Consider the following 57,671-nt stretch of genomic DNA (forward strand, 5'->3'; position numbering starts at 1 on the left):
GCGTCTGGTGCGAAACCTCCTCTGGTTTGCGTGGGTCGTGATCGCGCTTTCGCCGGTGGCATGGGTGCTCGCTCGGCGCGCGGCGCTCGAGGTGGAGGCGTTTTGGTTTGCTATGTGTCTTGCCGCCGCGCTGGCGAATCGCTGGCAGCGCGTCGTCGCATGGATGGCCCTCGTGGCTGTCCAAGCCGCCGCGATAGCCGAGACGGCCGGCCTTGCCGGGTGGCCGTCGAGTGTCGCGGACACCGTGTGGCGGCTGTACGCCTTCAGCCTGGCTGGATTGGCGGCGATGGCACTCGTTCGGTACGCGTATCGGCGGCCTCTCACGTGGCTCCTCTACAACGCCGTCGCGCAGACGGGACTTGTCGCAGTCTCGCTGGCACACCCGGTGGCGGGCGTGGGCCTGGAGCTTGTCTGTCTCGCCGTCATGCTCGTTCTTTTTGCCTACGCTCGCTGGGAGGGGGAGGCGGTAGAGCCCGACTGGCAACGCGTCGCGGGGGTGGGCGCGGGGGTTGTACTGTGCGGCGCATTATGCGCGTTCTTGGCACCGAAAGGTCCCCTTGCGCCGAGTGTGGCACGCATCGTGATGTCGCTCGTGCCGCAGACGCCCGCGCGCACGGGCTACAGCCTGGACGACAGCCATCTCGGCGGCTCGCTCGTGACGGATCCGCAGCCTGTCCTCGAAGTCCGAACGCCCATCCCCCTCGATCTGCGCGGACAGGTGCTGTCCGACTACACGGGGCAGGGCTGGATGTCCGTCCCGCTCGACGGATCGGACGTCGCCACCGCGGCCGTGGGCCAGCCCCTCCCGGGCGGTCTGCCGTTCGCGCACCTCCCCTATCGCGTGATGGACGTCGCTGTGTCGGTGAAAGGCGCCGTCAACACGTCGGACCTCCTTGCGCCGTATGCGGTCGATCGCGTCCTGCGGCTGCCGGGCCTCTACGGAAACGAGTTCGCGATCGACACCTTGCAGGGCAACATCAAGGCGGCGCCGCTCGGCCCGGGAGAATCGTATGAGCTGGAGGTGGCCGTCCCGAACAACCCGTACGCACGCCTCGCCTCGGTCAGCGCACCTTTTGCCGATGTGCGGCGCGACATTCCGGCCAGCACCCGGGCAGTCGACACCCAGTTGCCCGCTGAGTTGCCGGCGAGCGTCAGGCAGTTGGCAGCGCGCATTGTAACGAACGCGCATGCGGTGACGGAGTACGAGATGGTCAACGCCATCATCCAATATCTCGCCGCGCACGAGCGGTACGACGTGTCGGACGTGCCGGTTCCACAGCCAGGGCAGGACTACGTCGCGCAGTTTCTCTTTGACACGCACCGCGGGTACTGCGACAACTTCGCGAGTGCCGCCGCGGTGATGCTGCGCACCCTCGGCGTGCCGACGCGCTTTGTCACCGGTTTTGCCGTCAGCGCTCAGAACGAGGTGGCGCCGGACACGTATGTGGTATCTGAGGCGGACGCACACGCGTGGATAGAGGTATACTTTCCTTATTTTGGATGGATTCCCTTCGATCCGACGCCGGGCTTTGCCATGACGTTCGCCCCCGTATCTGCGCCCGTGCGCGGCCCCACTGGGAAGGAGCCGAGATCAGGCCGTCACGGCGAAGCGCCCGCATCTTTGCCGGTCGTCAGGCCCGAGGTGCGTGTGGTGGCGCCCGTCGCGCTCGGTGGCGTTGCGGCGGCGCTGGGCGCCCTTTGGGCCGTGAGACGGGTCCGGCGGCGCCGCAAAGCGCCGCAGGGCGACTTCGACGCGTTCCTGCGGCTCGTCGGCGAGGCCCGGGCGGCGCTCGGCCTGCCTCCGAGCGCCACGCTGCGCGACTTGCGGCCGCTCGCCGATCTCGCCGGCGCAGCGGATGCTTTTGGGCCTTGGCTTCGGGCCGCCGAGGCGAACCTGTACGGTCGCGAATTGCAGGCGTCCGAGCCCGCAGGCTGGCGAGATCTCTCGGCCACGCTCTCCCAGTGGCTTGAAGCGGCTGCACGCGGGGCCCTGCGCGAACCCGTTAGCGCTTTTGGCTCTCCATCTGCCCATGCGGTTGCAAGGGCACAACGCGATTTCATCTTTGAATATTCATGCGCGTTCTCCGGCAAAGCGTGGTAAGATTGAAAGAGAACTTCAACTTAGAACCGAGGGATGGCCATGCAGACGGGCATCGAGCGGGTGCGGATTGAGACGCCGTATCCCGAAGATCACGTGAACGCATACCTCATTTTAGGCGATCCACTCACGCTGGTGGACTCAGGGCTGCCATTTCCCAAGTCCCTTGTGCAGCTCGAGGAGGGACTCGCGCGGCACGGGGTGCGGTTCGCAGACATCGAACAGATTGTCGTGACGCATATGCATCTGGATCACATCGGAGGCGTTTCCGCTGTTCAGCGTGCTTCCGGCGCGCGCATCGTCGTCTCCGAGGCGGCGCGCCGCATCGTCGAGCTCGGGGAAGAAGAACACCGGCGGTTCGACGCGTTTTACGCGGCATTTGCCCGCGAGGCCGGATCGGACGTCCGTTGGGAGTCGCGCATCTGGATGCAAAAGTACGATTGGCGCGACGTCGTCTACGTTCGCGATGGCGATGTGGTCCGCGCGGGCGGGCGCGACTGGAGAGTGATGTACGTACCCGGCCACAGCCGCACCGACATCTTTATGGTGGATCCCGCCGGTCACGCCATCGCGGGCGATCACCTGCTGCCCACCATCTCGGCGAACGCGTTTGTCGAGCCGCCGGTCGATCCGTCCGCCCCTCGCCCTAAGCCCCTGCTCGATTACCGTGCATCGATGGCGCGCACTCGCGCCCTGGATCTCGTCCAGGTGTATCCCGGTCACGGGGATCCGTTTGCGGACCATCGGGCGCTCATCGACAGGCGATTCGCCGAGCACGAGTCGCGCTGCGCGCAGATCCGCGAAGCGTTGGCGGAGGGCGCGACGACCGTGGCGGAGATCACCCGCCGTCTCTTCCCGAAGCTGGAGGGCCCCCTGGTCATGCTGGGGCTGTCTGAGGTGCAGGGCCACCTCGATTTGATGGAGAGCCGCGGCGAGGTAACGTCGGTGATGGACGGAGAGGTCAGGCGGTGGACTCGCGTGGCGGCGTCAGCTGGGTGAGGGAACCTCAGATAGGTGTTCAGGCATCGGTGGTGGCGACAATTGCGTGGTTCGCGGCGCGAATCGACGGAGTATGGATAAGTTAGGCATCTCGCAGCATGACGGATTCCAGTGCAAGCGAAAGCGACCTATTCCTCGAATCGAGGTGATCGTGTGAAACGCAGGTTGCTCTTTTTTTCATGTTGTGCACAGGGCTCCTGACGGTCTGCGGCGGACCCATACAGACTCACGCCGCCCCGCCTCAGCAGCAGGTGTCCCTTCGAATGGCCGTGATTCAAAACGTCGCTCCCCAGTGACAAATCCCTTGCCGGGCATTCTGCATTCGGTTCAGTGGCAGTTCTCGGACGGCTCAAAGGGCTATCCCGTGGCGAGCGATGTGGTGAATCAGTTTCGAATTCAGAATGTTGAAGTTGTGCGTGTAAGGATCCCTCGCGTCTCGAAGACCCAAGGGGTTCTGGTGGTCGGTAACAAAAATGGCGTGCGGAAGACGGACGCCCTGTTCTTATTGCCTTCGTCCGAGGGCCAGAGTAAAGATCTGGACGGCGCGTCGCTCTCCAAGGCGCAGACCACAGGGCCCGTCTCTGTGCCAGATGTCGGCGACGTGGACATCTACACGAGCGCCGATAAGATGGTTTGCTTTATCATGTCAAACCGCGAGCCATCGCTTCGAGAGGGCGTGTCCAGTGTTCGACTGGCGTCTGGCGTGCAGGCGGAGTTCCAGAGCGCCCAAGGTGTGAACAGCTTGTGGTATCCGTATGGTTCCCGCACCTTCCTCGTGGCGGGCAACGCGGACCGCAGTCAACTCGTGTCCGTTGCCAACAACTACACACCCAATCGAGTCTTCTTCTCCCTCGAAGGTCTTCAGGGCGACGGACATGGGAGCGTTGGGACTTGACTCAGGCCCTTCTTGACGCAGAACGCTGGCGGGGAGGAGCACTGGAGGAAGATCAGCTTGATTTGGCGGGGCGAATTCCGGGAGACCGGGGTTCGCCCTTGTTTTCCCGAATTGACGCCCTATGTCGAAACCGATAGAATGGGTGCGTAATCCGAGACTCGTATAATGCCGGGAATATGGCCCGGCAGTCTCTACGAGGCGACCGTAAATCGCCTTGCTACGAGGTCGGGCAGGAACGTCGCATACACGCAGCCGGGTACGCACGCGCTCCGCGCCGGAGGCGCCGTGCCTCGCGTCGTCGTGTGCTTCTTCCGGCTTGGACGGGCCGATCCTCGTGGACGTGCGGGATCGGCCCGTTGTCGTAGCCGTTCCTCGCGACCTTTCCCGCAAAGGAGTGCCAGTCGATGCATGAACTTGTGGCCGTCCTCGACTTCGGAGGCCAGTACAACCAGCTGATTGCACGGCGCATCCGTGAGCTCGGCGTGTACTCCGAGCTTCTGCCCCACACCATCTCCGCCGAAGCGCTGAGAAAGCGCCCGCTGAAGGGCATCGTCTTCTCGGGCGGCCCGAAGAGCGTGTTTGCGGAAGGCGCGCCGGACGTCGATCCCGACGTGTTCGACCTCGACGTCCCCATTCTCGGCATCTGCTATGGCATGCAGCTTCTGGCCAAGCGATTCGAGGCGGACGTGGCGCGCGGCGCCGTGCGCGAGTACGGGCGGGCGTCCATTGAGGTGAAGTCAGGCGCCGATCTGTTTCGCGGACTGCCGGTTCGCCAGGGCGTGTGGATGAGCCACAGCGACGTGGTCACCAAGGTGCCCGAGGGCTTTCGCCTCGACGCCGTCACCGACAATGGCGCCATCGCGGCCATGTCGAAGCCCGACGCACGGCTCTACGCCGTCCAGTTTCACCCTGAGGTCCATCACACGGACCACGGCACGGATCTTCTCCGCAACTTCCTGTTCGATATCTGCGGCTGCCGTGGGGACTGGACGATGACCAACTTCATCGACGAGTCCATCCAAAGCATCCGCGAGCGCGTAGGTGACAGGCGCGTGCTCGTCGCCATCTCGGGCGGGGTCGATTCGTCGGTGGCGGCGGCGCTGGTGCATCGCGCCATCGGCCATCAGCTGACGGCCATGTTCGTCGATCACGGCCTTTTGCGCAAGGGCGAGAGCGACAGCGTGATGCAGAGCCTGCGCGACAAGCTCGGCATCGACGTGGTGCGGGTGGACGCGAAGGAGCGGTTTCTCGGCCGCCTCGAGGGCGTGACAGATCCGGAGCGGAAGCGGAAGATCATCGGCGAGGAGTTCATCCGCGTGTTTGAGGAGGAGTCGGAGCGCCTCGGCCCGTTCGACTACCTCGTGCAGGGCACGCTCTACACGGACATCATCGAGAGCGGGACGCACACGGCGGCCACCATCAAGTCGCACCACAACGTGGGTGGGCTTCCAGAAGACGTACGCTTTGAGATCATCGAGCCGCTGCGCGACCTGTTCAAGGACGAGGTGCGCCGACTGGGCGAAGCGCTGGGACTGGCGCCCGAGATTGTCTGGCGGCAGCCGTTCCCGGGGCCCGGGCTCGCCATCCGCATCATCGGCGACGTGACGGAAGAGAAACTACATCTCGTGCGCGAGTCGGACGCCATCTTGCGCGAGGAAATCGCGAAGGCGGGGCTCGATCGCGAGATCTGGCAGTACTTCACTGTGCTGACCGGGAACCGCACCGTGGGCGTGATGGGCGACGAGCGGACGTACGCCTATACACTCGCCGTCCGCGCGGTCCTGTCGCAGGAGGGCATGACGGCGGACTTCGCCCGCATTCCCTGGGACGTCTTGGCGGCGATCTCGACGCGCATCGTCAACGAGGTCCCGGGCATCAACCGCGTCGTGTACGACATCACGTCGAAGCCGCCCGCGACCATCGAGTGGGAGTGACTCGCCTGCGGGCGAGTCTGTACCCGCGCGATCGAACGTTCAATTGGAATTCACAATGAACGTTCGGATGCCCGGCCGTTTCGTGTTACCATGGGCGTGTCGGGTACGCTCGTGAGAGAGATGCGCGCCGCGCAAGCGCGCCAAGAGGGCCCCAGGGATCGGGGCGACAATCGGTTCCTACGAGGAGGATGTGGCGTGATCGACCGGTACAGCCGGCCTGAGATGGCGAGCCTGTGGACACTCGAAGAAAAGATGCGGTGGTGGCTGGAAGTCGAAATCCTCGCCGTGGAGGCGTGGGCGGAACTCGGCGTCATCCCGAAGGAAGACGCGCGGCTCATCCGCGAGCGCGCGCGCTTCGACGTGAACCGGGTGCTCGAGATCGAGCAGGAGACGCGCCACGACGTGGTGGCGTTCACCCGTGCGGTCTCCGAGTCGCTCGGCCCGGAACGGAAGTGGGTGCACTACGGGCTGACGTCGACGGACGTGGTGGACACCGCGCTCATGGCGCAGCTGCGCCGGCCCATCGAGATCATCCGCGAGGACGTGGAGCAACTCCTGGCGACGCTCGAAGCGCTCGCGAAAAAGCACAAGTACACCGTCATGATGGGCCGCACGCACGGCGTGCACGCGGAACCCACCACGTTCGGTCTCAAGTGCCTGCTCTGGTACGCCGAATTGGAGCGCGATCTCGAGCGGTTCGACGCGGCGAGCGAGCGCATGCGCTACGGCAAGATCTCCGGTGCCGTGGGCACGTACGCGAACGTCGATCCGCGAGTGGAGGAATACGTCTGCTCGAGGCTCGGATTGAAGCCCGCGCCCATCAGCACGCAGACGTTGCAGCGGGATCGGCACGCGGAATTCATCTTCACCCTGGCGCTCCTCGGCACCACGCTCGACAAGATTGCGACCGAGATCCGGGCGCTGCAGAAGTCCGAGGTGCGCGAGGTGGAGGAGCCGTTCTACAAGGGGCAGAAAGGATCTTCCGCCATGCCGCACAAGCGAAACCCGGTGTCGTGCGAGCAGATCTCCGGGCTCTCGCGCGTGCTGCGCGGCTACGTCGTGCCCGCGCTCGAAGACGTGCCGCTCTGGCACGAGCGCGACATCAGCCACTCGTCCGTGGAGCGCATCGTGCTGCCGGACGCGACGATTCTCATCGACTACATGCTGAACCGCATGAACCGCATCTTGACCGATCTGCACGTCTACCCCGAGAACATGCGCCGCAACATGGATCGGACGCACGGGCTCGTGTTCTCGCAGCGCGTCATGACCGCGCTTGTGGACAAGGGCCTGTCGCGCGAGGAGGCGTACGACACCGTCCAGCCCCTCGCGATGCAGGCGTGGGAAGAGGCGAGATCGTTCAAGGACCTCGTCCTCGCGTCCCATAGCGTCAGGGCGCACCTTTCGCCCGAGGAGATTGAGGAGCTGTTCGATCCGTCCTGGCATTTGAAGCACGTCGACACCATCTTTCACCGCTTTGGCATGTGAGCCGCGCTCACGACGCTCGCACGAAAGGATGGGCGAAATGGCCGAGGAAACGCTGCTCTACGAAGGCAAGGCGAAAAAGGTGTTTGCGACGTCCGACCCCGGCGTGGTGCGCATCCTGTACAAAGACGACGCCACCGCGTTCAACGGGGAGAAGCGCGGCACCATTGTCGGCAAGGGCGCCATCAACAACCAGATGAGCAACCTCCTGTTCCGCTACCTCGAGGAGCACGGTGTGCCGACACACTTCGTGGAAGAAATCTCTGAACGAGAGACCCTGGTGCGCAAGGTGGAGATCATCCCGCTCGAGGTCGTCGTCCGCAACCTCGCGGCCGGCAGCTTCTCCAAGCGGTTTGGCATCGAAGAGGGCACGGTGCTGGAGCGGCCTTTGGTCGAGTTCTACTACAAGAACGACGCGCTCGGCGATCCGCTCGTGACGGACGATCACGCTCTCATTCTGCACCTGGCCACGGCGGACGACCTCGAGGAACTTCGGCGCCTCGCGCTCGCCGTGAACCATCTTCTTGTCCGGCGCTTCCGCGAGGCCGGGCTCATCCTCGTCGACTTCAAGCTGGAGTTCGGGCGGCTTCCGTCGGGCGAGATCGTCCTGGCGGACGAAATCTCCCCGGACACATGCCGGCTTTGGGATGAACGAACGAGGGAGAAACTGGATAAAGACAGGTTCCGGCGCGATCTCGGCGGCGTCGAACAGGCGTATCAAGAGGTGTGGGCGCGGCTCAAAGGAGGCGTGGCGCGTTGAAGCAGTTTGAGGTCGAGGTCAAGGTGTGGTTGAAGCCGTCCGTCTTCGATCCGCAGGGGCACGCGGTGCACGGCGCCCTCGTGTCGCTCGGCTTTGAAGGCGCGGGCGAGGTGCGCATCGGCAAGTTCATTCAGATGACGCTCGAGGCGGAAGACGAACAGGCGGCGGCGCGCCAGGTGGACGAGATGTGCCAGAAGGTGCTCGCCAACCCCGTCATGGAGACGTACGCGTTCGAAATCAAGGAGCGAGGCCAATGAGGTGGGCGGTGGTGGTGTTTCCCGGGTCCAATTGCGATCGCGACGCCGAGCAGGCCATCCGCCTGGTGACGGGGGATGCGGTCGATCTCGTCTGGCACGACGCGGAGGATCTCAGCGCCTACGACGCGATTGTGTTGCCGGGCGGGTTCTCCTACGGAGATTATCTCCGCACGGGTGCCATCGCGCGGTTCTCGCCCGTGGTGCGCGCGGTCGCGCGCGAGGCCGAGCGCGGCAAGCCGGTCATCGGCATCTGCAACGGGTTTCAGATCTTGACGGAGGCGGGGCTATTGCCGGGGGCGCTCCTCGCCAACCATCATCTTCAGTTTCGCTGCGAGATCGCGAAACTTCGCGTGGAGACGAACGATTCCCCGTTCACGCGCCTGTATCAGCCCGGGGAGGTCATTCGCATTCCCATCGCGCACGGCGAAGGCCGCTATCACGCGGAGCACGAGGTCTTGGACGAGCTTCGCCGCGACGGCCGCGTGGCGTTCCGCTACGTCGAGAATCCGAACGGATCCGTGGACGACATCGCGGGCATCTTGAACGCCAGGCGGAACGTGCTTGGCCTCATGCCGCACCCCGAGCGGGCCGTGATCGACTGGATGGGTTCGGAGGACGGCATTCGCATGTTTCAATCGATTCACGCGCACGTCGAGGAGGGCCTAACGCATGCGTGAGCCAACGCCAGAAGAGATCCGGGATGGCGCCATCTACCGAAGCCTGGGGCTCTCGGACAGCGAGTACGAGCGGGTGGTGGAGAAGCTCGGCCGGCTGCCGAACTACGTCGAGGCGGGCATCTTCGGCGTGCTCTGGTCGGAGCACTGCAGCTACAAGAGCTCCAAGGTGCACCTGCGCAGGTTCCCGACGACGGGCCTGCAGGTGCTGCAGGGCCCCGGGGAAAACGCGGGCGTGGTGGACATCGGCGACGGTTGGGCCGTCGCGTTCAAGATGGAGAGCCACAATCACCCCTCCGCCGTCGAGCCGTACCAGGGCGCGGCGACGGGCGTCGGCGGCATCCTGCGCGACATCTTCACCATGGGCGCCCGGCCCATCGCGTTTCTCGACAGCCTGCGCTTCGGGCCGCTGGACGACGCGCGCACGCGGTATTTGTTCACGCAGGTGGTGGCTGGCATTGGCGGATATGGGAACTGCGTAGGCATCCCCACGGTGGGGGGCGAGGTGCAGTTTTCGCCGACGTACCGCCAGAACCCGCTGGTGAACGCGATGTGCGTCGGTATCCTGCGGGCAGACCGCATCGTCCGCGGGGAGGCCAAGGGCGTCGGCAACCCGGTCTTCGTCGTCGGCGCGCGCACGGGCCGCGACGGCATCCACGGCGCCACGTTCGCATCGGCCGAGGATCCGGAGGAGAAGGAGCGCTCGGCGGTGCAGGTGGGCGATCCCTTCCTCGGCAAGCTCCTGATGGAGGCGTGCCTCGAGCTCATCGCCACCGGCGCGGTTGTCGGCATTCAGGACATGGGCGCGGCCGGACTGACCTCGTCGTCCGCGGAGATGGCGAGCCGAGCGGGCGGCGGCATCGAGCTCGTGCTGGATCGCGTCCCGGTGCGGGAGACGGGCATGACCCCGTACGAGATGATGCTGTCCGAGTCGCAGGAGCGCATGCTCGTCGTGCTCGAGCGCGGCAAGGAGGAGGTGGCGTTCGCCATCTTTCGCCGTTATGGCCTCGAGGTGGCCGACGTGGGCCGCGTCACGGACGACGGCATGCTGCGCCTCTTGTGGCACGGGGAAGTGGTCGCGGAAATCCCAGTCCGCGCGCTCGTCGATGAGGCGCCGGTGTACGAGCGGCCGGTTGGCCCGCCCGTATCGCCGAAGCGGGCGTCCATTCCCGAGCCGAGCTATCTCGCGGGGGCCTGGCTCGACGTCATGCGCCATCCGAACGTCGCCGACAAGTCGTGGGTGTACCGCCAGTACGACACGATGGTGCGTGCGCAGACCGTGTTGGGTCCCGGCATGGACGCAGCGCTCGTCAAGGTGCCGGATCTCGACAAGGCGGTGGCCATGGCGACCGACGGCAACGCGCGCTACGTCCGGTTGAATCCGAAAAAGGGCGGCGCCATCGCGGTGGCGGAAGCCGCGCGCAACGTCGCCGCGGTGGGCGCCAGGCCGCTCGCCATCACCAACTGCCTCAACTTCGGCAATCCCGAAAAGCCCGCGGTCATGCGCCAGTTGTCCGACGCCATCGACGGCATGGCCGAGGCGTGTCGGGCGCTCGACACGCCCGTGGTCAGCGGCAACGTGTCGCTCTACAACGAGTCGCGCGGTCAGGACATCGATCCGACGCCCATCGTCGGCTGCGTCGGCGTGCTGGACGGCATTTCCCGCCGCATGCCGTCTGTGCCGCGCGAGGCGCGTGGGCTGAAGCTCGTCCTCCTCGGGCGCGAGGACGATGATCTCGACGGATCGCTCTTCGCTGAACTAGCGTGTGGCGAGCCGGTGGGCGACGCACCGTATCTCGATCTCGCCGCGGAGCGCCGCCTGCACCAACTCCTGCAGCGCATCGCCGCGGAGCGCGCCGCCGCGGCCGTACATGATGTGTCCGAAGGCGGCCTGGCCGTCGCCATCGCGGAAATGGCCATCGGAGCAGGGTGCGGCGCGTCGCTCATCGCGCCCGACGGCGTGCAGCCAGCCGGCTGGCTGTTTTCCGAAGCGCAGGGGCGCGCCATCGCCGCCGTTTCCCCGGATGCGCTCGATGCGCTCCTCCATCTCGCTCGCGCGCTCGACGTCCCGGCGCGCGTCGCAGGGGAATTCACTGATGCGCCGTATCTCGAAGTCTCATTTGCGGGCGATCTCGTCCGCGTTTCGCTCGCCGACTTGGAGGAGGCCTATCGCACTGCCATTCCAAGCCTCCTTCGCCAGGATGCTGTCGACTCGCGCGCAACGCTTTGACCAAAAAGGAGAGACCAGGCGTGGATAGCGTGGAAAAGCAGGCGACTTACGGCGATAAGCCGCGCGAAGAGTGTGGCGTCTTTGGCATCTTTGGTCACCCGCGGGCGGCAGCGCTGACGTACTACGGGCTCGTCGCGCTTCAGCACCGCGGACAAGAGGCGGCTGGCATCACTTCCACCGACGGATCACGCATGTACAGCCACAAGGGCCTCGGGCTTTTGACCGACGTGTTTCGCGCGGGCGAGCTCGAGGGGCTCCATGGCCACGCCGCCATCGGCCACGTACGCTACTCGACGGCCGGATCGAACACCATTCAGAACGCGCAGCCCATCGCGCTCGCGACGCACGCGCGCAATTTCGCCATTGCGCACAACGGCAACCTCGTCAACGCGCGGTTTCTGCGCATTCAGTTGGAGGAACAGGGGAGCCTGTTCCAGACGACGTCGGACACCGAGGTCATCGCGCACCTCATCGCGAAGGAGGGCGCTGGCGATTTGGCCGATCTCGTCGCCCGCGCGGTGCAGAAGATCGAGGGCGGCTTCGCGCTCGTCATCCTGAGTGATGACGAGCTCATCGCCGTGCGCGATCCGTTCGGCCTGCGCCCGATGGTGCTCGGGCGGCTCGGGGACGCGCACGTGGTGGCGTCCGAATCCTGCGCCTTCGAGACGGTGGGCGCCACGCTCGTGCGCGACGTGGAGCCGGGCGAGCTGCTGCACATCACGCACCACGGCGTGCGCTCCGTCCGCTTCGCTCCCCGCCGCGCAAGGCGCATGTGCACGTTCGAACACGTGTACTTCGCGCGGCCGGACAGCGACGTGGACGGCTGGAACGTGCACAGCGTGCGAAAACAGCTCGGGCGCATCCTGGCCGAGCGGCATCCTGCGCCGGGCGACATCGTGATTGGCGTGCCGGATTCGAGCGTGTCGGCGGCGGCGGGATACGCCGAGCAGAGCGGGCTTCCGCTCGAGACGGGGCTCATCAAAAACAAGTACATCGCCCGCACGTTCATCCAGCCTTCGCAGGAGCTGCGCGATCTCGGCGTGCGGCTGAAGCTGAACGCCGTGCGCTCGGTGGTCGAAGGCAAGCGCGTCGTCCTCATCGACGATTCCATCGTCCGGGGCACCACGTCGCGGCGCATTGTGCGGCTGCTGCGCGGCGCGGGGGCGCTCGAGGTGCACGTCCGCATCTCGAGCCCGCCGTACGTCAGCCCGTGCCACTACGGGATCGACACGGCGAAGGAGGACGAACTCATCGCGGCGCGCCATTCCATTGAAGAGATCCGGCGCGCCATTGAGGCGGATTCGCTGGAGTTTCTCACGGTGGATGAACTCATGCAGGCGTTCGGCTTTCCGCCGGGATCGCCCGTGCCGTTCTGCAACGCGTGCTTTACGCGCCGCTATCCGACGAGTTTGATCGATCAGACGCTGAACGAGGGCATGGAGCCCATCCGCATAGGAGGGTGAACGTTGGATCTGTACAAGCAAGCGGGCGTCGACATCGACGCGGGAAACGAGGCGGCGAAGCGGTACGCGGGACTGGCCAAGGCGACCCTTCGGCCCGAGGTGCTGGCGGCCATCGGTGGTTTTGCCAGCGGGTTCGCGCTCGATCTCGCCCGATTCCCGGAACCCGTCCTGGTTTCCGGCACCGACGGCGTCGGCACGAAGCTGAAGATCGCCATCGCCGCGGGGCGGCACGACACCATCGGCATTGACTGCGTGGCGATGTGCGTGAACGACATCCTGACGGTGGGCGCGGAGCCGCTCTTCTTCCTCGATTATCTGGCCGTCGGCAAGCTCGACGTCGGCGTGGCCGAGGCCGTGGTGTCAGGCGTGGCGGAGGGCTGCCGCCAGGCGGGCGCCGCGCTCGTGGGCGGCGAAACGGCCGAGATGCCCGGCATGTACGGCGATGGGGAGTACGATCTCGCCGGCTTCGCTGTGGGCTGCGTCAATCGCGGGGAGATGGTGGACGGATCGGCCGTGCGGGAGGGCGACGTGCTCCTCGGGCTCGCGTCAAACGGCGTGCACTCGAACGGCTACTCCCTCGTGCGCAAACTCGTGGCCGAGCACGGCCTTCGGCTGACCGATCCGTTCCCCGGCGAGGACGCGGATGTGGCCGAGGTGCTTTTGCGCCCCACGCGGATCTACGTCAAGAGCGTGCTCAGGCTCCTGCGCGAAGGCGTGCGGGTGTCCGCGATGGCGCACATCACGGGCGGCGGGATTGTCGACAACCTGCCGCGCGTGATGCCGGAGGGATGCGAGGCGCAGGTGCGGCGCGGATCGTGGCCGATGCAGCCGGTGTTTCAGTGGCTGCTTGAGGCGAGCGGCCTTTCCTTCGAGGAGGCGTCGCGCATCTGGAATCTCGGCATCGGCTACGTCATCGCCCTGCCGGAGGCGGAGGCCGCGCGCGCGGCGGAGCTTCTTCAGGTCGAGGGCGAGGCGGTGTACGACATCGGGCGCGTCGCGCGCGGGGCGCGGGGCGTGAGGTTCATATGAGTAGAGAGCGGGGCAACCGCACAAAGGAGTGGGAACGTGGCGAAACTGGCGCTCGTGAGCGTGTATGACAAGGGCGGGATTGTCCCCTTCTGCGAGGCGCTCAGGGATCTCGGCTTCGATATCCTCTCGACCGGCGGCACTGCGAAATTGCTGGAGCAGTCGGGCATTCCGGTCACGCCCATCGACGAGCACACCGGCTTTCCGGAAATTCTGGACGGCCGCGTGAAGACGCTCCACCCCAAGGTGCACGGCGGCCTGCTCGCGCGCCGCGATGTGCCCGAGCACGTCCGGCAGATCGAGGAGCACGGCATCCGCGCCATCGATCTCGTCGTCGTGAACCTGTACCCTTTCGCGAAGACCATCGAGCGCGAGGGCGTGGCGGACGAAGAGGCCATCGAGATGATCGACATCGGCGGCCCGGCCATGTTGAGAAGCGCCGCCAAAAATCACGAATTCGTGCTGCCCGTCATCGACCCCGCGGATTACGATCGCGTCCTTCAAGCGCTGCGCCAAGGAGAGGTGCCGCGGGCGCTTCGCCGCGAGCTCGCCGCGAAGGTGTTCCGGACCATTTCGCGCTACGACGCGCTCATCGCCGACTACCTGGCGGGTCATCTCGACGTAAGCGCCGAGGTGGCGGGCGACTGGCCGCAGGTGTTCCACGTGACGGGCGTCGCGAAGCAGGACCTGCGCTACGGGGAGAATCCGCACCAGCGCGCCCAGTTTTACATGGAGCCGAACGCCACCAAAGCCACCATCGCGCGCGCGGAGCAGCTTCAGGGCAAGGAACTCTCCTATAACAACATTCAGGACGCCGACAGCGCGCTTCAGATCCTGCGCGCGTTCGACGACTTCCGCGAGCCCGTCGCGGTGGCGGTGAAACACATGAATCCGTGCGGCATTGGCCGGGGCGAGACCCTTGAGCAGGCGTTCGAGCGGGCGTACGAGGCGGATCCCGTCTCCATCTTCGGCGGCATTGTTGCGCTGAACCGCGAGGTGGACCGCGGGCTGGCGGAACGGCTCGCCGGCATCTTCCTCGAGATTGTCATCGCGCCGTCGTTCAGCGAGGGGGCGCGCGAGGTCCTCGCCAAGAAGAAGAACCTGCGCCTTCTCTCGGTCGACATGTCGCAGCCCTTGTGGCGCCCCGGCGACGTGACGTTCCGGCGCGTGACGGGCGGCTTCCTGGCGCAGACGGTCGATCTCGCCACGCCCATCGATCCGCGCAGTTGGCGCGTCGTGACGAAGCGGGCGCCCACGGACGCCGAATATGAGGCGCTTCGCTTCGCGTGGCGCGCGGTGCAGTTCGTCAAGTCGAACGCCATCGTCGTGGCAGAGCGGGATAAGACGCTCGGCATCGGCGCGGGGCAGATGAACCGCGTCGGCGCGGCCGAGATCGCCCTCAAGCAAGCGGGGACGCGGGCGAAGGGCGCGGTGTTGGCGTCGGACGCGTTCTTCCCGATGCGAGACACCGTCGACGCCGCGGCGCGCGCGGGCATTGCCGCCATCGTCCAGCCGGGGGGTTCCATCCGCGACGAGGACAGCATCGCCGCCGCGGATGAGGCCGGGATCGCGATGGTGTTCACCGGCGAACGGCATTTCTTGCATTGAAACCTGCGCTGAATCAAGGGGGAGAATCCATGGCAAACGAAGTGCGGCGCCCGCGCGTGCTCGTCGTCGGCCAGGGCGCTCGCGAGCACGCCATCGTCTGGAAGCTGGCGCAGAGCGCGAGCCGGCCCGAGCTGTACGCGGCGCCAGGGAACCCGGGCATGGCGGCGTTGGCTGAGCTTGTGCCCGTCGCCGCGTCCGATCACGGCGCTTTGATCCGATTCTGTCAGGACACGGGTATCGATCTCGTCGTGGTGGGCCCCGAGCAGCCGCTGGCCGAGGGCATGGCGGACGCGCTCGCCGTGGCGGGCATCCCGGTCTTTGGCCCGAGCCGCGAGGCGGCGCAGCTCGAGGCGTCCAAGGCGTTTTCCAAGCGCGTCATGGAGGAGGCGGGCGTGCCGACCGCGCGCCATCGGGCGTTTTCGGACGTGGAGGAGGCGCGCGCGTACGTCCGCGCGCAGGGCGCGCCCATTGTCGTCAAGGCGGACGGGCTCGCGGCGGGAAAGGGCGTGGTGGTGGCAGAAACCGTGACAGAAGCGGAGGCCGCGCTCGAGGAGATGCTCGTCCGCGGGCGGTTCGGCACGTCCGGCCGGCGTGTCGTGATCGAGGAATTCATGCAGGGCGTGGAGCTATCGCTCATGTACTTCGTGGACGCGCACAACGCCGTGCCGATGCTCCCCGCGCGCGACTTCAAGCGCCTGTTGGACGGCGATCGCGGCCCGAACACGGGCGGCATGGGAGCATTCTCGCCTGTGCCCCGCGTGACCGAGGACGTGATCGACCGCGTCACCCGAGAGATTGTGCGGCCGACGCTCGCGCGCCTGCGCGAGATGGGCGTGGTGTACCGCGGCGTGCTGTACGCCGGGCTCATGCTGACCGATGAGGGGCCGAAGGTGGTGGAGTTCAACTGCCGCTTCGGCGATCCGGAGACCGAGGTGGTCCTGCCGCTTTTCGCGGGCGATCTGTTCGAGGTCATGTGGGCGGTAGCGCACGATCGCCTCGATCCCGCCATGGTTTCGTGGCGCCAGGACGCGGCGGTGTGCGTGGTGATGGCGAGCGCGGGGTATCCGGCTTCGTCGGAGACGGGGGTGCCCATCGAGCTGCCGGGTGAAATCCCGGAGGGCGTGACGGTGTTTCATGCGGGGACGCGCTTCGGCGACGGCGGGCGCCTCGAGACCTCAGGCGGCCGGGTGCTCACCATCACCGCGGTCGATCAGAATATCCCAGGCGCTATCGACCGCGCCTACACGGCGGTTTCGTCAATCCACTTTAACGGAGCGCAGTATCGCCGCGATATCGCACATAATTGGCAATCCTAGCAATGTGCGCTATCCTTATCTGCGGAGCAGCGGTCGGCCCCCTGCCGGCCGCCTGTCTGCGGAGGAGGGATCGCGTTGTACGCCATCATGATGCTCTGTGCGGCCGCGATGTACGGCATCGTCTCGCCCGTGTTGCGCATCGCGTACGCGGCTGGGCTCGATCCGGCCACGGCGACCGACGCTCAGTACGCCATCGCTGCGGTGTGTCTTTGGCTCGTCGCGATCTTCCGGCATCGCGGTAAGCGGATCAACCGCCGCCAGTGGATGCTCATCGTGCTCATCGGCCTCATGAATGCGCTGTTTTGCTACACCTATTACCGTGCGCTCGCCGTGCTTCCCGCTTCCCTCGCCATCGTGTTCATGTTCCAGTTCGTGTGGATGGCGACGCTCATCGACGCGGTCTGGCACCGCCGCTGGCCTGGTCCTGCGAAGTGGCTCGGACTTCTCCTCATCCTCGGCGGCACCGTCCTCGCGGTGGGCGCAACCGGCGCATCATGGAAGAACGTGCCCGTGGGCGCCGCCCTGCTCGGCCTCGGCGCCGCGCTCGCCTATGCCATCAATCTGACTGTCTCCGCGCAGAACGATCCCGCCGTCTCTCCCGAGCTCCGCTCCGCACTGGTCGTCACAGTCGCCGGCATCGCGGTGCTCTCGGTGTTTCCTCCCGGTGCGTTTGTGCGTCATCTCGCTGCTAGTCCATCGACCACCCTGTTCTGGGGCTTTTGGATCGCGCTCCTGAGCCAGGTGCTGCCTACGCTCTTTGCCCTCATCGCCATCCCGCACATCGGCGGGCGCATGGCGGCCGTGCTCGGCACGCTGGAGTTGCCCGTGGCCGTCGTCGGCGCGTGGCTCATGAATGGCGATCACGTCTCGCCCCTTCGCTGGCTCGGCGTGCTCCTCATCCTCGCCGGCATGGTGATAAGCGAGGCGATGAGTAGGGAAAAAGGGCCGACGGCCGAAGCGGCAAGTGCGCAACAACTCGGTATGCGTTGGCGCCGCAGCCGGGCGGTGAAGTGGCGAGAGGCGCCAAAGCGCTGAAGGCCATAACTGGCGGCTCGAAGCGGAGATTCGCGGCCAACTGCGGCGTTCGTTGTGCAGAAAGGCCGAAATCAACGAGACGGCGGGATTCCATAAAATGTGTGGCCATTTTGTGTTGACATGGGGCCATCATCGGTGTTAATATCATTCTCGCCGCCCGCGAGGCGGCAGGAAATCCGCGCGGTGGCGCGGGAATCGCTCCTTGAAAACTAAACACACGAGACCACCAAGCCCGTAAGTCCTTGTGACCGAACGGTCAGGATAAAGCACTTGGATTGAGAGTTTGATCCTGGCTCAGGACGAACGCTGGCGGCGTGCCTAATACATGCAAGTCGAGCGGACCTCTTTTGAGGTCAGCGGCGGACGGGTGAGGAACACGTGGGTAATCTGCCTTTCAGACCGGAATAACGCCCGGAAACGGGCGCTAATGCCGGATACGCCCGCGAGGAGGCATCTTCTTGCGGGGAAAGGCCCGATTGGGCCGCTGAGAGAGGAGCCCGCGGCGCATTAGCTAGTTGGCGGGGTAACGGCCCACCAAGGCGACGATGCGTAGCCGACCTGAGAGGGTGACCGGCCACACTGGGACTGAGACACGGCCCAGACTCCTACGGGAGGCAGCAGTAGGGAATCTTCCGCAATGGGCGCAAGCCTGACGGAGCAACGCCGCGTGAGCGAAGAAGGCCTTCGGGTTGTAAAGCTCTGTTGCTCGGGGAGAGCGGCATGGGGAGTGGAAAGCCCCCATGCGAGACGGTACCGAGTGAGGAAGCCCCGGCTAACTACGTGCCAGCAGCCGCGGTAAAACGTAGGGGGCGAGCGTTGTCCGGAATCACTGGGCGTAAAGGGTGCGTAGGCGGTCGAGCAAGTCTGGAGTGAAAGTCCATGGCTCAACCATGGGATGGCTCTGGAAACTGCTTGACTTGAGTGCTGGAGAGGCAAGGGGAATTCCACGTGTAGCGGTGAAATGCGTAGAGATGTGGAGGAATACCAGTGGCGAAGGCGCCTTGCTGGACAGTGACTGACGCTGAGGCACGAAAGCGTGGGGAGCAAACAGGATTAGATACCCTGGTAGTCCACGCCGTAAACGATGAGTGCTAGGTGTTGGGGGGACACACCCCAGTGCCGAAGGAAACCCAATAAGCACTCCGCCTGGGGAGTACGGTCGCAAGACTGAAACTCAAAGGAATTGACGGGGGCCCGCACAAGCAGTGGAGCATGTGGTTTAATTCGAAGCAACGCGAAGAACCTTACCAGGGCTTGACATCCCTCTGACGGGTGCAGAGATGCACCTTCCCTTCGGGGCAGAGGAGACAGGTGGTGCATGGTTGTCGTCAGCTCGTGTCGTGAGATGTTGGGTTCAGTCCCGCAACGAGCGCAACCCTTGACCTGTGTTACCAGCGCGTTGAGGCGGGGACTCACAGGTGACTGCCGGCGTAAGTCGGAGGAAGGCGGGGATGACGTCAAATCATCATGCCCCTGATGTCCTGGGCTACACACGTGCTACAATGGGCGGTACAAAGGGAGGCGAAGCCGCGAGGCGGAGCGAAAACCCAAAAAAGACCGCTCGTAGTTCGGATTGCAGGCTGCAACTCGCCTGCATGAAGCCGGAATTGCTAGTAATCGCGGATCAGCATGCCGCGGTGAATACGTTCCCGGGCCTTGTACACACCGCCCGTCACACCACGAGAGTTCGGCAACACCCGAAGTCGGTGAGGTAACCCCGAAAGGGGAGCCAGCCGCCGAAGTGGGTCGATGATTGGGGTGAAGTCGTAACAAGGTAGCCGTACCGGAAGGTGCGGCTGGATCACCTCCTTTCTAGGGAGAAGGACGGGGCTTGCGGGTTTGGGGGTTGGGTGTGTTTAGTTTTGAGGGAGCGAGAGCTCTCTCGGAGGACCTTGGCAAGTGCATAGGGAGAAAGGCAAGGTGAAGCTAGGAAGGGCACACGGTGGATGCCTAGGCGCCAAGAGCCGAAGAAGGACGGGGCGAACGCCGAAATGCCACGGGGAGCCGTAAGCGGGCTGAGATCCGTGGATGTCCGAATGGGGGAACCCGCTGGCGGGAAGCGCCAGCAGCTTAAGGCCGAAAGGCGTTAAGCGGGGAACCGGGGGAAGTGAAACATCTCAGTACCCCGAGGAAGAGAAAGCAAACGCGATTCCGTGAGTAGTGGCGAGCGAAAGCGGAGGAGCCTAAACCGCATGCGTGGGAAAGGCTGCAGCCGTTGCGCATGCGGGGTAGAGGGGCTGTTTGCGGCGAGCTGCAGGGTAGCCAGCCCGAGTGAGTGCGTAGGAGAACGGTCTGGGAAGGCCGGCCAGAGACGGTGAGAGCCCGGTATCCGAAACGCGCGCACGAGGGTGGAAACAGACCCCGAGTACTGCGGGACACGAGGAATCCCGTAGGAATCTGGGAGGACCACCTCCTAAGGCTAAATACTCCTTGGCGACCGATAGTGAACGAGTACCGTGAGGGAAAGGTGAAAAGGACCGCGGGAGCGGAGTGAAAGAGAACCTGAAACCGTGTGCCTACAAGCAGTCGGAGCACCGAAAGGTGTGACGGCGTGCCTTTTGTAGAATGAACCGGCGAGTGATGCGGGCGAGCGAGGTAAAGGCGGAGGAGCCTAAGCCGAAGCGAAAGCGAGTCTGAAGAGGGCGTGAGTTCGTCCGCATCGACCCGAAACCGGGTGATCTACCCCTGGTCAGGGTGAAGTGCGGGTAACACCGCATGGAGGCCCGAACCCACTGGCGTTGAAAAGCCAGGGGATGAACTGGGGGTAGGGGTGAAATGCCAATCGAACCCGGTGATAGCTGGTTCTCCCCGAAATAGCTTGAGGGCTAGCGTCAGGGGATGAGTTGTGGAGGTAGAGCGCTGATGGGGTGCGGGGCCCGCGAGGGCTACCAAGCTTCGTCAAACTGCGAATGCCACAATGTCGAGGAACCTGGCAGTGAGACTGCGAGCGATAAGGTCCGTAGTCGAGAGGGAAACAGCCCAGACCCGCAGCTAAGGTCCCGAAGTTCCGGTTGAGTGGGGAACGATGTGGCGCTGCGAAGACAACCAGGATGTTGGCTTAGAAGCAGCCATCATTGAAAGAGTGCGTAATAGCTCACTGGTCGAGTGGCGCTGCGCGGAATGGAACGGGGCTAACCGGACACCGAAGCTCGGGATGGCGACATGGTAGGGGAGCGTTCCATGTGCGGGGAAGCTGAGCCGGAAGGCAAGGTGGAGCGCATGGAAGTGAGAATGCCGGTATGAGTAGCGAAAGAGGGGTGAGAATCCCCTCCGCCGAAAGCCCAAGGTTTCCTGGGGAAGGCTCGTCCGCCCAGGGTCAGTCGGGACCTAAGGCGAGGCCGAAAGGCGTAGCCGAAGGAGAACAGGTTGACATTCCTGTACCACCGTAGGCGCTTGAGCAAGGGGTGACGCAGGAGGACAGGGGAAGCGGCCGGATGGAAGAGGCGTCCAAGCAGCGAGCTGGGGTGTAGTGAAATTGCGNACCCTGGAAAGCGTGAGCNGTGATGGGAGGGAAGGACAGTACCGAAGTCCCGACGTTCACACTGCCGAGAAAAAGCCTCTAGCGAGCCGAAGGTGCCCGTACCGGAAACCGACACAGGTGGGCGCGTGGAGAACACGAAGGCGCGCGGGAGAACTCTCGTTAAGGAACTCGGCAAAATGGCCCCGTAACTTCGGGAGAAGGGGCGCTCTTCCTGGAGGAAGAGCCGCAGTGAAAAGGCCCAAGCGACTGTTTAGCAAAACACAGGTCTCTGCGAAGCCGAAAGGCGACGTATAGGGGCTGACGCCTGCCCGGTGCTGGAAGGTTAAGAGGAGGGCTTAGGGGGTGTACCCCCGAAGGTCCGAATCGAAGCCCCAGTAAACGGCGGCCGTAACTATAACGGTCCTAAGGTAGCGAAATTCCTTGTCGGGTAAGTTCCGACCCGCACGAAAGGCGTAACGACTTGGGCGCTGTCTCAACGAGAGACCCGGTGAAATTGTAGTACCTGTGAAGATGCAGGTTACCCGCGGTTAGACGGAAGACCCGTGGAGCTTGACTGTAGCCTGATATGGGACAACGGTGTTCCATGTACAGGATAGGTGGGAGACGGAGAAGCTTGGGCGCCAGCCTGAGTGGAGTCGGCGTTGGGATACCACCCTTGGGACACGGTTGTTCTAACCGGCCTTGTGAGGACGCGAGGCGGGACAGTGTCAGGCGGACAGTTTGACTGGGGCGGTCGCCTCCTAAAGGGTAACGGAGGCGCCCAAAGGTTCCCTCAGCGCGGATGGAAATCGCGCGTAGCGTGCAAAAGGCAAAAAGGGAGCTTGACTGCGAGACGGACAGGTCGAGCAGGGACGAAAGTCGGGCTTAGTGACCCCGGTGGTTCCGAGTGGAAGGGCCATCGCTCAACGGATAAAAGCTACCCCGGGGATAACAGGCTGATCTCCCCCAAGAGTTCACATCGACGGGGAGGTTTGGCACCTCGATGTCGGCTCATCGCATCCTGGGGCTGAAGTCGGTCCCAAGGGTTGGGCTGTTCGCCCATTAAAGCGGTACGCGAGCTGGGTTCAGAACGTCGTGAGACAGTTCGGTCCCTATCTGCCGCGGGCGCAGGATACGTGAGAGGGGTTGTCCCTAGTACGAGAGGACCGGGATGAACCGACCGCTGGTGTACCAGTTGTCCCGCCAGGGGCACCGCTGGGTAGCCAAGTCGGGAAGGGATAAGCGCTGAAAGCATCTAAGCGCGAAGCCCGCCTCAAGATGACGTATCCCATTCCGTGAAGGAAGTAAGACCCCTCGAAGACGACGAGGTGGATCGGTCTGGCGTGGAAGCGCAGTGATGCGTGGAGCGGACAGATACGAATCGGTCGAGGGCTTCACCTGAACACTCCCTATGCACAAAGGCAAGGGCCAAACGCAACCGGTCTGGTGACCATAGCGGAGGGGCAACACCCGTACCCATACCGAACACGGACGTGAAGACCTCCAGCGCCGAGAATACTGGGAGGGCAGCCTCCTGGGAAGGTAGGTCGTTGCCAGGCGAGTGACAAAGGTCAGGCACATCAGCCTGGCCTTTTTCATGCGCTCTCTGACAATTACGTTCGGCTATCATTGTTTTCGACGGCGAGCTGTGGTATGAATATAAGGACGACCATTTCACAGGATGGCCGACGAAGCAAAACAAGTGGATGAATGCTGCGCCTTATACGTTCAAGGCGGCTGCCATCATCATGGATCACCTCAAATCAGTGTCCTGAAACATGCCTGTAAGTATCAAGCCACGGAGCCACATCAGAGGGGCCCGTGGCTTTTCTCGTATGGCTTGCAACATCTCTAGTGTTGCGATATACCTCTGAAATGACCACAATGACTCGCAGGTGTTTCTACGCTGTCGGAACAAGAGGGGTTCCCGCATGATTCAGACTTGCACGCTATACCGCCTCTCTCTGCCGTTGAAGTTTCCAATGCAGACGGCTCACGGCCATGTTCGCGAGAAGCAGGCTATCCTTGTGCAGCTAAAGGATGCCGACGGGATTGAGGGTTGGGCTGAATGTGTGGCGCTCGCGGAGCCGACCTACACGGAGGAGTGCACGGACACCGCTTGGGTTATCCTGATCCATCACCTCGTGCCCAGATTCGCGAGATGGCTTCGCGGCACTGCTCAGGACGTTAATCCCAGAACCGTTTACACGGCTTTTCAAGATGTGTATGGCAATCGAATGAGTGTGGCTGCACTGGAGATGGCGGTTTGGGATTGGTACGCGTCGAGGACCGGACAACCTCTGGCCAGCCTGCTCGGAGGTGGCCGAGATCGCGTGGAAGTCGGCGCGACGTTCGGGCTGTCGGAATCGCTGGATGCGCTTATCCAGTCCGTCGACAGCGCGGTAGAACAGGGATTCCGCAGAGTGAAGCTTAAGATTGCGCCAGGGCGGGATCGCGCCCCCATCGAAGCGGTCCGCCTGCGTTATCCGGACCTGGCCATTGCAGCCGACGCAAATGGGAGTTATCAACCAGGCGATGTTCCCATGCTTCAGCGGCTGGACTCATATCATCTTCAATTCCTAGAAGAGCCCCTGTCAGAAGACGACTGGTTCGACCTGGCCGACCTCCAGGCCTCGTTGCGGACCCCGATTTGCCTCGATGAAAGTGTCCGTTCCGCTCGAGAGTTGGAGCTCGCGTCACGGCTCGGTGCGGCTCGTGTGTTGAACGTCAAGCCTGGGCGGTTGGGTGGCTTTGGAGCGACGTTGCAGGCCCTTGACGTGGCGGGTGACGCAGGCATGTCCGCCTGGGTTGGAGGGATGTATGAAACCGGCGTGGGGCGCCTGCACGGGCTCATCACCGCTTCGCTACCTCTGATGCGCTATGCGACCGATCTCGGCCCGAGTGACCGATATTTCGAGCGGGACGTCCTGAAGGAGCCCATTGCGTTCGTCGAACCTGGGGTGATCCAGGTCCCGCAATGCGCCGGCGTGGCGGATTGGGTCGACCGCGATGCCGTGCGCCGGTTTTCGACAGCGATCTGGACGGTTGACCTGAGAACGCTCTGAGTCAAGTTCGCATGTTGGACACTATTTGCCAACAGGATTTTCGGCGTACGGTGTCGAAGTGGGTCAGTATGTGTCGTGGGGGTCGAATGTGCATCGGGGCAAAAAGGTCACACGTGAACAGACGAGAGAGAAGAACATGGTCACTACATCATGGGATGAGGGGTAGATCTGCACAGTGATTGAAATGCAGGACGTCTGGAAGGAGTATCCCAACGGGACCCAGGCCCTGAATGGCATTTCGGTTCGAATTCAGAAAGGCGAGTTTGTGTACATCGTCGGCCCGAGTGGAGCCGGAAAATCGACCTTCATCAAGTTGATGTACCGCGAGGAGCGACCAACGCGCGGGCACATCTTCATCAATGGATTCAACATTGAGAAGTTGAAAGATCGCAAAATTCCCTTGTTGCGCCGGACTATCGGCGTGGTGTTTCAGGACTTCAAGCTGCTTCCCAAGCTGACGGCGGCGGAGAACGTCGCATTTGCGCTCGAGGTCATCGGCGCGCCGCCCAAGTACATTCGCAAACGAGTTCGGGAAGTTCTCGAACAAGTGGGCTTGGAAGACAAGATGAACATGTATCCGCATCAGCTGTCGGGCGGCGAGCAGCAGCGAGTGGCCGTCGCGAGGTCGCTTGCCAACAATCCAGCTGTGCTCATCGCGGACGAGCCCACAGGCAATCTGGATCCGGAGACATCGTGGGACGTGATGCGCCTTTTTCAGCGGATCAACGATCTCGGCACGACCATCGTGATGGCGACACACAACCGGGAGATTGTCAACACGATGCGTAAGCGTGTCATCGCGATTGAGAACGGCGTGATCGTGCGAGACGAGGAGAAAGGGTATTACGGCTATGATGACTAGATGGCTGCGGCACGTGCGCGAGGGGTGCAAGAATGTCATCCGCAACGGTTGGATGTCGTTTGCGGCGCTGAGCGCCGTGATTGTGACGTTGGCGGTGCTCGGTTTTTCTCTGATTCTCACTTTCAATGTTGAACAGATGTCAAACAGCGTGACGGGGCAGCTCGAGTTCAGCGCGTTCTTGAACGTGAACGCTTCTGAGAAGCAGGGTGAGCAGGTGGCGCAGGAGATTCGCGCCCTGCCGGGCGTGGCGTCCGTGCAGGTGATTTCCAAGAATGAAGGGCTTCAGCAAATGAAACAAGAGCTGGGGCAGGAATTGAGCGACGTCCTGAACGCCTTCAAGCAAAACCCGCTCCCGATTCAGATTGTCGTGAAGCCGCAAGATCCGCATCAGATTGATCGACTAGCTAAAGAGGTGAGCGAGATTCCGGGTGTCGCGGCCGTGCGGGATCCGCACAAGCTCGCGGCTGCCATCTTCCGTACCTTGGCGGTTGTGAGGGATATTGGCATCGTGTTCGTGGTGGGGCTCGTCATCACTTCCATGTTCCTCATCTCGAACACCATCCGCATGACCATCTTTCACCGCCGCAGAGAGATCGAGATCATGAAGCTGGTCGGCGCGACCAATTGGTTCATTCGCTGGCCGTTTATCATCGAGGGCATGATCATCGGGCTCGTCGGCAGCGTGATCCCGGTTGCGCTTCTCGTGTATGGCTACCGTTCGCTCTATGCGAAGGCAAAGGGTGTGTTCAGCGGGTTGGCATTTCCGCTTGTCCAGGCGAGTCAGATCGAGGTCAAGCTTGCGGTGATTCTGATCGCCATGGGACTTTTGATCGGCATGTGGGGAGGCGTCATCACCGTCCGGCGCTTTCTCCGCGTGTAGCATGGCCTTCACTGCGGGCTAGAGAAAGGGATACGCTTCCATGCATGTGACGGCGAATGGCTGGTGGGCGCTCGTTGGCCTGTTGCTGCTGAGCTTTGTGCTGAACCCTTATCACTACGTGGCGACAAGCTTCGTGATTTGGGATCTGGTGAGAAACGTGCGCCGAGAGCGGGCTTGGTTTGGCGTGCGCGTCACGCGAATCGGCAAGACGCTTCTCCTGCGCTACGGCAGGGCGGTCGTCGTGGGACTCGTGGCGAGCTGCGCATTGCTTGCGGCTGGGGCTCAGGTGACGATCTCGTCCGCGCTGTACGTGTTCGTCGTGTCGATTGTGCTCGGCGTGATCCGATCACGGCTGGCCGCGGCGCCCATCGCCATCTCCGTGTCCGTTCTGCTTTCTTGGCTTGCGCGCGCCTATCACGGCGCTGTGCCAGCGGGACTTTTGCCTGTTTGGCGGGCCATCGTGGACATGCCGCAGGGGGATTGGCTCGCCATCGCTGCCATTGCCGCGCTGTCCGAGGCCGTACTCGGCCTGTGGGGGACGCGCGATGCCATCCTGCCGGCGCTCGTCACCTCCCGGCGAGGCCGGCGGATGGGGGCGATGAAACTCCAGTTCGGCTATGTGGTGCCTGTGGCGGTGTGGGTGACACCGTTCGCGCATTCAGAGTTGGCGTTCATCTCGGGCTGGCACCCGTGGCACGTGGTTTTGGGGCAGCCGCTTGCATGGTTTGCCGTGCCGCTCGCGCTTGGCTGGCACGCACTGCTCACCTCGCTGCGCGTGGAGCGGGCGCTCCACTACCTGCGCTGGTTCGACGTCATTCGCGGGCTCGTCTTAGCTGCGGGCTTCGCGGGTGTTTACATTTGGGGCCAACAGGCCGCAGTTTATGCGGCGGGTGCAACAATCGTTCTGACGGAGCTGTTCCGGATTGCGGTAAGGCGAATGGATCGAGCCCTGGAACCTCACTTTGCTCCGGACAGCGAGGGACTACGCGTGTTGTACGTGATCCGCGGTTCGCTTGCAGAGCGGCTCGGCATTCGTCCCGGGGAACTCATCACGCACGTCAATCAAGCGCCTGTTCACACGGAGTACGATTTCCACTTCGCGCTGGAACAAAATCCGGCGTATGCGCGCTTTCAAATCACGGACCGACGCGGCGAACCCCGCTTGGTATCGAGTCCTGTGTTCGAGGGAGAGCGCCACAACCTCGGCCTCATTTTTGTCCTGCCCGGAGAAGAGCCGGCACTTCGACTGAAGCGGCCGTTTGGCTTTCTCGAGACACTGTATCTGCGCATACCTGGCGGCGCGAGGCGTGATGAGACATCTCGCTCATAGAAGGAGGCGTTCGCATGGATTTCGCAACGGTACTCGGGTTGCTCCTCGGCATTGGCGGTCTTCTCGGGGGCTACATCCTCGACAAAGGAAACATCGCCGCGCTCATTCAACCTTCTGCCATGATGATTGTGTTCGGTGGCACACTTGGGGCGACGATGCTGTCGAGCCCTCTAAAGGTCTTTCTGTCTCTGCCGAAGTACCTGCGGATCGCCTTCTTCGCGCCCAAGCGAGATCCACGCGCGCAGATCGATCAGTTAGTCGATCTCGCCGTCATGGCCCGCCGAGAGGGCATTCTCGCGCTAGAAGACCATGTGAACTCGTTCGACGACGCATTCATGCGCAACGGTGTCCGGCTGATTGTGGACGGGATCGACCCGGAACTGGTGAAGGACATGTTGCAGACAGAGCTCGCGCACATCGAGGAGCGGCACGAGGTGGGGATCACCATGTTCGAGGCCGCCGGCGGATTCGCGCCGACCATGGGCATCATCGGCACGGTGATGGGGCTTGTGCACGTGCTCGGCAGTCTGACGGACGTGAGTTCGCTCGGGCCTGAGATTGCGACAGCTTTTATTGCCACACTCTATGGCGTCGCGAGCGCAAACATCTTTTGGCTCCCCGTCGCCAACAAGTTGAGGGCGAGATCGCAGGAGGAGATGCTCGAGCGGGAAATGACCCTCGAGGGCATCCTGTCCATTCAGGCTGGCGAGAACCCGAACGTGTTGAGGCAAAAGCTGCTCTCGTTCCTGGCGGCGTCGGATCGCGTGGAGAAGAAGGCGGGGGTTCAGAGTGGAGCGGCGCAGCAAGAAGCCTAAGCACAAGCAGAACCACGAGCGTTGGCTGGTGACGTATTCCGATCTCATCACGCTCTTGCTCGTGTTTTTCGTCGTGATGTTCGCGATGTCGACCATCGACAAGACGCGCTTCGCAACGCTGGCCGAATCGCTGTATCAGGCACTGCATCCCGGCCAGCAGATCCCGCTGAACATGGGAACGACGGCGCTGCTCGAAAGCGGCGATCAGAACAATGGCCAACAGTTCCCAGACAACCTGCAGAACCCTAACAACCCAACCAACGCGACGACGCAGAACCAGCAGTCGAACGAGGACCTCACGGACGCGAAGCAGCTCGATTTGTTATATCGGGAAATTCAGCAATATATCGCGAACCATCATCTGACGGGCGAAGTGCAGGTCGTGGATGAGGCGCGCGGCGTGCAGATCACCATGCGGGACGTGGCGCTCTTCAACACGGGACAGGCCGTCCTTTTGCCCAAGGCCAAGGCCATTATCGAAGGGCTCATTCCGTTCTTCAAGCAGATCTCCAACGACATCGTGGTAGAAGGTTACACGGACACGCAGCCCATCAACACGCCCATCTACCCGTCCAACTGGGAGCTTTCCGCCGCGCGCGCCATGAGCGTGGTGCGCTTCTTGGCCGATCACGGCATCAACCCCACGCGCCTGGCCGGCATGGGTTACGGTCAGTATCATCCGGTGGCGTCGAACGCCACGCCGGCAGGTCGCCAGGCCAACCGCCGCGTGAACATCGTGATCCTGCGCAAGATCTACGCGCCTGGCACCGCCCCCGCGCTCCCCACCAACTGAGCTGCGAGTTGCGACGAATGTCTATGCAGAAGCTCTTCTTCTCCGCGTGGACGCCTCTGTTGGCTAGAGGCCCTTTCGCGCGAACAAGGGAAGGACGGGCCGAGTCCGCTTTGCACCCGTCGCTTCCGTTTTTTATAATGAGTAGGTGATCTCACGCAATCAGATCGCGAGTTTTGGAGGGAACGTTTGTTCCCTTTTTCTCGTTCGGTGTGATAGAGTGAGGCTGTGTCCATCTCCGTCCGCGGATGAGCCAAGGAGCAAGGAGGGCGAGTCATGTCCCAATTACCTGGCAAGTTTGAGCTTGTGACGGACATGAAACCTCAGGGCGATCAGCCTCAGGCGATTGAGGCGCTCGTCGATGGGGTGTACAGCGGCCTCCGTCACCAGACGTTGCTTGGCGTGACGGGATCGGGGAAGACGTTCACCATGGCTAACATCATCGCGGAGGTCAACCGCCCGACGCTGGTCATCGCGCACAACAAGACGCTCGCCGCGCAGTTGGCGGCCGAGTTTCGCGCGTTCTTTCCCAACAACGCCGTGGAGTATTTCGTCAGCTACTACGACTACTATCAGCCGGAGGCGTACATCCCGTCGACGGACACGTATATCGAGAAAGACGCGAAAATCAATGACGAGATCGACAAGTTGCGCCACTCCGCCACGGCTGCGATTCTGGAGCGGAACGACGTGCTGGTGGTCGCGAGCGTATCCGCCATCTACGGCCTCGGCAATCCTGAAGAGTATCGGCATCACGTGCTTTCGCTGCGGGTGGGTGCCGTGATGGACCGCAACCAGGTGCTTCGCAAGCTGGTGGATATGCAATATACCCGCAACGACATCAACTTTACGCGCGGCACGTTCCGCGTGCGGGGGGACGTCGTCGAAATTTTTCCGGCCTCCCGCGACGAAAATGCGATTCGCGTCGAATTTTTTGGCGACGAGATCGACCGAATCTCGGAGATCAACGTGCTGACCGGAGAAGTGGTGGCGCGGAGGTCGCACTTCAGCGTCTTTCCCGCGTCGCACTATGTCACATCGCGCGAGCGATTGGAGAGGGCCATCGAGCGGATTCGCGCAGAGTTGGAGGAGCGGCTCGCGGAACTGCGCGCTCAGGGCAAGCTGCTGGAAGCGCAGCGGCTTGAGCAGCGGACCAACTACGACATCGAAATGATGCTCGAAATGGGCTTTTGCTCCGGGATCGAGAACTATTCGCGGCACCTCGAGGGCCGTGAAGCCGGAGAGCCTCCATACACGCTCCTCGATTACTTTCCGCCGGGCTTTCTCACGTTCATCGACGAGTCTCACGTCACCATCCCGCAGCTACGCGGCATGTACAACGGCGACCGGAGCCGCAAGCTGACGCTTATCGAGCACGGGTTCCGGCTGCCTTCGGCCGCGGACAACCGCCCGCTCAAGTTCGAGGAGTTCGAGCGGGCCGTGGGGCAGTGTATCTACGTCAGCGCCACACCCGGGCCCTACGAGCAGCGGCATCAGCAGCGCATTGTCGAGCAGATTATCCGCCCGACAGGGCTCGTGGATCCGGAGATCCACGTGCGGCCCGTCAAAGGGCAGATTGACGATCTCGTCGGCGAGATCCGCGAGCGCATCCGGCGCGACGAGCGGGTCCTCGTGACCACATTGACAAAGAAGATGGCGGAGGACCTGACCGATTATCTGAAAGAGCTCGGCATCAAGGTCCGCTACCTCCATTCGGACATCAAGACCATCGAGCGCATGGTGATCTTGCGCGACCTTCGGCGCGGCGTGTTCGACGTGCTGGTGGGGATCAACCTCCTGCGAGAGGGGCTGGATCTGCCGGAGGTGTCGCTTGTCGCCATCTTGGACGCGGATAAGGAAGGGTTTCTCCGGTCACACACGTCGCTCATTCAGACCATCGGTCGCGCGGCGCGCAACGCGAACGGCACGGTCATCATGTATGCCGACACCATCACCGAGTCGATGCGCATTGCTATCGAGGAGACGGAGCGCAGGAGGCAAAAGCAGATGGCGTACAATCGAGAACACGGCATCATCCCGCAGACCGTTCGCAAGGCGGTGCGGGACGTGATTGAGTCCACCAAGGTGGCGGAGTCGGAGGAGGACTACGTGGCCGTGGCGGAAAAGGCGCAAAAGCTGTCGGGCCGCGAGCGCAAGGAACTTATTGCGAAGCTGGAGCAGGAAATGAAGGCGGCCGCGAAAGCGCTCGAGTTCGAGCGAGCCGCAGAGCTGCGCGATATGATCATGGAACTCATGGACGCGTCGTGAGGCGCAAAGGAAGAAGGAAGACGGCATGCCACAGGATTATATCCACGTGCGCGGGGCTCGCGTGCACAATTTGAAAAATATCGACGTCAAGATCCCGCGCGACAAATTCGTCGTGATCACCGGCCTCAGCGGATCCGGCAAATCGTCGCTCGCCTTTGACACCATCTACGCCGAGGGACAACGGCGGTACGTCGAGTCGCTCTCGGCTTACGCCCGCCAGTTCCTGGGCCAGATGGACAAGCCGGACGTCGACGCCATCGACGGCTTGTCGCCTGCGATTTCGATTGATCAAAAGACGACCAGCCGGAATCCGCGATCGACGGTCGGCACGGTGACCGAGATCTACGACTATCTCCGGCTTCTGTTCGCGCGGGTGGGGCAGCCCTTCTGCCCCCATTGCGGCATCCCGATTCAGTCCCAGACCATCGAGCAGATGGTCGATCGCGTCCTTCAATTGCCCGAGCGCACCAGGCTCCAGGTGCTGGCGCCGGTGGTCCGAGGGCGCAAGGGCGAGCATCAGCGGGTATTCGAGCAGATGCGGAAGCAGGGCTTCGTCCGGGTGCGCGTCGACGGCGAAGTGCGCGATCTCGACGAGGACATCCAGCTCGAAAAGAATCGCAAGCACACCATCGAGGTGGTCGTCGACCGCCTCGTCGTGCGCGATGACATCGCGAGCCGGTTGGCGGATTCGCTGGAGACGGCACTCGCCCTGTCCGGCGGCATTGTCGTGATCGACGTCATCGACGGCGAGGAAATGCTGTTCAGTCAGAACGCCGCATGCCCGCACTGCGGTTTTCAGGTGGACGAGTTGGCGCCGCGCATGTTCTCGTTTAATAGCCCGTTCGGCGCCTGCGAGACGTGCACGGGCCTCGGCGTCAACCTGGAAGTGGACGAGCAGCTCGTCATCCCGAATCCGTCGCTGACCATTGAGGAAGGGGCCATTGCGCCCTGGAGCGGATCCTTCTCGAACTACTATCCGGAACTGCTGCGGGCCGCATGCAGAGCATTCGGCATTCCGACGGACGTGCCTATCGCGGAACTGCCCGAGGAGGCCGTACAGCTCCTCCTACGCGGAAACGGCCAGCTCATTCGCTTCTCGTATGAGAACGACTTCGGCCAGCACAAGACCGCTCACATTCCATTCGAGGGCGTGATTCCCAATCTGGAACGCCGATACCGCGAGTCGACGTCCGAGTCCATCCGCGAATTCATCGAGTCCTTCATGAGCGCGAAGCCGTGCCCCGCGTGCCACGGCCGGCGTCTCAAACCGCAAAGTCTGGCCGTCCGCGTGGGCGGGAAAAACATCGCCGAGGTCACGGAGATGACGGTCGGCGAGGCGCTCGCGTTTTTCCGGGGGCTCGAGCTCTCCGAGAAGGAGATGCACATCGCTCGCCAGATTTTGAAAGAGATTGAGAGCAGGCTCGGATTTTTGCGGGATGTGGGCCTCGATTACCTGACCTTGGCGAGATCGGCCGGCACGCTGTCGGGCGGGGAAGCGCAGCGGATTCGGCTCGCGACGCAACTCGGCTCTTCCCTCATGGGTGTGCTGTACATCCTCGACGAACCGAGCATCGGCCTCCACCAGCGGGACAACGAGCGCCTCATCCGAACGCTCGAGCACATGCGCGATCTCGGCAACACGCTGATTGTGGTGGAGCACGACGAGGACACCATGCTCGCCGCGGATCACATCATCGACATGGGCCCGGGCGCGGGCATTCACGGCGGCGAGGTGGTGGCGCAGGGGACGCCGGCCGAGATCATGGAAAATCCCGCTTCGCTCACGGGGCAGTATTTGTCCGGGCGGCGCTTCATTCCCGTTCCAGAGGAGCGGCGAAAGCCAGATGGGCGCTGGCTCGAGGTGCGCGGCGCGCGAGAGAACAATCTGAAGAACTTCGACGTCCGCATTCCCATTGGGCTCTTCACGTGCGTCACCGGCGTTTCCGGCTCGGGCAAGTCCACGCTTGTGAACGAGATCATCCATAAGGCGCTGGCGCGGGATCTGAACCGCGCGCGCGTCAAGCCGGGCGATCACGACGTCATCTTAGGGCTCGAACACCTGGACAAGGTGGTCGACATCGACCAGTCGCCGATTGGGCGCACGCCGCGATCGAACCCAGCTACGTACACGGGCGTGTTCGACGACATCCGCGACTTGTTTGCCGCGACGAACGAGGCGAAGATGCGCGGCTACAAGAAGGGGCGCTTCTCATTCAACGTGCGCGGCGGCCGGTGCGAGGCGTGCAAGGGCGACGGGATCATCAAAATTGAGATGCATTTCCTTCCCGATGTATACGTGCCCTGCGAGGTGTGTAAGGGCAAGCGGTACAACCGCGAGACACTCGAGGTCACCTTCAAGGGCAAGAACATCGCGGATGTGCTCGACATGACAGTGGAGGACGCATGCGCGTTCTTCGAAAATATTCCGCGGATCCGCCGCCGCTTGCAGACGCTGGTGGACGTAGGGCTTGGGTACATCAAACTCGGCCAGCCGGCGACGACGCTCTCGGGCGGCGAGGCGCAGCGCGTGAAGCTGGCATCCGAGCTGCATCGCCGGTCGAACGGGCGCACGCTGTACATTCTGGACGAGCCGACGACGGGGCTGCACGTGGCGGACATCGAGCGGCTCTTGACGGTCCTTCACCGCCTGGTCGAGAATGGGGATACGGTGCTCGTGATTGAGCACAACCTGGACGTCATCAAGACGGCGGACTATCTCATCGATCTCGGCCCGGAGGGCGGCAGCCGCGGCGGTCAGGTCGTGGCGGCCGGTGCGCCTGAGGAGGTCTGCCGCAATCCCCAGTCGCACACGGGGCGGTTCCTCCGTCCCATTTTGGAGCGGGATCGCGCCCGAATGGCCGCGCGCCGAGCAGTGGATCTCGAGGCGGCCTGCGACTGAGCGCCGGGAAGGGAGGAAGGGGCCGTGGCCAATCCGCGGGGAGTGAGTGTCAGGCAACTGGTGCGCGATCTCGATCTGCACGTGTTCAACCAGGACGCGGATCTGGACCGCATGATCTACACGCGAGACATCAATCGCCCAGGGCTGGCGCTGGCAGGCTACCTGCGCTATCACCCTGCGGAACGCGTGCAGATCCTGGGAAGAACCGAGCTGTCGTTTTGCGAGGTCTCAACGAGAAGGAACGGGCTCTGCGGGCGTTTGCGTTTTGTTCATATCAGCAGACGCCGTGCATCATCATCACGCGCGGCGACACGCCGCCGCCGGTACTCTTGGAGGAGGCTGCCTCTCGCCGCATCCCGGTGCTCGGCACGCCCATGGTGACAACGCGGCTGACCGCACGCATCTCCAATTACCTCGAGGACAAGCTGGCTCCGGAGACTTTACAGCACGGCGTGCTCGTCGACGTATACGGCATCGGGATTCTCATCATCGGTTCCAGTGGGATCGGCAAAAGCGAGACGGGGCTTGAGCTCATCAAGCGCGGTCACCGGCTCGTCGCGGACGACGCGGTGGTGATTCGGCAGATCTCCGACGACTACCTCGTCGGCAGCGCGCCGCCGTTACTGCAGAATCTCATCGAAATCCGCGGCCTTGGCGTCCTGAACGCCATGACCCTGTTTGGCGCCGGGGCCGTGCGGACGCACAAGCGCATCTCGATGGTCGTGCATCTCGAGGCGTGGCGAGATAACCACGCGTACGACCGCCTCGGCATTGAGACGGAGACCATGAAGATCCTGGACATCGAGCTGCCGAAGGTGACGGTGCCCGTGCGGCCCGGTCGTAACCTCGCCGTGATTGTCGAGGTCGCGGCCATGAACTTCCGCCTGAAGGGCATGGGGCTCGACGCGGCGAAGCAGTTTGCAGCGGAATTGGAGCAGATGATCGCTGCGCAATCGGAGGGAAGCGCTTGAGTGCGGCCAATAGACGCTCAGGAGGCAAACCGTCTACGGCGCAGGCAAGGTGAAAAGCAAAAGCGGCGGACATTTCCGCCGCTTTTACATTTCCTCCGGCGCCTCGATGCCGAGAAGGTAGAGGGATTTCGCGAGCGCTTCGCGCACCGCACGCGTGAGGGCCAGTCTGGATGTGCGCGCCGGCTCGTCCGCCTGCAGGATGGGGTGATCGTGATAAAAGCGGTTGAACGCGTGACACATCTGAAGGGCGTATCGGGCAATCACGGACGGATCGTACGTGTCGACCGCGCGCTCCAAGGACTCGTTGGCCTGCGCGAGCAGGAAGATGAGCGCCCACTCCGCGTCATCCGGCTCGTAGCCTGGGTCCCATGCGACCCGATCCACCTCCGCCTTGCGCAGCACGCTCGACGCGCGGGCGTGGGTGTACTGGACGTAAGGCCCGGTCTCGCCGTCGAAATTGAGCACGTCCTCATACCGGAAGTCCACCTCGTGAACCCGGTACGTCTTGAGATCGTTGAAGATCACGGCTCCCACGCCGATCTGGCGGGCGATCGCGTCCTTATTTTCGAGCCCAGGGTTTTTCTCGTCGATGATGGCGCGAGCTTCTTCGATGGCCTTCTGCAGGACGTCTTCTAGGTAGACGACGTGCCCGCGCCGGGTCGACAGCCGCTGGCCGTTGAATTTCATCAGCCCAAATTGGACGTGCACGCAGTTTTTCGCGTAGTCGCGCCCCATGAGCTCAAGCACCTTGAACACCTGTTCAAAGTGCAGCTTCTGTTCCGCGCCCACAACATACAGCAGCGTGTCGGCGCCGAACGCGTGATGCCGGTAGTCCGCCGCGGCGAGATCGCGCGTGGCGTAGATGGACGTGCCGTCTGACTTGACGATGATGCAGGGCGGCATACCGTACGCGGACAAATCGACCACTTCCGCGCCCTGGTCTTCGACCAACAGCCCCTTGTCCCGCAGTTCCTGCACAATGGCATCCATCTTGTCGTTGTAAAAGCTCTCGCCGATGTAATGCTCGAACTCCACGCCCAAGAGGTCGTACACCTGTTTGAACGCGCGCAGGCTCTCGTCGATAAACCAGCGCCAGAGGCGCGTCGCCTCCGGATCGCCCTCCTCCAGCTTCTTAAACCACAGCCGCCCCTCGTCTTCGAGTTCGGGCGACGACTCCGCCTCCTGGTGAAACCGGACGTAGAGGCGGAACAACTCCTTGACCGGGTCCTTGCGGACTTCATCCTCATTGCCCCACTTGAGGTACGCCGCGATGACCTTGCCGAACTGCGTGCCCCAGTCGCCCAGGTGGTTGACGCCTTCCACCCTCCACCCGTCTTCGCGCATCATGCGCTTGAGCGCGTGGCCGATGATGGTGGAACGCAGATGTCCGACGCCAAACGGCTTGGCGATATTGGGAGACGAGTAGTCGATCACGGCCGTCCGCCCACGGCCTCGCTCCTCTGAGAACAGATTGTGCACGGATGCGATGGCCTGTCCTATCACGCGTTCCGCGAATGGGGACCGCGCCAGCCGGATGTTCAGAAACCCCTTCTCGGCCTGTGCGCTTTCCACGCCGTCGACGTGCCGTACGCGCTCGGCGAGCTCGTCCGCAATCTGCACCGGGTTCTTGCGCATCTCCCGCGCAAACGGAAAGCAGGGTAGGGCGAGATCGCCAAGCGCCGGATTCGGCGGATATTCGAGCATGCGGGCGATCTCGTCGACCGGCCGCGCGACGACGTCTGCAATCGCATGTGCGATGGCACGTTTGATGGATCTCACGTTCATCCCCCTGTACAGTCCTCCAAAAGCGTCTATTCATTATAGCATGTACAAATATCTTGAGGAACTTCGCCATTTCTGGCCCGCTGTGCTATACTTTTTCCACCAGTTGCGGGCGCGAGCAGCGCGTTCGCCCGATCTCGCCATGAAGTGCGTGTGCCGTTGAATGGTCGCAAAGGAGGCGCTGCACAAGGTGCAAATGGACAAACGTCGCCATCGCTACAACAAGGTGGAACGACCCGAGAACGTCATCGCGATGAAGCTGGACGCGTCCTACTTCTTCGAGCGAGGCATGCGCTTCTTGCAGCGGAATGATCTGGCGCGCGCGGTAAAAGCGTTTCAAAGAACCGTGGAGTACGAGCCCGACAATCCCGTTCATTACTGCAACCTCGCGGGCGTGCTCGCGGAGCTCGGCGATTTTGAAGCTTCCAATGAACTGTTGCACTACGTGCTTGAGCATATGGATCCGCACATGTCGGAATGCTGGTTTTATCTCGCCAACAACTACGCCAACCTAGGTGACTACGATGCGGCTGAAGAGCATCTCCTTCGCTACTTGGATGTCGATCCCGACGGAGAATACGCCGCCGAGGCGGAAGAGATGCTCTGCATTCTCATCGACGAGTTTGGCGGCGGCCGGGCGCTGGAGCGGCGCAGGCGCGAGGAAGCACGCGTGGAGACGATGCAAGCTATCCAGGATGGGCGCTACTTTCTGGAAAACGGACAGTTTGAAGTCGCCGTGGAGTGGCTGGAGCAGGTGGTGGCGGCCGATCCAGCCCACATTGCGGCTCGGAACAACCTAAGCTTGGCGTACTATTACACGGGCCATTACGACAAAGCGCTGGCGATGGCCGAGAGCGTGCTCGAACGCCAGCCGGACAACCTGCATGCGCTCTGCAACCGCGCGCTTTTGTTGCAACATTTCGGCGATGAGGAGCGGTTGCGGCGGGCGGTGGAGCCGCTGCAAAAGGTCATCCCCCTCCACCCGGACATCGCGATGAAAGTGGCCATCACACTGGGGTTCGTCGGCCGTCATGCCGAAGCGCTCGCGGCGTTTCGGCGGCTCGCGCGCCTCGTCCCGCCGGATCATCCTATGCTGCTGCATGGCCTCGCAGCTGCGCACGCAAATCTCGGGAACCTGACCAGTGCAGAAGTGCTATGGAGGCAATTGTCGCGACACGAGGACTGCGCACGCGTGGCGGACTATCATCTCGAGCGGGTGCGTCAAGCGCGGGCGGCGGGACTTGCGTCGGTGAGCGTCAGCTATCAGCTGGACATCCCGGTCGAGATGCAGCTCGCCGAGGTCCGAGACCGCCTTCAGACGTCGTCTCCGGACGAATGGAAGCGAGATCCTTTGCTTCGGGCATCCTTATACTGGAGTTTGCGCCATGGCGATCGCGAGGTGCGCCAGCGCGTCATTCGCGCGCTCGCGGTGGTCGGCGACGGGGATGCCGAGCAAGCGCTGAGGTCGTTTTTGACTCGATCCGACATCGACGCGTCGCTTCAGGAGCAAACCCTCGTTGCACTTAAGCGGATGGGTGCGAAGGGCCCAGTTCGAATCTGGCGCGCCGCGGGTCCCATTGAGATGCGGCTGGAGGATGTGCGGCAGGACATCATCTTGGATTTGCAACCGCAGTGGCGAGAGGTGTGGGACCTTGCGGCGGAATGGCTCACCGCTCGCGGCCTTCGTGCCCTGGTGGGCCAAGCGCTTCGGTTCTGGCTCACGTACCTGTACGACGACTTGTTCCTCGACCTGCGCAAGCGGATTGTGAAACCCGAAAGTTGGGCAGCCGGTCTGTTGTACGTGGTGTTGCGTTACGCCAACGTGCCTGTTGTGCAGCGAGATCTCGCTGCGCAGTTCCGCGTTTCCGTGTCCTCGCTCAGCAAATGCAGTTCCCGCATGGAGCAGGTGGTGCTTCGGGCAGGATGGCGGGCGCGGCGGAGTCGCGAAGAGTGACGGATGGCGGGAAATGTTCGGCGGTCATCAGAATTTCACGAGGATGTAACACAGATGAAACATGTGCGGTCTACTCTAAAGGCGTAGCACATTTGACCCCCTTTTGATATAGAGGTTCTTGGGCACTCGGATTCCGGGTGCCGCTTTTTTTGTGTAGAACGCATCCCTGGTATACTTTTGGCGGAGCATGCTATGCTGTTCACAAATGGGGTGGGCGCCTTGCAGGTGATTGTCAACTGCTATGCACCGTTTGACGGCGGGTTCGTGATGTTGCGCAAACCGCGCCGCGGATGGTGGTACCTGCCGGGCGGCAAGGTCGAACCAGGCGAGTCGTGGCGACTCGCGGCCATGCGCGAGTTCACCGAAGAAACAGGTTTGGAGCTCGAGGACGCCCATCTTCGCGGAGTGTATGAGATTTACATCGCCGCGGGCAACGAGGAAGGCGAGAAGCGGCGCCTCATCGCCCAGTTCGTCGGGCGAGGGGCCTCGGGAATCCTCCGAACCGTCCATCGAGAAGGCACGCTTGCCATCGTGACGAAGCGGGAACTCCCGCGCCTGCCCATGGACGAAGGAGATCGCCTCATGCTTTTGCATGCCATTGCCGCCGAGGAGCACGGTGATGATAGGGTGTTCTTTGGGAGCTTCTCGTACGACGCGGATCACCGTCTGCTTCGTCATGAAATGGATCCGGAGGGCTATCCACTGGAACCGCTGTTTGCGCGCAGCCAAGAGGGGGATGTGCTGTGACCAACCGCTTGCAGGCGATTGTGCTGACCGGCATGTCAGGCGCGGGTAAGTCCACTGCGATGCAGGCGTTCGAAGATTTCGGTTTTTTCTGCGTCGACAACTTGCCGCCTGCGCTCATGCCGCGGCTCATCGACATGGCCGAGCACGCGTCTGGCAAGCTAAGCAAGATGGCGTTTGGCTGTGATCTGCGCGGTGGTGAACTGTTCGAGCCTCTATTGATGACCGTCCAGGAAATCAAAGAACGCAAGGACGTCACCGTGACGCTCGTGTTTCTCGACGCGGACGACGCGACGCTCGTGAGGCGCTACAAGGCGTCGCGCCGCCGCCACCCGCTTTCGATGGGCGGCAGGTTGCTCGAGAGCATCCAGGCTGAGCGGCAGAAACTCGCGGGCGTGCGGCAGGCGGCCGACGTCGTGATTGACACGTCGAACCTATCCGCCAATCAACTCAAGCAGGAATTGAGCCGCCGGTTTGTCGACCATGCGATGCGCCTTCCGGTCCACGTGGTGTCGTTTGGGTTCAAGTTCGGTGTGCCGCTCGATGCAGACATGGTGTTCGACGTGCGGTTTTTGCCGAATCCCCACTACCTCGATCATCTGCGGCCTTACACCGGAGAAGACGAACCGGTGTACAATTACGTCATGCAGTGGCCGCAGACACAGGCTTTCTTGAAGAAGGCGGAGGATATGCTCGACTTTCTCATCCCGGAATTTCAGCGGGAAGGGAAGAGCCATCTCGTCATCGGCGTGGGTTGTACGGGTGGCAAGCATCGCTCCGTAGCGGTCGCGAAGCACATCGCCGAACATCTTCGAGAGATCGCCGTGGTTGATCTCACGCACCGGGATTTCAGGCGGGAGGACTAGCCCATGCGACAGTGGTGGTTGCTCGCGTGGACCATCGCCTGTTTCGGCATGGGCCTTTTGACGGGCGTTTTACGGCTTTCGCACTGGCCGCACGCCGCCGACATCGGCGTTGCCATCGTGTTGGCGGCTGTGCTTTTGCTCGCGTTTGGCTGGTGGTCGGACATTCGGCGCCAGCGACGGCTGCAACGCTGGCGAGAGCGCAGGCTGAAGATTGTGTGTATCGGCGGCGGAACGGGTTTGTCGACCATTCTTCGCGGTCTGAAGGAATATGACATCGATCTCACTGCGGTCGTCACGGTGGCGGACGATGGAGGGAGTTCCGGCAGACTGCGGCATGACTTTGCCATGCCTCCACCGGGAGACATCCGCAACTGTCTGGTCGCCTTGGCGGACACGGAGCCGCTATTGGAGCGCCTGTTGCAGTTTCGTTTCCCCGCCGGCGAAGGGCTCGAGGGTCACAGCTTCGGGAACCTGTTTCTCGCGGCGATGACGCATATCATGGGCGACTTTGAGTCGGCGATTCGCGAGACAAGCCGCGTGTTGGCGGTTCGAGGAAAAGTGCTGCCGGCTGTGCGCGAGGATGTGCGTCTTCGCGCGTACCTCGAAGACGGCCGCGTAGTCGAGGGGGAATCGCGCATTCCGGAAGCCGGCGGGCGCATCGAGCGACTGGAACTTGTTCCCGCTGACCTCGAACCCCTGCCCGACGTCATCGCAGCCATCGAGTCCGCGGACGCCATCGTCGTGGGACCGGGGAGTTTGTATACGAGTGTGTTGCCCAATCTGTTGGTTCCGGGCATCGCTGAAGCCATTGCGTCGAGCCGAGCCTGCAAGATTTACATATGCAACGTGATGACGCAACGCGGGGAGACAGACGATTTGTCGGCATCGAGCCACGTGCGCGTCATTTATCGCCACGTGGGGCGCCGGCTGTTCGACTACGTGCTGGTGAACGCAGCACCGCTGCCGGAGGAGGCCCTGCGGCGCTACCAGGAGCAGATGAGCTATCCGGTTCGGGTGGACATGGAGGAGCTGCACAAACTCGGGCTCAAGGTCATTGCCCGCGATTTTATTCATTATGCGACTTACGCCCGCCACGACAGCCGAAAGGTCGCGGAACAGATTGTGAGCCTGTTGGGCTACGAGCGGGAAACGAAGCACCTCACGAGATAGGAGAGATAGCCAGATGTCGTTTGCCGCGGAGACCAAAAAGGAATTGACGCAGATCGCCTCGGATCCCGCGGCAACTCGGTACGAGCTGATGGCGGTGTTCGCCCTGAGCGCGTCGTTTCGCCTGAAGGAGGGCGCGGGCGCACTCGTCATCGAAACCGAGAACGTGGCCACGGCCAGGCGCGTCTACACGTCGATCAAGCAGTTGTTGGGCATTCGTCCGGAAGTCGTGGTGCGGCGGAAAATGCGACTCAAGAAGAACCACGTGTACACTTTGCGGTTGAGCCGCATCCAAGCCGAGTTCGCGCTCGCGGAGTTGGGATACGGCGGTGAGATCGCAGAGGGCCCTCTGGCCGTCGCATGGACGCTTCCTCGAAAGGACGAGGCCCGGCGGGCTTTTCTCCGAGGAGCGTTTCTCGCGGGTGGTTCAGTGAACGCACCTGGAAGTTCCTCGTATCATCTGGAAATCTACGCGCATTCGCTCGATCTCGCCGAGTGGCTCATGCGGTTGATGAATCACTACGGACTGAACGCGCGCGTGACGGCTCGGAAGAAAGGCTATATCGTCTACATCAAAGAGGTCGAAAAGATCGTCGAGTTTTTGAGCGTGATCGGCGCAGTGCGGGCGCTTCTCCAATTTGAAGATCGGCGGATTGTGAAAGGGATGCGAAATCAGGTGAATCGCCTGGTGAACTGCGAAACGGCGAACATGAACAAGACCATTTCGGCAGCCATCCGGCAACTGGAGCACATTCGCTGGATCGAGCGTACGATAGGGCTAGAAAGATTGCCCGAGCACCTGCGCGAAGCCGCGATGCTGAGGCTCCAGTACCCGGAGTCGAATCTTCAGGAACTGAGCGCGGCCATCGGAGGGCGAGTTTCCAAGTCGGGGCTGAACCACCGGTTCCGCAAGTTGGAGGAGATCGCCGATCGGTTGCGAGAACGTTCAAAAAAAGGTCATGCAGCTGTCGATAAATCGTCGGAAATGACCCATAAAGAACCGTGAAACCGCTATCTTCCGCGGTGCGTGGGATGATATACTGAAAATCAATCCTGGGGACTTGGTGATGAAAATGTTTGAGAAAGAGACGATTGTCCGCCTGCGCGGCGGTTTGTTTGCGCGCGCGGCCGCCAAGTTCGTTCAAGAGGCGACGCGCTTCAAGTCGGAAGTGTTTGTGGAGAGGGACGGCAAGACGGTCAACGCGAAGAGCATCATGGGTGTCATGAGCCTCGCGATTCCGTCCGGTGAGCGCGTCGTCATTCGGGCGAGCGGCACAGATGAGCAGGCCGCAGTGCAGCAGTTGACGAAGCTCATCGAGTCGGAAGAATTGTTCGTGTGACGTTGTGTTGTCCGCGTTCGTTCTCCTCTTCCGCTCCGGTTCATACAATCCACCGTGGAGAACCGGAGGTGTGACGGATGGCGCGGAAGATGCGTGTCGGAAGCCGGCGGCGTACACCTGTTTGGCTGATCATGGCTGTGGCATTGGCCCTTTTCCTCACGGTGTACGAAGGCTACCGCATAATCATGCCGTTCGTTGCGCGAGATCCCCTTTATCACGAGGTCAACTTCGGCCAGCGCGTGATCGACGACTGGCAGTACGAAGGAGAAAACGAGGAGGGTTACCTCCTCTTTTACAATCCCACGAATGGCGATCGCGCGATGCTTCCGCCTCAGAGCCGATTGTTCGGCGCGGATGGCAAGTGGGTCGTGATCGAACACGCCGACGCGGCATCGCTGACGTATGCGGAACCGCTCGAGGCCGCCCCGTGGTACGTGTATCTCCTGCTGCTGGCCGCGATGGGGGGCAGTGCCTGGTGGGCGGTCAAGCGCGTTCGGACCATGCGCGGCAAACGAATGCGGGTGCGCCCGGTTCCCAGGCGGAGCTCGACCGAGCCTTTCGGAGTTCAGCGCTCAAGGCGGAGATTCAAGCCGCGGCGAAGTTCAAGGCCGTCGTGACGCCCTTCCTCCGGCTTTGTGATTTACGCAACTCATGGTAGTCTATATGAAAAGCGGATCTTATGGACAGGCAGGAGGGGCGTTCGTGGCGCTACGAGAGGGCCGCGTTCAACAAATCCACAAGCGAGAAGAACGCGGAATCGACCGCTCGAATGAGCCTTTCGTCATTGAAAAGCTCGTTCGCAGACCTGGTTTGGTGGTCGTGCAGCGCCCCGCATTCGAACAGGGATACACGAATCACCTGCGCGAGATTTATCCGCAGTGGGGGATTGCGGTTAGCACGTGTATGGACAAGGGTGTCCCCGTCAAGCACCCTCGCCTGCGCTTTGACCATTACGTCGATCTCGTCAAGGTTTGGGAAGATCAGGAATATATTTACGTGGAAGACATGTATGTGGATGTCCTTCTGTACGAGCGGTCGTATTACCATATCATTGATCTCGAGGAGTTCGGCCAAGCCATCTTCTCGAGGCAGATGAGCTTGGCTGAAGCGAGGCGCGTGCTCGACAATACACAGCGGTTTGTGGATAGCTTCAAGCGCAGCCGCCTGTCGTACCAGGTCTGGAAGAACAAATATGGCGTGCACCGACGCTATCCATAGCGCCTCATCGCGGCGCAACTTCAGAGAGGCCCGCATCCCTTAGGGGCGGGCCCAATATGTCTATTCGCGGATTTCGTCCATCATCTGCTGCGCAAGGTCCTGTGCGGCATTCTGCATTTGATTTTTGTTCTGCATCTGACGCACGGCTTCCCAGGCCGCAATGCCTACGCTCGCGCCTATAAGCAGGGCTGTCATGGTTCCCATCCCGTGACTTCGCCGCCGCCAGTTCATTCGGCTTCGCGCCATCCCGCTCATCGCGTTCATCATATTCCACATAGCCAGCCACCTCCCCATGCGGTATTGTTCTCTGCACCGGCGGGCGGTATGAGGTGAACGCGTTCCAAAGGAGGCGCGAACGGGAAGGAGCGCACGCACACCGTGGAAGAAAGCTTGGCAGCTTTCACACATACACTAGAAGCGTGGTACACCCAGGCTAGTCGTGATCTCCCTTGGCGCCGCACGGCTGATCCCTACGCGATTTTGGTCAGCGAAACCATGCTTCAGCAGACGCGGGTTGAGACGGTCATTCCTTACTACGACCGGTTTATGGACCGCTTTCCCACGCCGCTCCATCTCGCGGACGCTGCCATCGATGACGTGCTCAAGATGTGGGAGGGGCTTGGGTATTACCGCCGCGCGCGCAATCTCAAAGCGGCCATGGAGGTGGTTCGAGATCGCCACGGCGGGCGGATTCCGGAGGATCCGGACGAGCTCAGAGCACTTCCTGGAATTGGGCCCTACACGCTCGGGGCCGTTCTCAGCATCGCATTCAACCGGCCTTATCCAGCCGTGGACGGGAATGTGCTTCGCGTCATGTCCAGATATTCTGGCATCGAGGAGCCGGTCGATCTGCCCAAGGTCAAGCGCCAGATTGAGCAGGACGTCGCAAAAGCGTTGAGATATGGGACACCAAGGGTGTTCACCCAGGCTCTCATGGAGCTCGGTGCGCTCGTCTGCACGCCCAAAAAGCCGCGTTGTTCAGTATGTCCCGTTGCCTCAAACTGTGCGGCGCGTGCGCGCGGTTTGACGGAAGCCTTACCCAAGCGGCTCCCCAAGCGAGCCCGCCGCAGGCAGATTGTGGTGGCGCTTTGGCTCACGCGCGGAGACTCGTTTTGGGCTGAGCGGCGCCCTGAGGGAGGGCTCCTTGGCGGTATGTGGCAGTTGCCTGCCGTCGAGATCGACGATTCGTCGGCTTCCTTGGAATGGCATGCGCGAGCCTGTTTGACGGAGCTTCGTTTGGGGCATGCACACAAGGGAGACACCATTCGAGAACCGGAGGCGGTGGTGTTCGAGCGCGTATGTGAGGCTTCGCATGCGTTCACGCACTTGGACTGGACGGTTGTCGTGTTTGCGCCGGTCGGGTATGATCAAGCTGGAGGCCAACTCTTGGAGATTCATCCGAGCCATGAAGGGACGTGGGTGGGTTTCGAGGAGATTTCGAAGTTTGTGTGGCCTAAAGTATATCAGGACGTTTTAAGTCAATTGATCTCGCGAAATCACAAGCAGTTGGCGCTGTTTTAACAGGAACAGGGCATCCCAGTGGAGGTGGTGATGGAATGCAGCAGACGTATACGATTACCCAAAATAAGATTCTGTCGCGTGTGTTTCTCGGGCTTTGTGCCTCGCTCGTCACGGCCGGGGCCGGCGTTGTGGTGGGCACGCGCCTGCCGTATGGTTTGACCCCCATTCTGTGGCTTGTGGAACTCGGGATGATCGTTTATGCGATGTTCCGGCAGTACACACGGGCCATTGGCTATCCGTTCGTGTTCACGTTCACGTTCATCTCGGGCATGACGTTGTCGTACGCGCTCCTGTCGTACGCATCCGTCTTCGGCATGGCCCTAGTCCTGAAGGCGCTGGCCGTGACGGCGGGCGCATTCCTGGTGGCTTCGTTTGTCGCATCCCGCACGTCCATGGATTTCTCGTTCCTCGGCGGGTTTCTGATGATCGGCACGCTGGCGCTGCTTCTGATGGGCTTGGTGGCCATGTTTACGGGCTTTTCTTCCGCAGCAAGCCTGATCTACGCGTATCTCGGCGTGGCCATCTTCATCGGGTACGTGCTGTTTGACGTGAATCGCCTAGCGCAGTATGGCGTCGCGGAGCAGCACGTGCCGTGGATGGTTTTGTCGCTGTACCTCGATTTCATCAACCTGTTCCTGTTCATCCTGCGGCTTATGGGTATCATGAGCGGCGGGAATGATCGCCGATAAGCGGCGCATCAAGATGGGGCGCTTACGCGCCCCGCTTTTTTTGTGCGCTGGGCTGGCGGGGAAAGGCGGAAGTGGCATTTCGAGTCCTGGGCGTCCTATAATACGGGACGAGAGTCTGTACGAGCGGAAGGCGGCCAGGCCGCAACCGATGGCACAGGAGGACAGCCGATGGAATATCGTCCACAGGAAATCGAAAAGAAATGGAAAGCTCGGTGGCGTGAGCAGAACGCTCACAGGGCCGACGGGAAGAGCGGAAAACCGAAGTATTACTGCCTCGACATGTTCCCGTACCCGTCCGGGAGCGGCCTACACGTGGGGCATTGGCGCGGATACACGATTTCGGACGTCTGGAGTCGCTACAAGAAGCTGCACGGCTACGAGATTCTTCACCCCATGGGCTGGGATGCGTTTGGCCTGCCGGCCGAGAATTACGCCATCCAAAACGGTATCCACCCGCGGATTGCGACGGAACGGAACATCGCGAACTTCAAGCGGCAGCTTGAAGAAATCGGCGCGATGTACGACTGGGACCGCGAGGTGAACACGACTGATCCGTCATTTTACAAATGGACGCAGTATTTCTTTGTCAAAATGTTTGAGCGGGGCCTCGCCTATCGCAAAAAGATGCCCATCAACTGGTGTCCTAGCTGCAAAACCGGTCTCGCCAACGAAGAGGTGGTAGACGGCTGCTGTGAACGCTGCGGGGCGCCGGTCACGCGCCGCGAGATGGAGCAGTGGATGCTCAAGATCACGGATTACGCGGACCGCCTGCTGAACGATTTGGACAAGCTCGACTGGCCGGAGCACGTGAAGCGCATGCAGCGCGCGTGGATTGGCCGCAGCGAGGGGGCGCGTATTCGCTTCCGCCTGGTCGATCACGACGGCGAGATCGAGGTGTTCTCGACCCGCCCCGATACCATCTACGGCGCCACGTATATGGTGCTGGCGCCCGAGCACCCGCTCGTGCCTCAGATCACGGCGCCGGATCGCAAGGCGGAGGTCGAGGCCTATATCGAACAGGCGCTTCGCAAGTCGAACGTCGAGCGCCAGGTGGTGGACAAAACGAAGACCGGCGTATTCACCGGCGCCTATGTCCAGCATCCACTGCTCGACAAGCGCCTGCCGGTGTGGATCGCCGACTACGTGCTCATGGACTACGGCACGGGCGCCATCATGGCAGTGCCGGCGCACGACGATCGCGACTTTGAATTCGCGGAGCAGTTTGGGCTCGAAATCGTCGAGGTGGTGCGCCCGCTGGATGGCGTGACAGAGCTTCCCTTCACCGGAGACGGCGTGTTGGTGAACTCCGGACCGCTCGACGGACTCCCGGTTGAAGAGGCGAAGAAGCGGGCCATCGAGCTCATGGCGGCAAAGGGCCAAGCGGAGCCGGCGGTCTCCTATCGCCTGCGCGACTGGGTGTTCGCCCGCCAGCGCTATTGGGGCGAGCCGATCCCCATCGTTTATTGCGAGGTATGCGGCACGGTACCCGTTCCGGAAGATCAGTTGCCGGTACTTCTGCCCGACGTGGAGCGATATGAGCCCACCGGCACCGGTGAGTCGCCGCTTGCCGCCATCGAGTCGTTCGTCAACACCACCTGTCCAAAGTGCGGCGGCCCCGCCAAGCGCGAGACCGACACGATGCCGCAGTGGGCCGGATCGTGCTGGTACTTCCTGCGCTATGCAGATCCGCACAACGATCAGGAGCCGTTTTCGCGCGAAGCGGTGAATTACTGGCTGCCCGTCGACATGTATATCGGCGGCGTGGAGCACGCGGTGCTTCACCTGCTGTATTCCCGTTTTTACGTGAAATTCATCTACGATCTCGGCCTGATTGACTTCGACGAACCGTTCCAGCGCCTGTTCACGCAGGGCATGATCACGCTGAATGGCGCGAAGATGTCGAAGTCCAAGGGCAACGTCGTCAACCCCGATGACATCATCGCTCGGCACGGCGTGGACGCACTGCGCATGTACGAGATGTTCGTCGGTCCGCCGGAGGAAGACGCCGAGTGGAGCACCAATGGGCTTGAGGGCGTCGCGCGCTTCCTGGCCCGCGTGTATCGGCTGTACGCACAGCACGTGGACAAACTCGTGCCGGAACGCCCGTCGTTAACCAAGCTTCGCCATCGTTTCGTCGCGACGCTCACCGAGCGCATGGAGAGTTTCCGCCTCAATACGGCGGTGAGCGCGTTCATGGAGTACGTGAACAACCTTCAGCAAGAGGCCAAGGAGGGTCTGGACCGGGCCACGCTGGAGACGCTCGCCGTCGCCATCGCGCCGTTTACCCCGCATCTTGGCGAGGAACTTTGGGAGATGCTCGGGCACACGGACTCGGTCTTCGAGCAGTCCTGGCCGACCTACGACGAGGCGTGGCTGCGGGACGATGAGGTCGAGATCGCCGTTCAGGTCAATGGTCGCGTCCGCGGGCGCTTGACCCTTCCGGCCGACACGAGCGCAGAGGAGGCCGTCGCGCGAGCGAAGGCGCTGCCCGACATCCGCGAGTGGATCGAGGGGAAGCAGGTCGTCAAAGAGGTATACGTCCCCGGGCGGATTGTCAACCTGGTCGTGAAGTAACAGCGTCGGGTGAATCCGCTTGATCCGGAGGGGATGCGACCATGTGCGAAGGTTCCAGCAAACTGTACATGGAGATCTCGGAGGAGATTCGCAGGCAGATCGAAGAGGGCGTGTTTCGGCCGGGCGATCGCCTGCCGACGCTTCGGGAGCTCGCGGACCGGTTTGGCGTGAGCCGCGCCACGGTCCGCGAGGCGTTGAGCGCGCTGCGCGGCCAGGGGCTCGTCGAATTTCGCCACGGGACGGGCACGTACGTCCGGACGGCTTCGGTGGAGATGTGGATGCAGCCGCTCGACGCCGCGATTCTTCTCAGTTACGACAACGTGCGCGATCTCGTCGAGCTCCAGACGGCTGTGCTGGCGCAGATCGCGTATCGGGCAGCCGCAAAGCGCATGGAATCCGACTATTCCGCACTGTCGCACGCACTGTTCGAGCTTGAGGCTTCGCCGCGCCGTGGAGAGCACCGCATCGCGAGTGAATTGAAGTTCTTTAGCGTCCTGGCCGAACTCGCCGGAAACCGTTTGCTCGAAAATGCGCTTCGCGTGTTGCAGGAGGCCCTTCGGTCCAGCCTTCGACTCCTGAACCCGAAATGGGATCTGGGTGTCCGGGCATGTCGGAGGGTCTACGATGCGGTTCAGACAGGGCGACCGGCGGACGCTCGCGACGCTGTGTATGCATACGGGGAAGCCATCTTGCGAGCTGTGGCGGAGAAAAAGGGAAGCGGGCAATCGGCTATGATGTGAGGTTCCTTTGCCGAGCCTTCTGTGATATACTGACGATGTAAGCGCTATCAACTCGGCTTCATCGAAAATGTGAGGATAAACGAGGATCAAATAGATAAGCGTGGTCTGCTGGATGGTGTGTGGTGAGGGTCCATGAAGCGGAGAAGCAAGGAGACTCAGCGGACAAATGAAAGGTTGGTTTACGTGGGACACAAGCTGTTGATGATCGCCTGCTCCGACGAAGACCGATGGTTCGTGGACCGTGCGCTCGCTGCAGGCCTTGACATCCGTCTGCTCGTCTGTTTCGAGGATGTTCAGCATAAGATGCGAACCTGGTATCCGGATCGGCTGCTCGTCGTGCCTGCGCACAAAGCGAGCGTGACAGCGGCCGTGCGCGCCGAAGGTTTCGCAGCCGCGCTCGTGTGCGAACTTGAAGATCCCATTCGGACCGCGCTCGTGGTGCAGGCACTCCGAGACGCCAGCGTTCCGCGCGTGATGGTGCTTTCGCGCCACCCGGCGCGCACCCAGCTCTACCTGAGGTCGGGTGCCCATGATGTGTTGTGCGCGGAAGACCGAGAGCATCTGTGGGCTGCCTTCTTGAACGGGATGAGCGTTCAGGAGCCCGCTTCGTGATCCATGTCCTGAAAGTCAATGAAGGGTTCTGCTTCGCCGCCGCGGTGTGCGACGGCGAAATTTTTTGGTTCTGGCTGCCCTGTCCGGTCCATCTTGTCGAGCGCGCGACGCGAGTGTGGTATGATGAGAGCGTGCAACGGGACCCTCTTTTCTCACGAGATGGGAGGCATCGGATTCCGCATGTCCGTCCAGATCCGGATCATGTTTTTCCTCATTGCCCTTTTCACGATGGGCGGCTTGGCGGCTGGCGCTGTGTTGATGGCGCAGGGACACCATGGATGGCTGTCTGCGTTGTGTTATGTCGTCGCTCTGTTGCTCGCCGGAGTGGGTTTCATGCTCCGCCGGCGCTTCGTGAAACCGATAGCGACGGAAAGCCAACATTGAAGGAGAGCTGCCATTGCGACGTATGGCACGAGACGCTCAAATGCGCCGCTACCTTTGGCGAGTGCTCGAAATTGTGATTCTGCTCGCGTTCATCGCAGCTTTCATTCTGGCGCTCGCGTCGCTGATGCAGTACATTTTGCCGTTTGTCATCGGCTGGGTCTTTGCCATCCTCCTGATTCCAGTGGTCCGATGGCTGGAGCGCCGTGGTTTGGGGCGGCTGACGTCCGTGCTGTTGGTGCTCGGCGTGAGCGTGCTTCTCATTGTGGCCATTTCGGCGGGCATCATCATCGGCGCGTTGCGTGAGGCCACGTCCTTCGTCGCGCGCAGCCAGGTGTTCTTCCGCGTACAGCTCGCTCAGATCGAGGGCGAGATCGAGAGCAGCGAATCGCTTTATGGACAACTTCCTCCTCAGGTGGCAAATGCCATCCAGTCGGCGCTCACGCAGTTCGCACATGGCCTGGAGGGGAGCGTTCACAAGATCATCACCGGCCTCATTGGGATAGTCACCCATCTCCCCGACACCCTGTTCATCGCTGTGATCTCGGTTGTCACCGCATTTTTCATCTTGCAACGGCGCGAGCGCATGCTGGCCCGCTTCTACCGAATGATGCCCCCTGGGTGGGCGCCGAAGCTGAACGCCGTGTTTGAGGATATGGAGCGCGCGTTCCTCGGCACCATTCGCGTTCAGTTCATCCTGATGTGCCTGTCGATGTTCCTCGCGATGATTGGGATGTTCGTGCTCGGCTTTCCGTACGCCATCTTGCTCGGCATCCTGTTTGGCTTCGCAGGGCTCGTGCCTATCGTCGGCTCGGCCATCCTCACCGTCCCGTGGGCCATCGTGGCGCTCATCACAGGCCACGTGGCTGTGGCCATCAAGGTGCTGGCTCTGCAGGTGGTCATCTCCATCATTCGCCACGCTGTCGAACCGAAGATTCTTGCGGACAGCGTAGGGCTGGATACGCTCGCCACGCTGTTCGGCCTGTACGTGGGCTTTAAGGTCATGGGATTCATCGGTCTGTTCATCGGCCCCATTCTCCTCATCGGCGCAAAGGGCCTGCTTCGGACGCGGCTCTTCAGTGACTTTCTTCCCGCTGAGGCGGGTGGGGAACCTGCTCCAGATCCCGGAGGGGACGAGGCGTGAGGCTCATCAGCGTGAGGCCGGACGGCGCCTTGCACCGCGTGTGGTCGGCGGCGGAGCCGGGGCGGTTTGGCGGTTGGTGGATCCCGCCTGGAACGCCGGTGGAGGATGACGGGGGCACGTGGAGTTCACCCTATCCGGTCGCTGCCCTGGCTTGGCCCCATGTGTGGTTTCAGGTGTTTATCCTGCTGAAGCCAGATAGAACGGATTACTACGTCAACATCTGCACGCCTCCTTGCCTCGGCACGGATGTGGTGTGGATTGATCTCGATCTGGACGTGCGCGTAGAATCCGGGCGCGCGTGGGTGGCCGATGAGGATGAGTTTCAGGACAGGAGCCGTATGTATCCACCAGCCTGGCGCACTGCGGCGCAACAGGCGGTTGTGGGCGTGCAACGCGCGGTAAAATTCGGCGCGCACCCGTTTCGGCCGTCGTTCGCCGACGCGCTGCGCGCCGAGTGGATCCTGCGATCACGTCCCGGCGGAACGGTTCTCCGCTAGCAGCTTGCGCGCCCGTTCCATGATGGCAAACAGCGTGCGCGAATCTTCCTCAAGTTGCTCCGGCGACAGCGGCACTTCCGGTCCGCCTTCACGCAATTGAGATTCGAGGGCGCGCACCCGCGCTTCGAGTTCGGACTTTTCCCTTTCAATGGCCGAGACGTACTCGCGCAACCGCTGATACTGTTCGTCGTACGTCTGTAAAAATCGAATGACCTCCTGCATGGACGCCGTGGGGGCGGCGCTCGCGTTGTGAGGCTGCGTTTTCATCTGAAATGCTTTGCGCTCGGCTTTTGCCGCCTCGATCTCGTCCCGATATCGCTTGCGAATCACGCCGTTCCAGCGATATCCGCACGCCGCAGCCGTACGGCCGAGCTGTTCAGCCGCTTCCTCGAACGCCTTCAGTTGCGTGCTGCCCGTGCGAATGTGGCGAAGCACCAACTGCGCGAGGCGCTCATCATCCTCGGGCGTCCACGCATCCGAGCGCACAGGGCTTTTCTCGACGGATGCCAAGGTGATTCCTCCCTTGTCTCAGTACTATACTTATGGCCATGGCGTAGAAGTTTCATACGCATCCTACCTGTCGCTTTGCTACATGGTATGATTGAAATCTGATTTCGTGACTGAAGAGACAAGGTGTTGCAGCGCGTTCTTCTCCTGAGTCTCTCTCATAGAAGCGGATGATGCAGATGAACCTGGAACAGCTGTTGGACGAGTGGCGGCGCGATCCGCAGTTTCGAGAACAGGTCTCGGCTTGGCGCGTGGTGCCCGCGCGCATCGGGCGCTATGCTGACTTTCCTGTCGAACTTCACCCAGAATTGCGTGCATCCCTCGCTGTGCGCGGGATCGAGCGCCTTTACGCGCATCAGCGGGAGGCGTGGGATCTCATTCAGGCTGGCCGAGATGTCGTGATTGCGACGCCGACTGCGAGCGGCAAGACGCTGTGCTACAACTTGCCCGTGCTCCAGTCCATCCTGCGCGATCCCGGCGTGCGCGCGCTCTACGTGTTCCCCACCAAGGCGCTCGCGCAGGATCAAGTGGCGGAATTGCACGATCTCGTCCGAAACCTGAAGACGTCGGTGCACACGTTCACGTATGACGGGGACACGCCCATCCACGCGCGCCAGAAGATTCGGGAGGCGGGCCACATCGTGGTGACCAATCCCGACATGCTGCACGCCGCCATCCTGCCGCACCACACGAAGTGGCTGCGGCTGTTCAAAAACTTGCGCTACGTCGTGATCGACGAGGCGCACATCTACCGCGGGGTGTTTGGCAGCCACGTGGCGAACGTCATTCGCCGGCTCCTGCGCATCGCGGCGTTCTACGGCGCGCGCCCGCAGTTCATCTTCTGTTCTGCGACCATCGCCAATCCGGGCGAACTCACGTCTCGGCTCCTGGGGAGGGAGACGGCGGTCGTCTCCGAATCGGGCGCGCCGGAAGGCGAGAAGCACGTGATTCTGTACAACCCGCCTGTGGTCGATCCGTCGCTCGGCCTGCGCCAGTCGGCGCTGCGGGCGGCGAGGCGGCTCGGTGCGCGCTTACTTCAACATGAAATTCCGACCATCCTCTTTGCGCGCACGCGCAACCAGGTCGAGCTTTTGGCGTCCTATCTGCGGCGCGATGCGCGGGATCGCGTCCGATCCCGCATCGTCAGCTACCGCGGCGGCTATCTGCCGAACGAGCGCCGCGCGATTGAACGGGGCCTGCGAGAAGGCCAGGTCTTAGGCGTCGTCAGCACCAACGCGCTCGAGCTCGGCGTCGACATTGGCTCCTTGCAGGCGGCCATCACGGTTGGCTATCCGGGCTCCGTGGCTTCCACCAGGCAGCAGATGGGCCGCGCCGGGCGCCGCAAGGGGATCTCTGCGGCCATTTTTGTCGCCACGAGTTCCGCGCTGGACCAGTGGATGGTGCGCCACCCGGAAGCCCTACTGGACGCGTCGCCTGAGGCGGCGCGCATCTACCCGGACAACCTCCTCATCCTGATGGACCATCTCAAATGCGCGGCCTACGAGTTGCCGTTTTCCGCGGACGAGCAGTTTGGCGTCGAGACGACGGTGGAGCTCCTCGACTACTTGGTGGACACGCGCGTTTTGCACCGCGCCGCGGACGGTCGCTACTTTTACATGGCGGACGACATGCCGGCGCACGCCGTGTCCCTGCGCAGCGCCGCGCAGGAAAATGTCGTGATCGTCGATCAGTCCGCGCATCCACCGACGGTCATCGGCGAGATGGACCGGTTCAGCGCGCTGACGATGCTACACGAGGAGGCCATCTACCTGCATCAGTCGCAGATGTATCAGGTGGAAAAGCTGGACCTCGAGAACGGGAAGGCGTTTGTGCGCCCTGTGGATTGCGACTATTACACGGATGCGGAACTCGCTGTGCACTTGCAGGTGCTTGAAGAGAACCACTTGACCGAAGAGGGGCCGCTTTGCCATTACACGGGCGATCTCGCCGTGCACGCAACGCCGACCTTGTTTAAGAAGATCAAGCTCGAAACGCACGAGAACGTCGGCTGGGGCAAGATTTATCTCCCGGAGGCCGAGTTGCACACGTCGGGCTACTGGGTGACGTTTGACCGATCCCGCTGGTCCGCCTCGGACGACGAGTGGGAGGCGGCGCTCAAAGGCTTGGGGCACGTGCTCAAACAGGCCGTGGCGCTGCACGCGATGTGCGCGGCGTCCGACGTGCACGTCGCTGTCGAAGTGCGCGATCCGCAGTACGCACGGCCGTCCGTGTACGTGTACGACGCATACCCAGGCGGGGTGGGCATCGCGGAGCGCGTGTACCGCGACCATGATCAGATCTTTGCGACGGCCTTCGACATGTTGCAGGGCTGTCCGTGCGAGTGCGGATGCCCGAGCTGCGTCGGGCCGCCGACGAGCGGGGAGCCGCTCAAACGGTGGGTGGAGTCGCTTCTCGGCTCCGTCGTCGGGGCGAGCGCACCGCGGGGGGCGTGACCATGGGACGGAGCTTGTTGGACAAGCTGAAAGACCTGGAGCGAACCATCGGCGTGCGCAGGTCGAACGGCGAAGATGCGCCAGCGGACGAGGCGCGCGCGGCTTCATCCTCACCGCAGGAGCCTCACATTGAGAACCATCGCGAGGGCGAACTCGCCGAGGCCGGATTCCAAAAGCTCTCCACCCCGCATGGGCCGGTGTGGGTTCGCGACACGGGCTTCGATCTCTGCACATCCTACGGAGACCGCCCGTTCGCCGATTTCCTTTTCTGCGATCTCGCCCGCCTGAGCCGACTGGCGAAGGCCGACGTGGCGCCGGAGCGGATGATGTTTTACGACGTCGAGGCCACGGGGCTCGGGCACGGCGGAGGCACGGTGCCGTTTCTGCACGCCGTCGGCTATTTCGCCGACGATGAGTTCCGCGTGGCCCAGTACTTCGTGCCGGATTACGCGGCGGAGGCCGCGGTGGTGCGGCTTCTGGCCGACCGCTTCGAGCGAGAAGGCAGCGTGATGGTCACGTACAACGGGAAGTCGTACGACTGGCCGCTGTTCGTGAATCGATGCGTGCTTTATGGGCTGATCCCTCCCGAGCCCGCGCACCTGGATCTGCTCCACCCTGCGCGCAGGCTGTGGAAGCGCGTGGTGGGGCGCATGAAGCTGGCGGATGTTGAAGCCTTGCTAGGCGTGAAGCGGGATAACGATCTGCCCGGCAGCGAGGCGCCACTTCGCTATTTCGCGTATGTTCAGGGCGCGCCGCTCGCGTCCATGGAAGACGTGTTTGCCCACAACCTCCGCGACGTCTGCACGTTGGCGCGCCTGGCGCTCGAGATTGCGGAAGCGCTGGAGGAGAGGCGCTCGTGGCCCCACGCGGCCCCGCACGTCGGGCTCGCGACGTGGTTTGATGCGTGGAGGGAATGGGAATCGGCCGACGCACAGTTTCGCAGGGCCGTCGAGCAGGAGGACGCGGACTGGCGGGCCCGGTGGCTGTTCAGCTTGTTTTTGAAGCGCCGCGGCCGGTGGGAAGAAGCGTGTGAGATCTGGTTGGAGCTCGCGAGAGACTTTCCGGACCGTCCCGAGCCGCTCGTGGAGGCCGCGAAGTACTTCGAGCATCACCGGCGCGATCTCGCCAAGGCGCTGGAATCTGCGGAGGCGGCGCAGGCGCGGGTAGCTGACGGAACCCGTGAACACGGTGAGATTGCGCGGCGACTCGAGCGGATTCGCCGCAAGCTCGAGCGGCAATCGGCTTGCCAGGCTGACGCGCGTCGTCTACTGTAGAGGGAGCATACTCGTGGGGAAGGTGCGGGCGGTGTTTGCAGGGTGGACTGCAGAAGATTTTGATGCGATGACGGAGCCGGGCCTCGGTCCGCGGATGGAGCGGATTCGGGCCCGGATTCAACCGAAGTTCATCCAATTGGCCGAACACTTTGAGCCTTGGCTGGCGGAGAAGCTTGGCGTGCCAATGCACACGCATGTGGCGAAGCACGCGCGCCGCACCGTCAATCCGCCTGAGAGCACGTGGGTCGCGTTCAGCTCGGATCCGCGGGGCTACAAGAAGCATCCGCATTTCCAGATCGGTCTCTTTGCCACGCACGTGTTTGCGGTGTTCGGTTACATTGACGAGGGCGTCGATAAGGCGGCGGTTGGCGCGCGCGTGGCCGCGGAGAGCGAGGACATGTTTGCCATGCTGCCGGGGGATTTCGCCGTGATCGAAGATCACACCTCGCCGGATTTCAAGCTGGTGCGCCATCTCGGCGTGGATGGATTGCGCCGCGTTGGGGAGCGGTTGGCTGCGGTGAAGAAGGCGGAGATGCTCGTGGGGCGCACGATGCTCCGCGACGAAGCGGTGCGCATGACGGGCGAGGACTTCGTGCGGTGGGTGGAAGAGACGTTCACGCCCGCGTGCGCGCTGTACAAAACGGCTCGTTCCATCGCCCAGGACTAGCGGGGTGTCGATGTGCGGATACACTTGCTTCACATGAACGACCTCCACAGTCGGCTTGAAAATCACATGCGCATTGGGGCGAAGATCCGCGCGCTGCGAGCCGAGTTCGATCGAAAGGGTGAAGCGTCGCTCACGTTCGATCTCGGCGACGTGCTGGATCGCGTGCGGCCGGAGACCGAGGCGACGTGCGGCCTGCTGAATGCGGAGCTCATGCGCGCGCTCGGCGTGGACGGTTGGGTCTTTGGCAACAACGAGGGTCTCACCATCCCGGTGGAGCGATGGGAGGAACTCGTCAGCCGGTCCGGCGCCATCGCGTTTGGCACGAACCTGCGGCGCTCAAACGGCGGCGCGTTCCCGTTCTTTCGCGATACGCACGTGTACGAGGTGGGCGGGATGCGCATTGGCGCGTTCGGCCTGACGC

45 protein-coding genes, 3 rRNA genes, 1 pseudogene and 1 riboswitch (2 of these 50 cut by a window edge) are annotated in these 57,671 nt (G+C 62.4%); of the genes and pseudogenes, 46 read left to right on the top strand and 3 right to left on the bottom strand.

Annotated elements, in window-relative coordinates; all coding sequences use genetic code 11:
* The 26 genes and pseudogenes from TC41_RS02400 to hprK all read left to right on the top strand — a co-directional run.
* Positions 1–2,101, top strand: partial view of a transglutaminase family protein gene (locus tag TC41_RS02400; protein ID WP_014463385.1) — the 3' portion only. 20 nt of this gene lie to the left of the window's left edge; 2,101 of the gene's 2,121 nt are visible here — the last part of the coding sequence; its start codon lies off the left edge, out of view; it ends in the stop codon at positions 2,099–2,101.
* A gap of 33 nt (positions 2,102–2,134) precedes the next feature.
* Positions 2,135–3,097 (top strand): MBL fold metallo-hydrolase, encoded by a 963-nt coding sequence (locus TC41_RS02405; protein WP_014463386.1) that lies wholly within the window; start codon positions 2,135–2,137, stop codon positions 3,095–3,097.
* Between the two features lie 292 nt (positions 3,098–3,389).
* On the top strand, positions 3,390–3,992 hold the full coding sequence (locus tag TC41_RS02410; RefSeq protein WP_014463387.1) for a hypothetical protein: 603 nt from the start codon (positions 3,390–3,392) through the stop codon (positions 3,990–3,992).
* A 138-nt stretch (positions 3,993–4,130) separates the two neighbouring features.
* A riboswitch (purine riboswitch) is annotated at positions 4,131–4,232 on the top strand.
* A gap of 164 nt (positions 4,233–4,396) precedes the next feature.
* On the top strand, positions 4,397–5,926 hold the full coding sequence (gene guaA, locus TC41_RS02415) for a glutamine-hydrolyzing GMP synthase (protein ID WP_014463388.1): 1,530 nt from the start codon (positions 4,397–4,399) through the stop codon (positions 5,924–5,926).
* A gap of 195 nt (positions 5,927–6,121) precedes the next feature.
* The gene (gene purB, locus TC41_RS02420; protein ID WP_041694927.1) at positions 6,122–7,414 is read left to right on the top strand and encodes an adenylosuccinate lyase; all 1,293 of its coding nucleotides are present in this window, start codon (positions 6,122–6,124) and stop codon (positions 7,412–7,414) included.
* Between the two features lie 37 nt (positions 7,415–7,451).
* A complete protein-coding gene (gene purC / locus TC41_RS02425) occupies positions 7,452–8,171 on the top strand; it encodes a phosphoribosylaminoimidazolesuccinocarboxamide synthase (RefSeq protein WP_041694928.1) in 720 nt (239 codons plus the stop codon).
* The gene (gene purS / locus TC41_RS02430) at positions 8,168–8,428 is read left to right on the top strand and encodes a phosphoribosylformylglycinamidine synthase subunit PurS (RefSeq protein ID WP_014463391.1); all 261 of its coding nucleotides are present in this window, start codon (positions 8,168–8,170) and stop codon (positions 8,426–8,428) included. Before purC ends, purS begins: the two co-directional genes overlap by 4 nt.
* On the top strand, positions 8,425–9,105 hold the full coding sequence (purQ, locus tag TC41_RS02435; protein WP_014463392.1) for a phosphoribosylformylglycinamidine synthase subunit PurQ: 681 nt from the start codon (positions 8,425–8,427) through the stop codon (positions 9,103–9,105). Before purS ends, purQ begins: the two co-directional genes overlap by 4 nt.
* A complete protein-coding gene (gene purL, locus TC41_RS02440) occupies positions 9,098–11,332 on the top strand; it encodes a phosphoribosylformylglycinamidine synthase subunit PurL (RefSeq protein WP_014463393.1) in 2,235 nt (744 codons plus the stop codon). The genes purQ and purL overlap by 8 nt, the downstream gene beginning before the upstream one ends.
* Before the next feature lie 20 nt (positions 11,333–11,352).
* Entirely contained in the window at positions 11,353–12,795 is a 1,443-nt protein-coding gene (purF, locus tag TC41_RS02445; protein ID WP_014463394.1) for an amidophosphoribosyltransferase, read from the top strand.
* Positions 12,796–12,798: 3 nt separating this feature from the next.
* Positions 12,799–13,824, top strand: coding sequence for a phosphoribosylformylglycinamidine cyclo-ligase (gene purM / locus TC41_RS02450; protein WP_014463395.1), 1,026 nt, complete (start codon positions 12,799–12,801; stop codon positions 13,822–13,824).
* A 36-nt stretch (positions 13,825–13,860) separates the two neighbouring features.
* Positions 13,861–15,429: a bifunctional phosphoribosylaminoimidazolecarboxamide formyltransferase/IMP cyclohydrolase gene (purH, locus tag TC41_RS02455; protein WP_014463396.1), complete on the top strand. Its 1,569-nt coding sequence runs from the start codon at positions 13,861–13,863 to the stop codon at positions 15,427–15,429.
* 29 nt (positions 15,430–15,458) lie between these two features.
* The gene (gene purD / locus TC41_RS02460; protein WP_041694929.1) at positions 15,459–16,745 is read left to right on the top strand and encodes a phosphoribosylamine--glycine ligase; all 1,287 of its coding nucleotides are present in this window, start codon (positions 15,459–15,461) and stop codon (positions 16,743–16,745) included.
* 75 nt (positions 16,746–16,820) lie between these two features.
* Complete coding sequence (locus tag TC41_RS02465; RefSeq protein ID WP_014463398.1) at positions 16,821–17,780, top strand: EamA family transporter; 960 nt, start codon at positions 16,821–16,823, stop codon at positions 17,778–17,780.
* Between the two features lie 271 nt (positions 17,781–18,051).
* A 16S ribosomal RNA gene (locus tag TC41_RS02470) occupies positions 18,052–19,592 on the top strand.
* A 107-nt stretch (positions 19,593–19,699) separates the two neighbouring features.
* Positions 19,700–22,641: ribosomal RNA gene (locus TC41_RS02475) — 23S ribosomal RNA — on the top strand.
* A gap of 41 nt (positions 22,642–22,682) precedes the next feature.
* Positions 22,683–22,799: ribosomal RNA gene (gene rrf, locus TC41_RS02480) — 5S ribosomal RNA — on the top strand.
* The 16S, 23S and 5S rRNA genes sit together here, the layout of an rRNA operon.
* Positions 22,800–23,171: 372 nt before the next feature.
* On the top strand, positions 23,172–24,305 hold the full coding sequence (gene menC, locus TC41_RS02485; RefSeq protein ID WP_041694930.1) for an o-succinylbenzoate synthase: 1,134 nt from the start codon (positions 23,172–23,174) through the stop codon (positions 24,303–24,305).
* A 175-nt stretch (positions 24,306–24,480) separates the two neighbouring features.
* The gene (gene ftsE / locus TC41_RS02490) at positions 24,481–25,167 is read left to right on the top strand and encodes a cell division ATP-binding protein FtsE (RefSeq protein WP_012809834.1); all 687 of its coding nucleotides are present in this window, start codon (positions 24,481–24,483) and stop codon (positions 25,165–25,167) included.
* Positions 25,157–26,047, top strand: coding sequence for a permease-like cell division protein FtsX (gene ftsX, locus TC41_RS02495; RefSeq protein ID WP_041694931.1), 891 nt, complete (start codon positions 25,157–25,159; stop codon positions 26,045–26,047). The genes ftsE and ftsX overlap by 11 nt, the downstream gene beginning before the upstream one ends.
* Before the next feature lie 40 nt (positions 26,048–26,087).
* Positions 26,088–27,377, top strand: a complete 1,290-nt coding sequence (locus TC41_RS02500) for a PDZ domain-containing protein (RefSeq protein ID WP_014463401.1) — start codon at positions 26,088–26,090, stop codon at positions 27,375–27,377.
* Between the two features lie 14 nt (positions 27,378–27,391).
* Positions 27,392–28,192, top strand: a complete 801-nt coding sequence (locus TC41_RS02505; RefSeq protein WP_014463402.1) for a flagellar motor protein — start codon at positions 27,392–27,394, stop codon at positions 28,190–28,192.
* Positions 28,167–28,985, top strand: a complete 819-nt coding sequence (locus TC41_RS02510; protein ID WP_014463403.1) for a flagellar motor protein MotB — start codon at positions 28,167–28,169, stop codon at positions 28,983–28,985. Before TC41_RS02505 ends, TC41_RS02510 begins: the two co-directional genes overlap by 26 nt.
* A gap of 273 nt (positions 28,986–29,258) precedes the next feature.
* Complete coding sequence (uvrB, locus tag TC41_RS02515; RefSeq protein ID WP_014463404.1) at positions 29,259–31,250, top strand: excinuclease ABC subunit UvrB; 1,992 nt, start codon at positions 29,259–29,261, stop codon at positions 31,248–31,250.
* Positions 31,251–31,275: 25 nt separating this feature from the next.
* Positions 31,276–34,149, top strand: coding sequence for an excinuclease ABC subunit UvrA (gene uvrA, locus TC41_RS02520; protein ID WP_014463405.1), 2,874 nt, complete (start codon positions 31,276–31,278; stop codon positions 34,147–34,149).
* A gap of 24 nt (positions 34,150–34,173) precedes the next feature.
* Positions 34,174–35,120: pseudogene (hprK, locus tag TC41_RS02525) on the top strand (HPr(Ser) kinase/phosphatase).
* Positions 35,121–35,204: 84 nt separating this feature from the next.
* Here hprK and argS read toward each other — a convergent pair.
* Positions 35,205–36,905: an arginine--tRNA ligase gene (gene argS, locus TC41_RS02530; RefSeq protein ID WP_014463407.1), complete on the bottom strand. Its 1,701-nt coding sequence runs from the start codon at positions 36,903–36,905 to the stop codon at positions 35,205–35,207.
* Between the two features lie 160 nt (positions 36,906–37,065).
* Between argS and TC41_RS02535 the strand changes: the two genes are divergently transcribed.
* The 8 genes from TC41_RS02535 to TC41_RS02570 all read left to right on the top strand — a co-directional run bounded on the left by TC41_RS02535 (position 37,066) and on the right by TC41_RS02570 (position 44,191).
* On the top strand, positions 37,066–38,856 hold the full coding sequence (locus TC41_RS02535; RefSeq protein ID WP_014463409.1) for a tetratricopeptide repeat protein: 1,791 nt from the start codon (positions 37,066–37,068) through the stop codon (positions 38,854–38,856).
* A 192-nt stretch (positions 38,857–39,048) separates the two neighbouring features.
* Positions 39,049–39,603: an NUDIX domain-containing protein gene (locus TC41_RS02540; RefSeq protein ID WP_041694932.1), complete on the top strand. Its 555-nt coding sequence runs from the start codon at positions 39,049–39,051 to the stop codon at positions 39,601–39,603.
* Positions 39,600–40,466 (top strand): RNase adapter RapZ, encoded by an 867-nt coding sequence (rapZ, locus tag TC41_RS02545; protein ID WP_014463411.1) that lies wholly within the window; start codon positions 39,600–39,602, stop codon positions 40,464–40,466. Before TC41_RS02540 ends, rapZ begins: the two co-directional genes overlap by 4 nt.
* A 3-nt stretch (positions 40,467–40,469) precedes the next feature.
* Positions 40,470–41,636, top strand: a complete 1,167-nt coding sequence (locus TC41_RS02550) for a gluconeogenesis factor YvcK family protein (protein ID WP_014463412.1) — start codon at positions 40,470–40,472, stop codon at positions 41,634–41,636.
* Positions 41,637–41,649: 13 nt separating this feature from the next.
* Entirely contained in the window at positions 41,650–42,639 is a 990-nt protein-coding gene (gene whiA, locus TC41_RS02555; RefSeq protein WP_014463413.1) for a DNA-binding protein WhiA, read from the top strand.
* Positions 42,640–42,706: 67 nt separating this feature from the next.
* Positions 42,707–42,973, top strand: coding sequence for an HPr family phosphocarrier protein (locus TC41_RS02560; RefSeq protein WP_014463414.1), 267 nt, complete (start codon positions 42,707–42,709; stop codon positions 42,971–42,973).
* 131 nt (positions 42,974–43,104) lie between these two features.
* Complete coding sequence (locus tag TC41_RS02565; RefSeq protein ID WP_014463415.1) at positions 43,105–43,590, top strand: hypothetical protein; 486 nt, start codon at positions 43,105–43,107, stop codon at positions 43,588–43,590.
* Positions 43,591–43,675: 85 nt separating this feature from the next.
* Positions 43,676–44,191: a hypothetical protein gene (locus tag TC41_RS02570; RefSeq protein WP_041694935.1), complete on the top strand. Its 516-nt coding sequence runs from the start codon at positions 43,676–43,678 to the stop codon at positions 44,189–44,191.
* A 60-nt stretch (positions 44,192–44,251) separates the two neighbouring features.
* Here TC41_RS02570 and TC41_RS02575 read toward each other — a convergent pair whose 3' ends face one another.
* On the bottom strand, positions 44,252–44,467 hold the full coding sequence (locus tag TC41_RS02575) for a hypothetical protein (protein WP_014463417.1): 216 nt from the start codon (positions 44,465–44,467) through the stop codon (positions 44,252–44,254).
* Positions 44,468–44,569: 102 nt separating this feature from the next.
* On the opposite strand from TC41_RS02575, the gene mutY reads away from it, so the two are divergent.
* The 8 genes from mutY (at position 44,570) to TC41_RS02615 (ending at position 52,349) form a co-directional block, all read left to right on the top strand.
* A complete protein-coding gene (gene mutY, locus TC41_RS02580) occupies positions 44,570–45,712 on the top strand; it encodes an A/G-specific adenine glycosylase (RefSeq protein ID WP_041694936.1) in 1,143 nt (380 codons plus the stop codon).
* A 35-nt stretch (positions 45,713–45,747) separates the two neighbouring features.
* The gene (locus TC41_RS02585) at positions 45,748–46,401 is read left to right on the top strand and encodes a Bax inhibitor-1/YccA family protein (RefSeq protein ID WP_014463419.1); all 654 of its coding nucleotides are present in this window, start codon (positions 45,748–45,750) and stop codon (positions 46,399–46,401) included.
* A gap of 168 nt (positions 46,402–46,569) precedes the next feature.
* Positions 46,570–48,975, top strand: a complete 2,406-nt coding sequence (gene leuS, locus TC41_RS02590; protein ID WP_014463420.1) for a leucine--tRNA ligase — start codon at positions 46,570–46,572, stop codon at positions 48,973–48,975.
* A gap of 41 nt (positions 48,976–49,016) precedes the next feature.
* Positions 49,017–49,715, top strand: a complete 699-nt coding sequence (locus tag TC41_RS02595; RefSeq protein ID WP_148260107.1) for a FadR/GntR family transcriptional regulator — start codon at positions 49,017–49,019, stop codon at positions 49,713–49,715.
* Positions 49,716–49,898: 183 nt separating this feature from the next.
* Positions 49,899–50,327 (top strand): hypothetical protein, encoded by a 429-nt coding sequence (locus tag TC41_RS02600; protein ID WP_014463422.1) that lies wholly within the window; start codon positions 49,899–49,901, stop codon positions 50,325–50,327.
* A gap of 159 nt (positions 50,328–50,486) precedes the next feature.
* Entirely contained in the window at positions 50,487–50,711 is a 225-nt protein-coding gene (locus TC41_RS02605; RefSeq protein ID WP_237700011.1) for a hypothetical protein, read from the top strand.
* A gap of 22 nt (positions 50,712–50,733) precedes the next feature.
* Entirely contained in the window at positions 50,734–51,852 is a 1,119-nt protein-coding gene (gene ytvI / locus TC41_RS02610; protein ID WP_014463424.1) for a sporulation integral membrane protein YtvI, read from the top strand.
* Positions 51,849–52,349 carry a DUF402 domain-containing protein gene (locus tag TC41_RS02615; RefSeq protein WP_014463425.1) on the top strand — a complete coding sequence of 167 codons (501 nt, stop codon included), beginning with the start codon at positions 51,849–51,851 and terminating at the stop codon, positions 52,347–52,349. The genes ytvI and TC41_RS02615 overlap by 4 nt, the downstream gene beginning before the upstream one ends.
* Here the strand turns inward: TC41_RS02615 and TC41_RS02620 are convergent.
* On the bottom strand, positions 52,320–52,859 hold the full coding sequence (locus tag TC41_RS02620) for an RsfA family transcriptional regulator (RefSeq protein WP_041694939.1): 540 nt from the start codon (positions 52,857–52,859) through the stop codon (positions 52,320–52,322). The two genes, TC41_RS02615 and TC41_RS02620, sit on opposite strands and share 30 nt — an antisense overlap.
* Positions 52,860–53,026: 167 nt before the next feature.
* Between TC41_RS02620 and TC41_RS02625 the strand changes: the two genes are divergently transcribed.
* The 4 genes in view from TC41_RS02625 to TC41_RS02640 are tightly spaced (at most 33 nt apart) and all read left to right on the top strand, a layout consistent with a single transcriptional unit that may run on beyond the window.
* Positions 53,027–55,309 carry a DEAD/DEAH box helicase gene (locus tag TC41_RS02625; protein ID WP_014463427.1) on the top strand — a complete coding sequence of 761 codons (2,283 nt, stop codon included), beginning with the start codon at positions 53,027–53,029 and terminating at the stop codon, positions 55,307–55,309.
* A 2-nt stretch (positions 55,310–55,311) separates the two neighbouring features.
* Positions 55,312–56,583, top strand: a complete 1,272-nt coding sequence (locus TC41_RS02630; RefSeq protein ID WP_014463428.1) for a ribonuclease H-like domain-containing protein — start codon at positions 55,312–55,314, stop codon at positions 56,581–56,583.
* A gap of 13 nt (positions 56,584–56,596) precedes the next feature.
* On the top strand, positions 56,597–57,250 hold the full coding sequence (locus tag TC41_RS02635) for a YktB family protein (RefSeq protein ID WP_014463429.1): 654 nt from the start codon (positions 56,597–56,599) through the stop codon (positions 57,248–57,250).
* 33 nt (positions 57,251–57,283) lie between these two features.
* On the top strand, positions 57,284–57,671 hold the 5' portion of the coding sequence (locus TC41_RS02640) for a bifunctional metallophosphatase/5'-nucleotidase (RefSeq protein WP_014463430.1). Its footprint extends 1,025 nt past the window's final position; 388 of the gene's 1,413 nt are visible here — the first part of the coding sequence; it begins with the start codon at positions 57,284–57,286; its stop codon lies beyond the right edge, outside the window.

The organism is Alicyclobacillus acidocaldarius subsp. acidocaldarius Tc-4-1, assembly GCF_000219875.1.
GTDB lineage: Bacteria > Bacillota > Bacilli > Alicyclobacillales > Alicyclobacillaceae > Alicyclobacillus > Alicyclobacillus acidocaldarius_A.

Bases quoted from the DNA above. Each gene is read 5' to 3' on its own strand.
- purQ (WP_014463392.1), top strand. From the start codon at position 8,425: ATGAGGTGGGCGGTGGTGGTGTTTCCCGGGTCCAATTGCGATCGCGAC.
- uvrB (WP_014463404.1), top strand. From the start codon at position 29,259: ATGTCCCAATTACCTGGCAAGTTTGAGCTTGTGACGGACATGAAACCT.
- TC41_RS02540 (WP_041694932.1), top strand. From the start codon at position 39,049: ATGCTGTTCACAAATGGGGTGGGCGCCTTGCAGGTGATTGTCAACTGC.
- TC41_RS02550 (WP_014463412.1), top strand. From the start codon at position 40,470: ATGCGACAGTGGTGGTTGCTCGCGTGGACCATCGCCTGTTTCGGCATG.
- TC41_RS02500 (WP_014463401.1), top strand. From the start codon at position 26,088: ATGCATGTGACGGCGAATGGCTGGTGGGCGCTCGTTGGCCTGTTGCTG.
- whiA (WP_014463413.1), top strand. From the start codon at position 41,650: ATGTCGTTTGCCGCGGAGACCAAAAAGGAATTGACGCAGATCGCCTCG.
- ftsX (WP_041694931.1), top strand. From the start codon at position 25,157: ATGATGACTAGATGGCTGCGGCACGTGCGCGAGGGGTGCAAGAATGTC.
- TC41_RS02605 (WP_237700011.1), top strand. From the start codon at position 50,487: ATGGGAGGCATCGGATTCCGCATGTCCGTCCAGATCCGGATCATGTTT.
- leuS (WP_014463420.1), top strand. From the start codon at position 46,570: ATGGAATATCGTCCACAGGAAATCGAAAAGAAATGGAAAGCTCGGTGG.
- TC41_RS02595 (WP_148260107.1), top strand. From the start codon at position 49,017: ATGTGCGAAGGTTCCAGCAAACTGTACATGGAGATCTCGGAGGAGATT.
- guaA (WP_014463388.1), top strand. From the start codon at position 4,397: ATGCATGAACTTGTGGCCGTCCTCGACTTCGGAGGCCAGTACAACCAG.
- TC41_RS02535 (WP_014463409.1), top strand. From the start codon at position 37,066: ATGGTCGCAAAGGAGGCGCTGCACAAGGTGCAAATGGACAAACGTCGC.
- purC (WP_041694928.1), top strand. From the start codon at position 7,452: ATGGCCGAGGAAACGCTGCTCTACGAAGGCAAGGCGAAAAAGGTGTTT.
- TC41_RS02625 (WP_014463427.1), top strand. From the start codon at position 53,027: ATGATGCAGATGAACCTGGAACAGCTGTTGGACGAGTGGCGGCGCGAT.
- uvrA (WP_014463405.1), top strand. From the start codon at position 31,276: ATGCCACAGGATTATATCCACGTGCGCGGGGCTCGCGTGCACAATTTG.
- TC41_RS02565 (WP_014463415.1), top strand. From the start codon at position 43,105: ATGGCTGTGGCATTGGCCCTTTTCCTCACGGTGTACGAAGGCTACCGC.
- TC41_RS02405 (WP_014463386.1), top strand. From the start codon at position 2,135: ATGGCCATGCAGACGGGCATCGAGCGGGTGCGGATTGAGACGCCGTAT.
- purD (WP_041694929.1), top strand. From the start codon at position 15,459: ATGGCAAACGAAGTGCGGCGCCCGCGCGTGCTCGTCGTCGGCCAGGGC.
- TC41_RS02630 (WP_014463428.1), top strand. From the start codon at position 55,312: ATGGGACGGAGCTTGTTGGACAAGCTGAAAGACCTGGAGCGAACCATC.
- TC41_RS02505 (WP_014463402.1), top strand. From the start codon at position 27,392: ATGGATTTCGCAACGGTACTCGGGTTGCTCCTCGGCATTGGCGGTCTT.
- ytvI (WP_014463424.1), top strand. From the start codon at position 50,734: ATGGCACGAGACGCTCAAATGCGCCGCTACCTTTGGCGAGTGCTCGAA.
- TC41_RS02575 (WP_014463417.1), bottom strand. From the start codon at position 44,467: ATGTGGAATATGATGAACGCGATGAGCGGGATGGCGCGAAGCCGAATG.
- menC (WP_041694930.1), top strand. From the start codon at position 23,172: ATGATTCAGACTTGCACGCTATACCGCCTCTCTCTGCCGTTGAAGTTT.
- TC41_RS02560 (WP_014463414.1), top strand. From the start codon at position 42,707: ATGTTTGAGAAAGAGACGATTGTCCGCCTGCGCGGCGGTTTGTTTGCG.
- argS (WP_014463407.1), bottom strand. From the start codon at position 36,905: ATGAACGTGAGATCCATCAAACGTGCCATCGCACATGCGATTGCAGAC.
- purL (WP_014463393.1), top strand. From the start codon at position 9,098: ATGCGTGAGCCAACGCCAGAAGAGATCCGGGATGGCGCCATCTACCGA.
- TC41_RS02585 (WP_014463419.1), top strand. From the start codon at position 45,748: ATGCAGCAGACGTATACGATTACCCAAAATAAGATTCTGTCGCGTGTG.